Source organism: Streptomyces minutiscleroticus, assembly GCF_014650875.1.
Classification (GTDB): domain Bacteria; phylum Actinomycetota; class Actinomycetes; order Streptomycetales; family Streptomycetaceae; genus Streptomyces; species Streptomyces minutiscleroticus.
Map to the genome: position 1 here is coordinate 1 of NZ_BMVU01000010.1, position 57283 is coordinate 57283.

48 protein-coding genes, 1 tRNA gene and 2 pseudogenes (1 of these 51 cut by a window edge) are annotated in these 57283 nt (G+C 71.9%); 16 read left to right on the forward strand and 35 right to left on the reverse strand.

What is annotated here, in order from left to right; translation table 11 throughout:
• The 4 genes and pseudogenes from IE271_RS13240 to IE271_RS13255 all read left to right on the forward strand — a co-directional run.
• Window positions 1-4255, forward strand: a 4255-nt coding sequence (locus IE271_RS13240) for an RHS repeat-associated core domain-containing protein (protein ID WP_229919306.1), incomplete at its 5' end; no start/stop codon positions are given.
• Between the two features lie 32 nt (window positions 4256-4287).
• Complete coding sequence (locus IE271_RS13245) at window positions 4288-4725, forward strand: PH domain-containing protein (protein ID WP_190190467.1); 438 nt, start codon at window positions 4288-4290, stop codon at window positions 4723-4725.
• 392 nt (window positions 4726-5117) lie between these two features.
• Window positions 5118-5462, forward strand: a complete 345-nt coding sequence (locus IE271_RS13250) for a hypothetical protein (protein ID WP_190190468.1) — start codon at window positions 5118-5120, stop codon at window positions 5460-5462.
• 117 nt (window positions 5463-5579) lie between these two features.
• Window positions 5580-6872 (forward strand): annotated as a pseudogene (locus tag IE271_RS13255) (IS256 family transposase).
• Between the two features lie 401 nt (window positions 6873-7273).
• On the opposite strand, the gene IE271_RS43945 reads toward IE271_RS13255, so the two are convergent.
• On the reverse strand, window positions 7274-7627 hold the full coding sequence (locus IE271_RS43945; protein ID WP_190190469.1) for a hypothetical protein: 354 nt from the start codon (window positions 7625-7627) through the stop codon (window positions 7274-7276).
• Window positions 7628-7988: 361 nt separating this feature from the next.
• Here IE271_RS43945 and IE271_RS13265 point away from each other — a divergent pair, with 361 nt between their 5' ends.
• Window positions 7989-9884, forward strand: a complete 1896-nt coding sequence (locus tag IE271_RS13265) for an SMI1/KNR4 family protein (protein ID WP_190190470.1) — start codon at window positions 7989-7991, stop codon at window positions 9882-9884.
• 299 nt (window positions 9885-10183) lie between these two features.
• On the opposite strand, the gene IE271_RS13270 is transcribed toward IE271_RS13265, so the two are convergent.
• Both IE271_RS13270 and IE271_RS13275 read right to left on the reverse strand, forming a co-directional pair.
• Window positions 10184-10693, reverse strand: coding sequence for a hypothetical protein (locus tag IE271_RS13270; RefSeq protein WP_190190471.1), 510 nt, complete (start codon window positions 10691-10693; stop codon window positions 10184-10186).
• Between the two features lie 24 nt (window positions 10694-10717).
• Entirely contained in the window at window positions 10718-11770 is a 1053-nt protein-coding gene (locus IE271_RS13275) for a DNA polymerase III subunit beta family protein (protein WP_373308759.1), read from the reverse strand.
• An 81-nt stretch (window positions 11771-11851) separates the two neighbouring features.
• Between IE271_RS13275 and IE271_RS43300 the strand changes: the two are divergent.
• A pseudogene (locus tag IE271_RS43300) lies at window positions 11852-12091 on the forward strand (replication-relaxation family protein); the annotation flags it as partial.
• Between the two features lie 360 nt (window positions 12092-12451).
• Entirely contained in the window at window positions 12452-12628 is a 177-nt protein-coding gene (locus IE271_RS43950; protein ID WP_373308757.1) for a hypothetical protein, read from the forward strand.
• 75 nt (window positions 12629-12703) lie between these two features.
• Here the strand turns inward: IE271_RS43950 and IE271_RS13285 are convergent, their stop codons facing one another.
• A complete protein-coding gene (locus IE271_RS13285; protein ID WP_190190473.1) occupies window positions 12704-13396 on the reverse strand; it encodes an SDR family NAD(P)-dependent oxidoreductase in 693 nt (230 codons plus the stop codon).
• A gap of 152 nt (window positions 13397-13548) precedes the next feature.
• Entirely contained in the window at window positions 13549-14382 is an 834-nt protein-coding gene (locus tag IE271_RS13290; protein WP_190190474.1) for a helix-turn-helix transcriptional regulator, read from the reverse strand.
• A 146-nt stretch (window positions 14383-14528) separates the two neighbouring features.
• Here IE271_RS13290 and IE271_RS13295 point away from each other — a divergent pair, with 146 nt between their 5' ends.
• The 3 genes from IE271_RS13295 to IE271_RS13305 all read left to right on the forward strand — a co-directional run bounded on the left by IE271_RS13295 (window position 14529) and on the right by IE271_RS13305 (window position 16490).
• A complete protein-coding gene (locus IE271_RS13295) occupies window positions 14529-14852 on the forward strand; it encodes a putative quinol monooxygenase (RefSeq protein WP_190190475.1) in 324 nt (107 codons plus the stop codon).
• Between the two features lie 550 nt (window positions 14853-15402).
• On the forward strand, window positions 15403-16143 hold the full coding sequence (locus IE271_RS13300; RefSeq protein WP_190190476.1) for a MarR family winged helix-turn-helix transcriptional regulator: 741 nt from the start codon (window positions 15403-15405) through the stop codon (window positions 16141-16143).
• Window positions 16140-16490 carry a hypothetical protein gene (locus IE271_RS13305; protein WP_190190477.1) on the forward strand — a complete coding sequence of 117 codons (351 nt, stop codon included), beginning with the start codon at window positions 16140-16142 and terminating at the stop codon, window positions 16488-16490. The genes IE271_RS13300 and IE271_RS13305 overlap by 4 nt, the downstream gene beginning before the upstream one ends.
• A gap of 41 nt (window positions 16491-16531) precedes the next feature.
• Here IE271_RS13305 and IE271_RS13310 read toward each other — a convergent pair whose 3' ends face one another.
• Window positions 16532-17032, reverse strand: a complete 501-nt coding sequence (locus IE271_RS13310) for a hypothetical protein (protein WP_190190478.1) — start codon at window positions 17030-17032, stop codon at window positions 16532-16534.
• A gap of 518 nt (window positions 17033-17550) precedes the next feature.
• A complete protein-coding gene (locus IE271_RS13315) occupies window positions 17551-17985 on the reverse strand; it encodes an ATP-binding protein (protein WP_190190479.1) in 435 nt (144 codons plus the stop codon).
• A 437-nt stretch (window positions 17986-18422) separates the two neighbouring features.
• On the opposite strand from IE271_RS13315, the gene hypF reads away from it, so the two are divergent.
• Window positions 18423-20777: a carbamoyltransferase HypF gene (gene hypF / locus IE271_RS13320; protein WP_229919307.1), complete on the forward strand. Its 2355-nt coding sequence runs from the start codon at window positions 18423-18425 to the stop codon at window positions 20775-20777.
• 21 nt (window positions 20778-20798) lie between these two features.
• Here hypF and hypE read toward each other — a convergent pair whose 3' ends face one another.
• The 18 genes from hypE to sucC all read right to left on the reverse strand — a co-directional run bounded on the left by hypE (window position 20799) and on the right by sucC (window position 37860).
• Window positions 20799-21902, reverse strand: a complete 1104-nt coding sequence (gene hypE / locus IE271_RS13325) for a hydrogenase expression/formation protein HypE (protein WP_190190481.1) — start codon at window positions 21900-21902, stop codon at window positions 20799-20801.
• Window positions 21899-23026, reverse strand: coding sequence for a hydrogenase formation protein HypD (gene hypD, locus IE271_RS13330; protein WP_190190482.1), 1128 nt, complete (start codon window positions 23024-23026; stop codon window positions 21899-21901). The genes hypE and hypD overlap by 4 nt, the downstream gene beginning before the upstream one ends.
• A complete protein-coding gene (locus IE271_RS13335; protein WP_189219882.1) occupies window positions 23026-23298 on the reverse strand; it encodes a HypC/HybG/HupF family hydrogenase formation chaperone in 273 nt (90 codons plus the stop codon). Before IE271_RS13335 ends, hypD begins: the two co-directional genes overlap by 1 nt.
• Window positions 23276-23572 (reverse strand): hydrogenase maturation nickel metallochaperone HypA/HybF, encoded by a 297-nt coding sequence (locus IE271_RS13340; RefSeq protein WP_190190483.1) that lies wholly within the window; start codon window positions 23570-23572, stop codon window positions 23276-23278. Before IE271_RS13340 ends, IE271_RS13335 begins: the two co-directional genes overlap by 23 nt.
• Entirely contained in the window at window positions 23565-24068 is a 504-nt protein-coding gene (locus IE271_RS13345; protein WP_190190592.1) for a hydrogenase maturation protease, read from the reverse strand. The genes IE271_RS13340 and IE271_RS13345 overlap by 8 nt, the downstream gene beginning before the upstream one ends.
• Window positions 24069-24073: 5 nt before the next feature.
• The gene (locus IE271_RS13350; protein WP_190190484.1) at window positions 24074-25330 is read right to left on the reverse strand and encodes a hypothetical protein; all 1257 of its coding nucleotides are present in this window, start codon (window positions 25328-25330) and stop codon (window positions 24074-24076) included.
• The gene (locus tag IE271_RS13355; protein WP_229919308.1) at window positions 25327-25971 is read right to left on the reverse strand and encodes a DUF5947 family protein; all 645 of its coding nucleotides are present in this window, start codon (window positions 25969-25971) and stop codon (window positions 25327-25329) included. Before IE271_RS13355 ends, IE271_RS13350 begins: the two co-directional genes overlap by 4 nt.
• Complete coding sequence (locus IE271_RS13360; protein WP_190190485.1) at window positions 25968-26513, reverse strand: NifU-related iron-sulfur-binding protein; 546 nt, start codon at window positions 26511-26513, stop codon at window positions 25968-25970. The genes IE271_RS13355 and IE271_RS13360 overlap by 4 nt, the downstream gene beginning before the upstream one ends.
• Before the next feature lie 3 nt (window positions 26514-26516).
• On the reverse strand, window positions 26517-28289 hold the full coding sequence (locus tag IE271_RS13365) for a nickel-dependent hydrogenase large subunit (protein WP_190190486.1): 1773 nt from the start codon (window positions 28287-28289) through the stop codon (window positions 26517-26519).
• Window positions 28282-29376: an NADH-quinone oxidoreductase subunit B family protein gene (locus IE271_RS13370; protein WP_229919309.1), complete on the reverse strand. Its 1095-nt coding sequence runs from the start codon at window positions 29374-29376 to the stop codon at window positions 28282-28284. Before IE271_RS13370 ends, IE271_RS13365 begins: the two co-directional genes overlap by 8 nt.
• On the reverse strand, window positions 29373-30053 hold the full coding sequence (locus tag IE271_RS13375; protein ID WP_229919310.1) for a D-sedoheptulose-7-phosphate isomerase: 681 nt from the start codon (window positions 30051-30053) through the stop codon (window positions 29373-29375). The genes IE271_RS13370 and IE271_RS13375 overlap by 4 nt, the downstream gene beginning before the upstream one ends.
• A complete protein-coding gene (locus IE271_RS13380; RefSeq protein ID WP_190190487.1) occupies window positions 30046-30321 on the reverse strand; it encodes a hydrogenase assembly protein HupF in 276 nt (91 codons plus the stop codon). Before IE271_RS13380 ends, IE271_RS13375 begins: the two co-directional genes overlap by 8 nt.
• A complete protein-coding gene (locus IE271_RS13385) occupies window positions 30318-30920 on the reverse strand; it encodes a D-sedoheptulose-7-phosphate isomerase (RefSeq protein WP_190190488.1) in 603 nt (200 codons plus the stop codon). The genes IE271_RS13380 and IE271_RS13385 overlap by 4 nt, the downstream gene beginning before the upstream one ends.
• Window positions 30921-30958: 38 nt before the next feature.
• Window positions 30959-32578, reverse strand: coding sequence for a SpoIIE family protein phosphatase (locus tag IE271_RS13390; RefSeq protein WP_190190489.1), 1620 nt, complete (start codon window positions 32576-32578; stop codon window positions 30959-30961).
• A gap of 1104 nt (window positions 32579-33682) precedes the next feature.
• Window positions 33683-33767 (reverse strand) — tRNA-Leu (locus IE271_RS13395).
• A gap of 374 nt (window positions 33768-34141) precedes the next feature.
• On the reverse strand, window positions 34142-35689 hold the full coding sequence (locus IE271_RS13400) for an aldehyde dehydrogenase family protein (protein ID WP_190190490.1): 1548 nt from the start codon (window positions 35687-35689) through the stop codon (window positions 34142-34144).
• A 131-nt stretch (window positions 35690-35820) separates the two neighbouring features.
• Window positions 35821-36717 (reverse strand): succinate--CoA ligase subunit alpha, encoded by an 897-nt coding sequence (gene sucD, locus IE271_RS13405; protein WP_190190491.1) that lies wholly within the window; start codon window positions 36715-36717, stop codon window positions 35821-35823.
• A 12-nt stretch (window positions 36718-36729) separates the two neighbouring features.
• Window positions 36730-37860, reverse strand: coding sequence for an ADP-forming succinate--CoA ligase subunit beta (sucC, locus tag IE271_RS13410; protein WP_190190492.1), 1131 nt, complete (start codon window positions 37858-37860; stop codon window positions 36730-36732).
• A 338-nt stretch (window positions 37861-38198) separates the two neighbouring features.
• Here sucC and IE271_RS13415 point away from each other — a divergent pair, with 338 nt between their 5' ends.
• The 5 genes from IE271_RS13415 to IE271_RS13435 all read left to right on the forward strand — a co-directional run bounded on the left by IE271_RS13415 (window position 38199) and on the right by IE271_RS13435 (window position 45942).
• Window positions 38199-39884 (forward strand): thiamine pyrophosphate-binding protein, encoded by a 1686-nt coding sequence (locus IE271_RS13415; protein ID WP_190190493.1) that lies wholly within the window; start codon window positions 38199-38201, stop codon window positions 39882-39884.
• A 10-nt stretch (window positions 39885-39894) separates the two neighbouring features.
• Window positions 39895-41160, forward strand: a complete 1266-nt coding sequence (gene frc / locus IE271_RS13420) for a formyl-CoA transferase (protein ID WP_190190494.1) — start codon at window positions 39895-39897, stop codon at window positions 41158-41160.
• Window positions 41161-41164: 4 nt separating this feature from the next.
• A complete protein-coding gene (locus IE271_RS13425) occupies window positions 41165-43360 on the forward strand; it encodes an acetate--CoA ligase family protein (protein ID WP_229919311.1) in 2196 nt (731 codons plus the stop codon).
• Between the two features lie 121 nt (window positions 43361-43481).
• Complete coding sequence (locus IE271_RS13430; protein WP_190190495.1) at window positions 43482-44546, forward strand: MFS transporter; 1065 nt, start codon at window positions 43482-43484, stop codon at window positions 44544-44546.
• A gap of 1 nt (window position 44547) precedes the next feature.
• Complete coding sequence (locus IE271_RS13435; protein WP_190190496.1) at window positions 44548-45942, forward strand: OFA family MFS transporter; 1395 nt, start codon at window positions 44548-44550, stop codon at window positions 45940-45942.
• Between the two features lie 79 nt (window positions 45943-46021).
• Here IE271_RS13435 and IE271_RS13440 read toward each other — a convergent pair whose 3' ends face one another.
• From IE271_RS13440 to IE271_RS13485, 10 genes are all read right to left on the reverse strand, one after another.
• Window positions 46022-47197, reverse strand: coding sequence for a sugar phosphate isomerase/epimerase family protein (locus tag IE271_RS13440; protein ID WP_190190497.1), 1176 nt, complete (start codon window positions 47195-47197; stop codon window positions 46022-46024).
• 124 nt (window positions 47198-47321) lie between these two features.
• Entirely contained in the window at window positions 47322-48749 is a 1428-nt protein-coding gene (locus IE271_RS13445; protein ID WP_190190498.1) for an alkaline phosphatase family protein, read from the reverse strand.
• Window positions 48746-49915, reverse strand: a complete 1170-nt coding sequence (eboE, locus tag IE271_RS13450; protein WP_190190499.1) for a metabolite traffic protein EboE — start codon at window positions 49913-49915, stop codon at window positions 48746-48748. The genes IE271_RS13445 and eboE overlap by 4 nt, the downstream gene beginning before the upstream one ends.
• Window positions 49916-49918: 3 nt before the next feature.
• Window positions 49919-50836, reverse strand: coding sequence for a TatD family hydrolase (locus IE271_RS13455; RefSeq protein ID WP_190190500.1), 918 nt, complete (start codon window positions 50834-50836; stop codon window positions 49919-49921).
• On the reverse strand, window positions 50836-51444 hold the full coding sequence (locus IE271_RS13460; RefSeq protein ID WP_190190596.1) for an EboA domain-containing protein: 609 nt from the start codon (window positions 51442-51444) through the stop codon (window positions 50836-50838). Before IE271_RS13460 ends, IE271_RS13455 begins: the two co-directional genes overlap by 1 nt.
• Before the next feature lie 128 nt (window positions 51445-51572).
• Complete coding sequence (locus tag IE271_RS13465; protein WP_190190501.1) at window positions 51573-52439, reverse strand: sugar phosphate isomerase/epimerase family protein; 867 nt, start codon at window positions 52437-52439, stop codon at window positions 51573-51575.
• On the reverse strand, window positions 52436-53434 hold the full coding sequence (locus tag IE271_RS13470; protein ID WP_190190597.1) for an SCO3242 family prenyltransferase: 999 nt from the start codon (window positions 53432-53434) through the stop codon (window positions 52436-52438). The genes IE271_RS13465 and IE271_RS13470 overlap by 4 nt, the downstream gene beginning before the upstream one ends.
• Before the next feature lie 380 nt (window positions 53435-53814).
• The gene (locus tag IE271_RS13475) at window positions 53815-55038 is read right to left on the reverse strand and encodes an inositol-3-phosphate synthase (protein WP_190190502.1); all 1224 of its coding nucleotides are present in this window, start codon (window positions 55036-55038) and stop codon (window positions 53815-53817) included.
• Between the two features lie 421 nt (window positions 55039-55459).
• Window positions 55460-56863 (reverse strand): ThuA domain-containing protein, encoded by a 1404-nt coding sequence (locus IE271_RS13480; protein WP_190190503.1) that lies wholly within the window; start codon window positions 56861-56863, stop codon window positions 55460-55462.
• 18 nt (window positions 56864-56881) lie between these two features.
• On the reverse strand, window positions 56882-57283 hold the end of the coding sequence (locus IE271_RS13485; RefSeq protein ID WP_190190504.1) for a PQQ-dependent sugar dehydrogenase. It continues 2124 nt past the right edge of the window; the window shows 402 of its 2526 coding nt (coding positions 2125-2526); its start codon lies off the right edge, out of view; its stop codon occupies window positions 56882-56884.

The window sequence follows — 57283 nt, forward strand, 5'->3', positions numbered from 1 at the left end:
GGGCACCAAGGCCTCGAAGGACGCCGCCGACGCCCACCGCAAGAAGGTCGACGACTACAACAGCGCCGTGGACCGCTACAACGCCCAGCCCGCCGACCGACGCGACCCCGCCACGCTCCCGCCCCGCCCGGCCGCCACCTTCGAGGACCCGGGCAAGAAACTGATGCAGGACGCCCAGGACCTGCTCGCCGAGGCCCGCGCACAGCGCAACACCGCCGCCGAGAGTGCCCGCAGCGCGGTGCGCGCCGCCCGCGACAAGGCCCCGGCCAAACCCTCCTACGCCGATCAGCTGGGCGACGGGCTGCAGGAGATGCAGCTCATGAGCGACCACGTCGGCGGCGGCATCATCAAGGGCACGGCCGGACTGCTGAACTTCGTGCGCTCGGTCAACCCGATGGACCCCTACAACATCACCCACCCGGCCGAGTACGCCACCTCCCTCAACAGTCTGGCCGCCGGCCTGGTGGTGGCCGCCAACGACCCGGTCGGCACCGGGCGGCAGATGGTCAGCGACTTCATGAAGGACCCGGCCGAGGGTTTTGGCCGGCTCATCCCCGACCTGGCACTGACCGCAGCCACCGCCGGCGGCGGCGCGGCCGTGAAGGGCGTGCGCGTGGCCGAGGAGGCCGCCGACGCCGCCCGGGTACGCCGCCTGGTCGACGACGCCCCCGAGGGCACCCACAACCGCCCCGACAGCCATCGCACCACCGACGGCACCGACCCCGTCGACCTGGCCTCGGGCCGGATGTTCCTGCCCCAGACCGACTTCGTACTGCCCGGTAAGCTTCCTCTGGCCTTCACCCGCCGCACCGAGTCCGGCTGCACGGCCGGCCGCTTCCTGGGCCCGGCCTGGACGTCCACCGTCGACGAACGCCTGACCGTCGATGCCGTCGGCGTCGTCCACGTCACCGCCGACGGCCTGCTCATCCCCTACCCCCACCCCGTCCCCGGCGCCCCCACCCGGCCTCAGTCCGGCACCGCCCGCACCCTGCTGGCCCGCGACGCCGACGGCGACTACACGCTCACCGACCCCGACACCGGCCTGGTCCGCCACTTCACCGCCCCGCCGGACAGCGAGCCCGGCGGCGACGGCACCGCCTGGCTGACGCAGATCACCGAACGCAACGGCCACACCGTCACCGTCGACCGGACGGACGACGGTCTGCCGCTGGCCCTGGTCCACTCCGCCGGCCACCAGGTGAGGCTCACCACCGTCGACGGCCGGGTCACGGCCCTGTCCCTGGCCGGCGCGGGCGAGGACGGCGCGGACCTGCCGCTGATGTCCTACGGCTACCAGGACGGCGACCTCATCACCGTCACCAAGCCGTCCGGTGCCACCACCACCTTCGTCTACGACGACCGCCGCCGCGTCACCGCCTGGATCGACTCCAACGGCAGCCGCTACGACTACGCCTACGACGACCGAGACCGCGTCGTCGCCGAGGGCGGCGAGGCCGGACACATCCAGATCACCCTCGCCTACACCGAACCCGACCCCGCGACCGGCCACCGCACCACCACCCTGACCACCGCCGACGGCCGCACCACCCACCACCTCATCGACCACCGCTGCCGGGTCCTCGCCACCACCGACCCGCTCGGCCACACCACCCGATACACCTACGACCCCCGCGGCAACCTCCTGACCCGCACCGACCCGCTCGGCCGCACCACCGTCCACTCCTACGACGAGGATGACCGGCTGGTCTCCGTGGTCCGCCCGGACGGCAGCCGGCTCGACATGAAGCCCGGTCCGTCCGGCAAGTACACGGATCTGCGCGGCCCGGACGGCAGCCGCTGGGTCCAGAGCTTCGACGGACGCGGCAACCGGATCGCGGTCACCGACCCGGCCGGCCACACCACTCGGTACGCCTACGACGACCGGGGACATCTGACATCGGTCACCGACGCGCTCGGGGCCGTCGCCACGGTCCGCTGCGACGCCATGGGTCTGCCCACGCAGGTCACCGACCCGGCCGGCGGGACCACTCGCATTCGGCGCGACGCCCTCGGAAACGCCGTACATGTCACCGACCCCACGGGGGGCGTCACCCGTATCGAGTGGGACGCGGACGGCAACCTGGTCCGCCGGGTGGCCCCGGACGGCACCACCGAGTCATGGACCTACGACGGCGAGGGCAACCGACTCACCCACACCGACCCGGCCGGAGGCGTCTCCCGCTTCGAGTACACCCACTTCGACCTGCCGGCGGTCCGCGTCCATCCGGACGGTGCCCGCTACACGTTCGGGTACGACGCCGACCTGCGGCTCGTCAAGGTCACCAACGCACAGGGCGCATGCTGGACCTACGAGTACGACGCGGCCGGCCGCATGGTCCGCGAGACCGACTTCGACAGCCGCACCCTCACCTACCGTTTCGACTCCGCCGGGCAGCTCACCTCCCGGACCGACTCGCTCGGCCGGACCGTCTCCTTCGAGCGGGACCCGCTCGGCCGCGTGCTCCGGAAGGACGCCGACGGGCAGGTGACCAGCTACGACTACGACCGGGCCGGGCGCCTCCTACGGGCGTCGGGCCCGGACAGCGAACTCCTCTACGTGTATGACCGCCGGGGACGGATCAAGTCCGAACTCCTCGACGGCCGTGCCATGAGTCACGCCTACGACGCCGTGGGCCGCCGCACCCGCCGCATCACGCCCACCGGTCACGTGACCACCTATGCGTACGACGCCGGTGGCCGTCCCGAGCGCCTGACCAGTGGGGGACGCCCGGTCGTCTTCACCCACGACGCGGCGGGCCGTGAAACGGCCCGTGCCTTCGGGGACTTCGCCGACGGCCTCACCATCACCTCGGCCTGGGACGAGGCCGGACGGCTGTCCGCCAGGCACCTGACCGCCGGTGGCCGCACACTCGACAACCGTGCATACTCCTACCGCGCGGACGGCCACCTCAGCTCCGTCAGCGACCTGTTGTCGGGCACCCGCACCTTCGACCTGGACGCGGTCGGCCGGGTCACCGCCGTCCACGCGCAGGGCTGGACCGAGCGGTACTCCTACGACGCGAGCGGCAACCAGACCGAGGCGTCATGGCCCGCCTCCCACCCCGGCAACGAGGCCACCGGACCGCGAACCTACACCGGTACGTCGATCACCCGTGCCGGGGCCGTCCGCTTCGAGCACGACGCCCTCGGCCGTATCACCCTGCGGCAGAAGACCCGTTTGTCCCGCAAGGCCGACACCTGGCGCTACACATGGGACGTCGAGAACCGCCTCACCTCGGTGATCACTCCGGACGGAGTCCACTGGCGCTACCGCTACGACCCTCTGGGCCGCCGCGTGGCCAAGCAGCGCCTGGCGGACGACGGCGAGAGCGTGACGGAGGAGATCCGGTTCGCCTGGGACGGCATGACCCTCTGCGAACAGACCCTCCACCAACCGGACCTCCCGAACGCGGTCGTCCTCACCTGGGACCACCGGTCCGGCGTCCCTCTCTCGCAGACCGAGCGCATCCTCACGGCGGATGCGCGCCAGGACGAGGTGGACCGGCGCTTCTTCGCCATCGCCACCGACCTCGTCGGGACCCCTACCGAACTGATCGGCCAGGACGGCGACATCGCCTGGCGCACCCGCGCCACTCTCTGGGGCACCACCGCCTGGACCAGTTCCAGCACGGCCTACACCCCGCTCCGCTTCCCCGGCCAGTACTACGACCCGGAGACCGGCCTCCACTACAACCTCTTCCGCCACTACGACCCCGAGACCGCCCGCTATCTCACCCCCGACCCCCTCGGGCTCACCCCCGCGCCCAACCCCGTCGCCTACGTCCACAACCCTCACACCTGGACCGATCCCTACGGACTCAGCCCGTACCCGCGCGGCGAGAAAGGCAACCCGTTCGAGAGACGGGAAGACGCGGAGAAAGCCGCGTTCGAACTCGCCGGTGTCCCTTACGGCGAGGAACCCATCGCCGAGTGGCTCGTCACCGGGGACAAGAACATGAAATACGCCCCGGGACACATCTACTCCCCCGATCCGGCGCACTGGGGCAACTTCCGGCAGTTCGAGACGGACAACGGGTCCCGTGTCGTCGTCGAGCACACTCACGATCCGGCGGGCCCGCACTTCCACGCCGGAAAACCGAAGACCGATGACACCAGGAATCTCGTCAACTTCGGCTGGGACAACTCCAGGGTGCAGCGGCCCGACGGCAGCGTCGGCTATCCGGAGTCCATGGAGAGGTATGGCAAGATAAACAAACCGGGTGGCGATCATCACCTCTTCTACGAAGGCAACTGAACGTCGTGGGCCCCGACGAGAGGTCAGGCATCATGAAGGACCGGCAGGCGCCGGAGTGGCGGGAGGTCCTCGGGCGCTGCGGCCTTGAAGTGACCGGAGAGGCGGCGCAGGACGGCCCGCCCGTGAAGGCCGCCATCTACGCGGTCAATGGTTTCGAGGTCGAGCCGGTCGTGGCGATCAGTGACTCCGCGCCCCACGCCGCTGACGAACTGGACGAAGCCTGGCATCACCATGCCTCGCGCGTCTCACTGTACGGGGAGAACGGCGAGTTCTTGATTCTCCCACCCGTTCCAGGCGGAAGCCGGGTCGGTTGGGTCCGCGTGAAGGACCCGGTCGGCAGGAACCTTCCGTCGCGTATCGCCACCGTGGCGGGTTCGCCGGAGTTCATGGCCGTCTCGCCCGACGGCCGCCACCTGTGCGCGGCCTCGGTCGAGGAGGATGAATACTGGGTGGTAGTGCACGAATTCTGAGGCGCGGGACACGGACGGCACCAGGCGTCCGTGCGGAACTGCTCCCTGAAGTCGCGCGGCGCGCCTTGTCCGTTCGAAGAGGCAGGTCAAGAGGTGTCCGGGCATGCGCACCCCCGGCCCGGCGGTGGTGCGTGGCCGGCCCGGCCTCGTCCCGGTGCGCGAAGACGTGAGTGGGGTGTCCGGTCGGCGACATGACGACCGATGGGGTCGAGCTCGCGATGCGGCCGCCCGGCCCGACGCGCACCCCGGCCGCCAGGCCACCGGTCCTCGCGCCCACACCGGCTGCCCGGGCGGCACGGGAAGCGGCTGCCAAGGTCTGGGCGCCCGTGCCGGTCACGAGCACCCCGGCGCTCCCAGGCGCCGGGAGGGATCCGTCAGGAGAGAAGCGAGAGATGCCCGACTTGACCTCCGCGGCCAGGAGCCTCGGCCAGGCGATCGACGACGCCGACAGTCGGCAGGTCAACGAAGCGGCCCGCGAGTTCACCGAGAAGCTCACCTTCGCGACGGCCGACGAGATCCTCGCCATGCTCCGGGACGTCCTCACCGAGGACTGGACGGCCCTGCCGCCCTGGGCCCGCAATCTCGCCTACCGCCCGGCGTGCCTGCAACGCCCCGACGATCCGCAGCTGCTCCGAGAGGCGGCCGCGGACCTGCTGTCCTTCGGACCCGACTGGGACACGTTCGCCCACGACCTCAACAGGCGCGCAGCGGAACTGGGGGTGCGTCCACTGACGTAGTGTACGGGTTCGACCTGATCCGGGGGTTTGCTCCGGCTTCGGGGTGGATGCCCGCATAGATGAACGGCCACCGGCTGATCTTTCAAGACGACCAAGTCTTTGAAGGAGATCAGCACGATGACCGCACCCGACAGTCCGCCCCTGCACGCCCTCACCGAGGAGAATCCCGCCTGGGGGCGCCCCCGCTTGCGGGGGAGAGTCCCGACCTGCTGCGCACGATGGTCAAGACGTTCGCCGACGCCCTCATGTCCGCCGAGGCCGACACCCTCTGCAATGCCGAATACGGGCAGGTCAGCGACGAGCGCGTCAACCTGCGCAACGGCTACCGCCCGCGCGAGTGGGACACCCGAGCCGGCACGATCGAGCTCGCCATTCCCAAGCTGCGCTCCGGCAGCTACTTCCCCACCTGGCTCCTGGAGCGTCGCCGTCGGGCCGAACAAGCCCTGATCAGCGTGGTCGCCACCGCCTATCTGCTGGGCGTCTCCACCCGCAGAGTCGAAAAGCCCGCCGAGTCCCCCGGTGTCACGCAGTTGTCGAAGTCGCAGGTCAGCGCGATGGCCAAGCACCTGGACGAGCAGGTCACCGCCTTTCGCAATCGGCCGCTGGACGCCGGCCCCTACACGTTCGTCCGGGTCGACGCGCTCACGCAGAAGGTCCGCGAGGGCGGCCGCATCGTCCATGTCCACGCGCTGGTCGCGGTCGGGGTCAACGCCGACGGCCACCGCGAGATCCTCGGCCTGGACGTCGCCTCCAGCGAGGACGGTGCCGGCTGGCTGGCCTTCCCGCGCTCGCTGGTCGCCCGCGGCCTGTCCGGCGTCCACCTGGTCGTCTCCGACGCCCACACCGGCCTGGTCAACGCCAGCGGCGCCACCCTGCCCGGTGCCTCCTGGCAGCGCTGCCGCACCCTCCCCCACGCCCTGAACAGGCGCGGGCGGTACCCCCACCGCGAGAAACTTGCTGTCCCAGGCGCCGAAGTCGGCCCAGCCCCGGGTGGCCACCTTGCTGCGGACCGTCTTCGAACAGCCCGACGCCGACGCGGTGCAGGCCCAACTGCGCCACGTCCTGGACGCCCTGGAGGTCAAGTTCCCCAAGGCCGCGGCCCACCTGGACGCCGCCCAGCACGACCTGCCGGCCTTCACCACCTTCCCGCGCGAGGCCTGGCGGCAGATCTGGTCCAACAACCCGCAAGAACGACTGAACAAGGAGATCCGCCGCCGCACCGACGTGGTCGGCGTCTTCCCCGACCGCACCGCCCTGATCCGCCTGGTCGGCGCGGTCCTGGCCGAGCAGAACGACGAGTGGACCGAAGCCCGCCGCTACATGGGCTGCGACCTCCTCGCCCGGGCCCGCCGCCACCCGATCGAGTCAGAAACCACCGACACTGATTCGTCCACCGAACTCACCGCATAGCCTCAACAACGAGATCGCCGAGTGGCCGTCATACACCACCTCGGCGGACGTGACCTGCTTCCCGTTCGATGATCGAAAATGCTCCGGCGTATCCGGATCTTCCGAGGACCGCTGACGCCGCCCTTTCTTCGGATTCCGGAACCCGGACGGTCCGCTGCAACTGAAGACGGAGATCCCGCCACCTCGGACCCTCCAGTCGTAGATCGCAGCGTTTGCTGTAGTTCATGTCATGGTCGCGGGCGGCGGCCGGGCGGAGTCGTGGCGTCGGTGTCGTCCGCGGTGGCGGGCGCGGGCTTGGTGGCGGCGGCGCCATCGTGACCAGTGCAGACCGCGCCGGAGCCACTCCTGGCGTGCGGGTTGTTGGTCGGTCAGCACCAGGAGACGGGTGATCTCGAAGGCGGTCAGCGTGATCGGGATGAGCCCGCCGAGGGCGGTGAGGCTACTTCGGTCCCCCTGTGTGGGGCGGCTCGCTCTGCTCGCCACGACGTTCGGCGGCGGTCCGCACTGCCGCCGAACGCGGCGGCCAACTGGTAGAGGGTGATGTACCGGTACCAGCCGTGGAAGTGGCATACCTCGCAGTCGGCCATCCCGGCGGCCGACTTCGCGAGGCCGTCGCGGCCGTAGACCTCGTCCGCGGCCGCCCACACCCGCCCCTGGGGAAGGTCCGGCACTGCCCGGTCGATCATCTGCTCGGCCAGACGCGGCTCGACGGCGAAGGCGACCTGGTCGGGGACGCGCGCGGCGGCACCGTTCACGGTCCTGCATCCACTCGCTGGGCAGGTACAGCTCCCGGTCGATCAAAACCTGGCCGGCGCCGGTGGCCCAGCCCTGCCACCACGGCCGCGTGGCACGTGTTCCGCAGGGTTGTGCTGACCGGACATTCGGCAGCAGTGGTCCGCGCCGGCCGCGGCCACGGGTTCCCAACAGGGACGCACGTGCGTCGGGAGGTTCGACCAGCCGTCGATCAACGTGGAGAAGTCGCCTGCGGGCAGACGCTTCGGTCAGTGATCCAGCCATGCCGGAAGAACCGGACCCAACGCACCCTACGCAGCCCCCGAAGATCCCTAGGGGCCATCTCCCAAGCTAAATGTCAGTGCCGGGTGACACCATCCGGTCATGAGTGACGAGTTCTTCAACTGGCAGGAATTCCTCGGGCGTTGGCAGGAGGAGTGGATACCGCTCGAGGACGAGGACGAGGACGACGAGCACACCGTCCTCCCCCTGGGCAGGCCCGGGGCGGACGAGGCGGCGATCGTCGCGGCCGAGGAGCGGCTGGGGCGGCGGCTGCCGCCCTCGTACCGGGAGTTCCTGGCCGTGAGCGACGGGTGGCGCGTGGACCAGACGGCCGGGATCTATCAGCTGGGCGGCGTCGCGGACATCGACTGGTTCCGGGATCCGTTCGACATGACCCCGCTGTACGAGCAGAACCTGGGCCAGGACCCGCGCGAGGAGGACGTCCTGCTGGCCGGGATGTGGCGGCGGGCCCTGCGGCTGGAGACGGACTCCGACATGTCGTACGCCCTGCTCGACCCGGGCGACCGCGACCAGGACGGCGAGTGGGCGCTCTACGTCTACAAGGGCTGGGGCGGTGAGTACCCGGACCGCTACCCGTCGTTCCGCGCGTACATGGAGGCCATGTACCGCGGCTTCCACGCCGACCGGGCGGGCAGGACCGACTTCGTGAACGCGACCACGCGCGCCCAGGACGCACGGGTGGACCGGGCCCGCCTGCTGGCCCTGCGCGGACGGTACGAGGAGGCCCTGCCCCTGCTGGAGGAGGCGCGGTCCTTCGGACGGCCGCACAGCGCCGTCCTGCTGAACCAGCTCCATCATCTGCGGGCCCCGCACAGTTCCCAGGACTACGGCGATCTGGTGGCCGACCCGCGCTATCTGCCCGAACTCCTGCCCGTGCAGGCCATGGTGCCGGCACGCGGCAAGTGGCGGCTGGGCGGGGACGGGCACTGGCTCGGGATGATGGCCGCCCGCGGGGTCGCCCGGGAGACGGTCGAGGCCGTGCTGGGCGCGGTGCGGGACGGCACCCACCGCTACGCGCCCACCGGTCCCTGGGGCCGGGCCGTGTCCGAGGCCCGGGAGTCGGCTCTGTGCGGCGCGACCGACGCCGCGTGGCGGGTGCTGCGGGAGGCGCTCCCGCGGTGGGAGGCGCCCGGGCCCTCGCTGATCGCTCCTCTCGGTCTGCTCGCCGATCCCGTCCTGGGCCCGCTGATCACCCCGGAGCGCGGGCGGGAGATCCTCGCGACCCCGCGAGCCGGGCAGACGGGCCCCGCCCCCGAGCCGGTGCCCGACCTCGACCCGCCGGGCCTGGCCTGGCTGTCCGAGCCCGCGGCGAACCCGCGACCGCGCGAGGGATACCGCTGCGTCTGGGCCGAGGGGGTCGACCCCGCCCGCCTGCCCGCCCTGATCGGCGAGGAGGGCGCCGGGTTGAGCGCGCCCGTGGATCCGCGTACGGCGTCCCGGCAGGCGCCCCGGCCCCACGAGCGGGAGGGTGTGGAGCTGTGGGAGGACCGGGCCGTGGTCGCCGCCGGCCGCACCGCCGAAGGCTGGGCCTTCGCCTTCGACGGCCACGCCCGCCGCCTGAACAAGCGGTTCCTGTCCCCCGCCGCGGCCGCCTCCCCGTCCGGCCGCGCGGTGGTGGTGTGGCGCGAGCCGAGGCACTCGTCCCCGGAGGACCACCCGGCCGCGTTCCACCTGTCGGTGGCCGAACGCGGCGAGGAGCTCTACTCGTTCACCGTACGGGGTGCGGAGGTCCAGCGGTCCGGCGCGATACCCGAGGCCCTGGATCCCGCGCGGCTGTTCCGTCCGGAGGACGCCGGGCCGGACCGCGAACGGCGCCTGCTGGAGACCCTGCACGCCGAACTCGGCCTCTCGCTCCCCCGCTTCGCGCTGACCCGGGGCAGGCTCCGCACCTTCACCACCCGGTCCTGGACCCGGGCACCCCACGCGGGGGAGGCTTTCGGCTACGCCTACGTCAGCGTCGGACCGCGCCGGTCCTGACCCCGGACGGGCTCACCCGGTGGAAGGCGGACTCGCCGGCGCCGACCGGCCGCGGCTCATGGGTCGCCCCGCTCCCGAGTCCGTTGTCGGCCGGGTGAGGACCGGGACGTCCTCGTGCCGGACGATGCGGGGGGGACGCCCCGGCGGCGGGCGTCGCGGACGTTCCTCATCTGGAAGAACGACGGGCGGGCGGCGAGTCGGCTGTCGCGGACGCCGGCCAGGAGGGCGACGCAGCGTTCCGTGGGTGTCCGTCCGGCGGCCCGTCCGGCGGCCAGGACGGCGGGGCGCGTACCTGTGCGTCATGCGGCGGGGCCCGGGGCGGAGGTGCGCTTGGCGCTGTCCCGTCGGGAGACGGCCTCCGCCACCTCGTCGAGGGCAGTGCGGAGCAGGTCTCCGTACGCGTCCTGGGGAAGGTGGGGGGCGTGCTCCCCGGCCGCGGTGATGTGCTCGGCGGCTGCGTCGAAGGAGCCGAGGCGGCGGTAGTCGTCGGCGAGGTTGAGATGCAGGGACGGATAGAAGCCGGCGATGTGAAGGCCGGCGTGGTGCTGCTGGACGCGCTGCTCGGTCACGGCGTCGGCGGCGTCCAGGGCGCGGACGTCCCAGGCCAGGGCCTGGGCGGGGTCTTCGTGGAGGTCTGCCAGGTGGTGCGCGAGAGTGCAGCGGTGCAGCGGGTCGCCGGTGACGCCGATCGCGGACCACAGGGCCAGGAGCTCTTGGCGGGCGGAGGCGACGTCACCGGCTCGTCCTTCGGTGACGGCCCGGCCGATGGCTTCCATGGTCGTGTCGGGGCCGGCGGGGGTTGCGGTCATGGTGGTGTCCCTCGTCGTTCCTGCTCAGGCTGGGTGGTCGGGCTTGACGGGCATGGCCAGGGTGGTGAGGTCGCCGCGGTCGGCGGAGCGGATCGTGACGGGCAGGTCCGGTCCTCGCAGGTCGAGCATCACCTCGGGGCCGACGGCGGTGCTGACGGCCGGATAGAGCGTGGTCAGCTCGAAGGAGACCTGGAGGTCCTGCCCCGCCGTGGTGGCCGTGAGCGGGACGCCGCAGGGCTCTGCCTCTGTCGCCAGGACGTGCAGGCCGTGAGGGGTCACCCGCAGCGTGATCCGCTCTCCCGGGTGTTCTTCCAGGGCGCGCAGGAGGGGATCCTTCGAGAGCGTCACCCGGGTCGTGGCCTCGGGCAGCGACGCGAGCATCAGGCGGTGGTCGGGGAACTCCTGCGCCAGCAGCCGGCAGTGCCGGTCCTCCCGGCCCGCCGTGCGCAGCCAGAGTCCGTGCGGTGTCGCCTCGGCCCGCACCAGGGCGCTGCGGCGGATCTCCGCGACCGCGGCCCGCAGCTCGTCACCGTCGACCGTGGCGGCCCAGGTCGCGGCCGTCGCTTCGGCCGGCACCAGGGTCCGGGTCGCAAGGCGGTAGCGGTCGGTCGCGGTCAGCGTGACCGCTTCCCGCGTCGCCTCGACGCGCAGGGCGCCGAGCACCGGCATGCCCGGTTCGCGCGCGGTCGCGGTCATCACCTGTTCGATCGCGTCGGCCAGCACCGGCCCCTTCAGCACGGCGATCAGCACACACGGCGCATCCGTGAGCGTCGCCTTGAGCGAAGCGGCCCGCTGCCGCACCGCGGCCGCGTCTTCGAGGACCTTGGCGACGTGCTCGTCGATCAGCCGGGACGCCTCATCGAACTCCGCGTCCAGGACGGCTCCGACAGCGGTGAGGGGCATGGCCATCTCACGGAGCTGACGCAGTGCGACGGCCCGTTCCACCTGGCCGGCACCGTAGTAGCGGTAGCCGGAGACCGGGTCGACCTCGGCAGGAGGAAGCAGCCCGGAGTCGGCGTAGAAGCGCAGGGCGCTCGCGGTCAGCCCGGTACGTCGGGCGAAGACCCCGATCGGCATCAGCTCGCAGTTCGACACCCCGCCATCGTCGGGCTTCGACCAGCTTGAAGGTCAACAACGGTCAGGCGCGTCGACGACCTCCTGACGCATCTGGCCGCCCGCTGCCGCACCTCCGCGGACACCGCCCTGTCCCTGTGGCTGCCGGAGCGCTCCTGCGACCGCCGCTGGGGCGGCATCGTCCGCCCCGACGCCTACGCCCACTACCGCGAGGGCGCCCACACGCTGCCGTTCTTCCTCGAGTACGACACCGGCAGCCAGTCCCTCGCCCGCGTCGAGGCGAAACTCGTCGGCTACGCCGCCTTCGCCACCACCGGCCCACGGCACCGATCGGCCGCCGTCACCGCGATGAGCGCTCTTCGGTCCGCCACCCGATCTGGTCCACGGCATCCGATCGGGCCCGCCGCCCGACCACTGCTCACCCGCACTGCCCGGGCCGAACGACCAGGCTGCCCGCGCCTGCCGCCGATCGGTGCGAGCTCCTTGCAGCCACGCCGGACGGGGCCTTGGGGTGCAACCGTCCACCGAGAGCCCGCCGAGATCGAGGCCGGGTGTCCGGGAGTGGGCGTCCAGGGCGAGAGCGCGCAGCGCTCCGGAAACCCCTTGCCGAGACCGCTCTTCGAGGCGTCGGCGGACGATGCGGTCCGGGCATCCGGGCGTGGGGATCCGCTCGTAGCCGGACCGTTGGACCAGCGCGAGCACGACGTGCTCGAAGACGGTGTGGTCGGGGATCCGGCGGCGGTGACAGCCCAGCAGGTGGCCGACTGCGGACTCCTCCAGGACGGGGAGGAGAGCGGCGGACTGGTCCCGCAGGGGTTCGAGCAGGCAGGCCGGCAGCGCGGGCACGGCCGTCCTTCGTGATCCCCGAGCATGGAGATCACGGGCATGAGGTACGTGCAGGGCGGCGGGTCGACCGGCCCCGGGTTCAGGACGGGTTCACCACGGGAGGTTCCCGGATCGGTCGATGAACTGTCCCGTCGGCCCGTCCGGGCCGATCGTCGCGAGAGTCACGATGGACTCCGCGCCGTCGGCGACGCTGTGTCCGAGGCCGCCGGTGAAGTCGGTCGCGGTCTGCCCGGGGTCCGCGGCGTTGACCTTCACGTCCTTCAGTTCCTTGGCGTACTGCGTCGTGAGCATCGTGACCGCGGCCTTCGAGGCGCTGTAGAGGGGCAGGGCGTACTGCGACTCGATCCGCGCCGGGTCCTGGGTCATGCCGAAGGAGCCCATCCCGCTGGACACGTTGACGATGACGGGGTTCGGCGACCTGCGCAGCAGCGGGAGGAAGGCGTGCGTGACGCGCACGATCCCGACGACGTTCACGTCGAGCACGGCGCTCATGTCGGCCGCGGTGTACTCCTCGACGGGGCCGACCCTGCCGAGGACGCCGGCATTGTTGACCAGGACGTCGATCATTCCCTCGTGCGCGGCGACGTCCGCGGCCGCGGCCCGGACCGAGGCGTCGTCGGTCACGTCGATCCGAACGAACCGGGCGCCGATCGACTCGGCCGCGGCCCGGCCGCGCTCACGGTGGCGGGCGCCGAGGAGGACGGTGTGTCCCGCCTCGATGAGGCGACGAGCGGTTTCGAAGCCGAGGGATTTGTTGGCCCCGGTGATGAGAGTGGTGGTCATGCCGGCTCCTCCTGGTCCTAACAGCACGGTCGTGCGCTGTTCACGCACTCCATGCTGGGTCCCCGGAAGGGTGGGCGGGAGCTACGGGACTTCCTGGTACCGCGCGTACCACCCAGCGGCCCGGTCCACCGGACGAGGCGGAACGCGGGCCTTCATCCCTGAGGAGACATCCTCTGCACCCCGATGGCCGCGAGGAGTTCGAGTTTGCTGCGGGCGTCGGTGCCCGGCTGCGGCGTGTACACCACGAGGCGGAGGTCCGTGTCCTGGGTGTTGAGGATGTCGGAGTTCATGGCGATGTCTCCGACGTCCGGGTGCCGGACGAGTTTGTGCGCACTCTGGTGGCCGCCCACCGCCCGGCGGCTCCACAGCTCGCGGAACCGTGGGCTGAGGTTCAGCCTCGACACCAGCGCCGCGAGGTCGGGATCGTCGGGATACCGGCTCGTCGTCGCGCGCAGGTCGGCGACGAGGGACTCCTCGAACGCCGCCCGCTCGGCCGCCGTCTGCCGGACCCGGGGCAGTTCACCCAGGAACTGCCAGACCAGGACGTTGCGGTCCCCCACGCCCTGGACCGTGGGATCGCCGAACGTGGCCGCGAACAGCGGATTCCAGTGCAGCAACTGCCAGGTGGCGTCGTAGACCGCCAGCGGGTTGCCGGCGAGCTGGTCCACGATCCGGTGCAGGCTCCCCGGGATCATGCGCGGAACCCGGCTCGGATCCGCCGAGTGGCCGGCCATGCGCAGAAGGTGGGCGTGTTCGTCGTCGGACAGGTGCAGGGCGCGGGCCAGGGCCGAGCAGACCTGCGCCGAGGGTGTCGCCACCCGTCCCTGCTCCAGCCGGACCACGTACTCGACCGAGATGCCGGCCAGCGTCGCCAGCTCCGCGCGTCGCAGACCGGGGACCCGGCGGGGTGAGCCGTGCGCGAAGCCCACCGTCGCGGGGTCCAGCCGGTCGCGCCACGCCCGCAGCGCGGCACCGAGTTCATCCATGCGCACCATCCTCCCGCACACTCCGCCCCGCTGGGTGGTACGCGCGGTACCACGAAGTCCCGTAGCTCCCGCCGATCCTCCCGGGGACCCAGCATGGAGTGCGTGAACAGCGCACGACCGTGCTGTTCGGACCAGGAGGAGCCGGCATGACCGCCACGTCGCACCACTACGTCACCGTGCTGTGGGAAGCCCGCGCCAGAACCGGGAAGGAGGCCGCGATGAAGGCGTTCATGACCGCCGCCGTCACCGCATCGCGTCACGACGCGGGCAACATCGACTACGAGGCTCACCAGGTCGAGGGAGAACCGGGCACGTTCGTCGTCTTCGAGCGCTGGGAGAGCCGCGAGGCCCTCGAAGGCCACCTGCAGGCACCCCGCATGCAGGAGCTGGTGCCCCAACTGCTGGAACTGATGGACGGCAGCATCGAGGACGGGATCCGCTTCCTGCGGCCGTTCCGCCCGGCGCGGTAGGCCGACCCGGAGCACGGCGGTCGTGATCGTCGTCTCCCGAAGCCGAACGGTTTCGAGCAGCAGGACGACAGCGCGGGCCGGCACAGGTCCAGGGTCGACACCGCCACGGCGGTCGGCACCGTTCCCCCGTTCATCATTCCGACGTACTCCTCCACCCGCTCCCGGTCGTTCCACGCCGGAGGAACCATGGGCACGACGAACTCGTACAGATGGGCGTCGTCGTCGCGTTCCGCCGGCAGGCCGAACCGAGCGGCTCCGGGACGGAAGCGATCACAGGGCGGCCGAATGCAAGAGGCCCATCAGTCCCTGATCCGGTCGGATCCGGCAGCGGCCGTCCCGCTCGACTTCCCGGCGAAGCAGAGCGTCCATGGCCGTGGCCGACGCAACGGACGGGCCGGTTCCACCCCATGAACCCGTCCCGGGCCACGGCCGGTTCGCCCGGGAGACACGCGCCGCGCACGCGCTCGGCGAACCCCTGCGGCCTGCCCGCGCGGTTCCGCACCCCGGCCGGGGACCTCGACCGGCCGCCCTCCCGAAAACGAGGTTCCGCATGTCCGGCCGCACCCACGCCCGCACCCTGCGCGCCGCCCTCGCCTCCGAACCCCCGCGCGACCTGACCGGCGCGCTCGCGGCGGCCCACCGCGCGTTGACCAGCCTCGCGGGCAGCGACGAGGCCACGATCACCGAACTCGCCCTCGCCGCGGGCCTGGGCCGTTCCACCACCGGCAAGGCTCTGGTCACCCTGAAGGATCGCGGCCCGGCCGTCCGTGTCCCCGGCGGCCACGACGGAGCGCGGCGTACCCCCGACCACTGGCGCGCCACACCCGCCGGCGAGGACGTCACCGAAGACGCCCGGAGCCGGCCGGACTCCCCGGGCACCGTCTCGGCCGAAGCCGCAGCCGACGGCCCGGAGCCGGTCACCGGCGATCCAGGCGACGAGGCCGCCCCGGCCGAAGAGACCGTTCCGGCACCCGCTGCAGCGCCCGACGACGTGACGCAGGCTGCTGCCGTCCCGGTGGCCGGTAGCGCACCGGATGTGTCAGCACCGGACGCCGCACAGGGCGACGACACCGATCGCCCGCGCACGGCGCACGCAGAAGACGCTCTCGTGTCCGGAAGGACTCCTGTCCCGCAGGCCGGCGCTGAGCACCGCCCGGTCGAGTCGGCGGACATGCGCGTCCTGGCCGGCGGAAAGAAGCGGCGCGCGCCAGGAGCGCTGCGTCAGGGTGTCATCGACCACCTGACTGCCCATCCGGTGAGGCGTTCACGGCCACGCGCATCAGCCGCGTGATCGAGAGGTCCTCGGGCGCCATCGCCAACGCCTGGGACGAGCTGGTCAGCCAGGGCCTCGCCGAGCAGGTGAGCGACCGGCCGCGTACCTACCGACCGGTCACGCCGCAGGCCGACGTGCAGCCCGGTCGGTCGGAGCAGACCGGGTCGGTCCTCGAAACTTGGGGATCGGTCCGGTCTCCGTTGCCGGGGCTCGAGACCTCCACCGGATGCTCCTCACCCCGTCTCGGCCGCAGGCTCACCGAGAACAAGTGCATGTGCCGCAGCCGACCGGATGCGGGAGAGCAACAGACCGTCCTGGGACATTTCGAGGCCGACGCGAAGCGACGGCGTTCAAGGGTCGCTTGACCGGTGGTGACAGTCGCATGAGGCGATCGGGGGCTTCCGCGTCAGCCGTGGTCCTCCCACTCCGGTGCGCAGAACCTGGCCTCGCTGACCACGGTGTCCCCCGCTCTGGCGGCCCGCACGTACATGTTGAGTCCGTCCGGTCCCAGATCCCCGCCGCAGCCGACGCGCAGACCGGTCTCATGGTCCTCGACGTGCCGGGTCAGGGCCTCGTCCACGGCGGAGACCTGCATGCCGATCAGGTGGATGCCCGCGAAGGCGATCCGGGGTCCGGTGCGCCCGTGCACGGTCACCGCCCCCAGAGCGGGAACGCCCTGCGGGTACCGGTAGTGCGCGGTGAGCCCGATCTGGCCGAACCGTTCCTCGGTCAGGTACCACTGCCCGGCCCTGCGGTGCCACGGCCAGGGGTAGTGTCCCTGGCGTGCGGCCGGCACCTCGCCGTCCAACGCCGCCGCCACCTCATGCGGGCCCATCCCGAACGCCAGCGGACCGACGCTCTCCAAGGGGGTCCAGTCCCAGCGCGGCCGCTCCTGGTCCGGCCTCACCGGCCACGCCCCCGCATTCGTCTCCCGCTCGCGCACGTCACGCCACTGGCTGGAAGGCGCCCCTGAACGCCTTCCAGATCGAGTTCGAAGGCCGCCTGGCCCCGAGCAACACCTGGCAACCAACAACCATGATCAGCTGTTTGGTTGACACTCCCCGACCGCGCAAGGGCGGCTCGGGCTGCAAGTCGCTCCGGATTCGCCCGTCCTTGCTTCATGGCACTTGGGTCTCTGTCCACTCGGTCTCTGTCCACTCGGCTGAACGTCGTGCAGGCAGCGCAGCGCCGAGTGCGGGGCGTCGAGCATGGGATCCCGGCGCCGGCTCTGCGCTGCCGGGCCGGGGAGTCCTGCATACACGGCAACTCCGAGCGGACCGTCAGGTGATACCCGTACGGGAGCCACCTGCCGTTAGTCGCCAGGCCGCGGCGAGCAGTCACCGGGCGTTGCGAGCCCTGCCCGACGCTGTCCGGTTTTCCTCGCCGGAGCGGGATGGTTGAGCGAGAAGGGAAGGCGAGGAGTGGTTACTCGTTGGGCGGCAGGGCGGGCCAGGGGAAAATGACCCGCACGGTCTTGCCGCCTTCTTCGGTGGGGACGACGGACACGGAGCCGGCGAACTCCGCGGTCAGCGTGCGGACGATGAGCATGCCGCGGCCGTTGTCCTGCTGTACGGCGGCGGGGAGCCGCTGCGGCCAGCGCGGATGGCTGTCGGTCACGCCGATGTGCAGCTTCCTGTCCTCGTCGAGCCGCAGGTGCACGGTGAAGGTGGGCGACCGGCCACAGGTGTGCTGCACGGCGTTGGTGGCGAGTTCGGAGACGATCAGCTGCACACCGTGGATGGTCTCGGCGTCGTCCGGCAGGCCCCACTTGGACAGCACGTCCGCGACATACGTACGCGCTCCGCGGACCGACGCGGAGTCGCTCGGGAGGCTGAGGGAAGCGTGGCGGTGATCTGCCATCACAACGGCGTTCCATTCCCTGAGGGATGCGAACCGGAGACATCGAGCGGAGCCCCGATGAGCTGAGTGCAGTGTGTCAGCGCTGTCGGTCAACGCGGATGTGATGTACCGAAGTTGCTGGCCTGTGCCCTGCGGGAGGCGAAACCTGGCGTTGCCGACTGGAACTGACCGATCCAGACCAATGTGCTGCGCGCTTCTGTCATGGCAGTGAATCGGTGCCCGTGTGCTTGTGCAACGCCGGCCGGCCTCTGCCCGGGGCTTCGGCTTCACCGCGAAGGTGTCGGCTGTCCCTGCGCCCAGGTTCTGGAGGCCGCTTCGGTCGGCATACGGCACGGACCGTCCGCCAAGGGATCGGTGGTGTTGCAGAACTGGTGATACTTCTTGCGGAATGCGCACATGGCCCGTGCGACAGCTGACCGCGCACCACGATGGGCGGCATGGACAGCGAGCGCTCGCGGGTCAGGTTCCGTGTCGAAGGCATCGTGCAAGGGGTCGGGTTCCGGCCCTTCGTCCATGCGGCCGCCGGTCGGTACGCGCTCTCCGGTCTGGTCGCCAACGACGACGCCGGAGTCCTCATCGAGGTGGAGGGTGCCGCGGACGCCGTGCGGCGGTTCCGGCGGACGCTGGAGGAGGAGGCTCCGCCGCTGGCCGTGATCGAGCGCGTCAGCGCGGAGCCCGTGCCCGTGGAGGGGATTCCCGACGCCGGATTCACCATTGCGGCCAGTCGCGGCACCGTCGACGGCGACCCTGCGTGCGGCACCGGTGGTGAGAGGGTGGCGGGCGGGCGCGGGGCCCTGGTCTGCCCGGACATCGCCACCTGTGCCGACTGCACGCGTGAGCTCTTCGCACCGGCCGACCGGCGCTTTCGGTACCCCTTCATCAACTGCACCAACTGCGGACCGCGCTTCACGGTCGTCCGGGGAACGCCCTACGACCGGATCCGGACGACGATGGCGGAATTCACGATGTGCCCCGCCTGCGCGGACGAATACCACGATCCGTCCGACCGGCGTTTCCACGCGCAGCCGCTGTGCTGTCCGGCCTGTGGCCCGACTCTCCGGCTCGTCGACTCCTCCGGCGCCGCGCTCCACGGGGACCCGCTGGCCGGGGCCGCCGATCTGCTGCGTGCCGGCCGGATCCTCGCCGTCAAGGGAATCGGCGGATACCACCTCGCGGTGGACGCCGGGAACGAGACGGCCGTCCGCGCGCTGCGCTCCCGCAAGCACCGCCCCGGCAAGCCCTTCGCGGTCATGGTGCCCGACCTGCCCGCGGCGGAGCGCCTGTGCGAGGTCGGCCCGGCCGGCCGGGAGCTGCTCACGGGCGTACGCCGTCCCATCGTGCTGCTGACCCGCCGGGAGGAAGCTCCTCTCGCGGCGGCGGTGGCCCCGGGCCGCCGCGATCTCGGGCTGCTGCTCCCCTACACCCCACTCCACCTGTTGCTGTCCGCTGAGCTGACCGGACCGTACGTCCTGACCAGTGGGAACGTGAGCGACGAGCCCCTCGCTTTCCGCGATGACGACGCCTTCACGCGCCTCGCCGGGATCGCCGACGCGTTCCTCAGCCATGACCGGCCGATCCACTCGCGTACCGACGACTCCGTGATCCGCGTGCGCGCGGGCAGGGCGATTCCCGTACGCCGTGCGCGCGGCTATGCGCCCGAGCCGCTGTCCCTCACCGCACCCGCACCGCGCCCGGTCCTGGGCTGCGGAGCGGAGCTGAAGAACACCTTCTGCCTCGCCGAGGACCGCACCGCCGTGCTGTCCCCGCATCTGGGGGATCTGGAGAACCATGAGACGTTGCGGTCGTTCGTCGAGGGGGTCGCCCACTTCCAGCGGCTCTTCGGCATCGAGCCCGCGCTGATCGCCCACGATCCGCATCCGGAGTACCTGTCCTCGAAGTACGCGTACGACCTCGCCGAGGCGACCAGTGCGGAGCTGGTCGGCGTGCAGCACCATCACGCGCACATCGCCTCCTGCCTGGCCGACAACGGGATGCGCGGACCGGTCATCGGCGTGGCCTTCGACGGGCTGGGGTACGGCACCGACGGCACCCTGTGGGGCGGTGAGTTCCTGATCGCCGATCTGTGCGGTTTCCGCCGCGCGGCCCACTTCGTACCCGTTCCGCTGCCCGGGGGGACGGCCGCGATCAGGGAGCCGTGGCGGATGGCCGTCGCGTACCTGGACGCGTGCGGGGAGGAGTACGGCGGACGCGAGGGCGGTCCGTCCGTACGCCGCCGGCACGGTGACCGCTGGGAGAAGGTGCGGGCGGTGGCCCGGTCCGGGGTGAACTCGCCCCTCACCTCCAGTGTGGGCCGGCTGTTCGACGCGGTCGCCGCGATTGTGGGGATCCGCGACACCGTGGACCACGAGGGGCAGGCGGCGGCCGAGCTGGAGCAGTGCGCCGACCCGTCGGTTCAGGGCAGCTACGCCGTCCGGATCGACGGCGGCCGGATCGACGGCGCCGAGCTGGTCCGTTCGGTGGTCGACGACCTGCGCGCGGGAACTGCCGTGGGAACCATCGCCGCACGTTTCCACAACAGCCTCGCCCGGGTGATCGTCGAGGTCGGTCTCCGGCTGCGGGAGACCACCGGTATCACCGTCGTCGCCCTCTCCGGCGGTGTCTTCCAGAACGCGCTGCTCGTCGACCGCACCGTCCCGGCGCTCCGGCGGCACGGCTTCGAGGTCCTCACACACCGCCGGGTGCCGCCGAACGACGGCGGCATCAGCCTGGGCCAGGTCGCGGTCGCCGCCGCGCTCGACGCCGCGGGCGCCCTCGGACCGGCGTCCTCCTGACCACCGTCCCCGGGCCGGTCCTCAGCAGATACGCGGCAGCGGATCGCCGATGAGCACATCGACGATGCGAGTACCGCCGAACCCGGTCCTGCACAGCACCAGCGGGGCCGGTTCCGCGACCACCTGGCCGATGACCGCGGCCTGCTCGCCGAGCGGGTGCGCGCGCAACGCGCCCAGCGCCGCCTCGGCGTCGGCGGCGTCCACGACGGCGACCATCCGGCCCTCGCAGGCGATGTAGAGCGGATCGATGCCGAGCAGCTCCGCGGCCCCCCGTACCCCGGGCCGGACCGGTACGGCGGCCTCGTCGAGGACGACCGCGACGTCGGAGGCGCGCGCGATCTCGTTGAGCACCGTGGCCACGCCGCCGCGGGTGGCGTCGCGCAGGCACCGTACACCGCCGCCGCAGGCATCGAGCAGCGCCGCCACCAGGCCCGCCAACGGCGCCGTGTCCGACGTGAGTCCGCTTGCGATGTCCAGGTCGCCCCGGGCCAGCAGAACGGTGGTGCCGTGTTCGCCGATCGGCCCGGAGACCAGGACGGCGTCACCGGGCCGCGCCAGCCCGGCGCCGAGAGCGAAGCCGTGTTCCACCACGCCCACTCCGGCGGTGGTGATGTAGCAGCCGTCGGCCTTGCCGCGCTCCACGACCTTGGTGTCGCCCGTGACGATGTCGACCTCCGCCGCGGCGGCCGCCTCGGCCATGGAGGCGGCGATGCGGGTCAGGTCCGCGACGGGGAACCCCTCTTCGAGGATGAAGCCGGCCGAGAGGTGGAGCGGGCGTGCCCCGGCCATGGCCAGGTCGTTCACCGTCCCGTTCACGGCGAGGTCACCGATGTCGCCACCGGGGAAGAAGAGCGGGGAGACCACGTAGGAGTCGGTGGTGAAGGCCAGTTGAGTCCCTCCCACCGTGAGCACCGCCTGGTCCTCCAGACGTGCCAGCACCGGGTTGTGGAAGGCCGTGAGGAAGACGGCCTCGATCAGCGTCTGCGTGGCCTTGCCGCCCGCGCCATGCGCGAGCGTGATGCGCTCGTCCCGCATCCGGGGCTTGCGGCGGTGTGCCCGTTCGATGCGCCGCAGCACCTCTTCCTCGTCGGGTGCGGGCCGCGACGCCTTGCGCCCCGTGGTCATGGCCGGATCGCCTCCCGCACCCCGGCCCGGTCGAACCGGCCGAAGTTGTAGTACGCCGCGCACGCTCCCTCGGAGGAGACCATGCAGGTGCCGATCGGTGTCTCGGGAGTGCACGCGGTACCGAAGACCTTGCACTGCCACGGCTTGAGCACGCCCTTGAGCACCTCGCCGCACTGGCACGACTTCGGGTCGGCGACCTGGACCCCCGGGAGGTCGAAGAGCCGCTCCGCGTCGTACGCGGCGTACGCCTCCCTCAGCCGCAGCGCGGAATGGGAGATGAAGCCGAGGCCGCGCCACTCGAAGTGCGGGCGCACCTCCATCACCTGGCTCAGGACCCGCAGCGCCTTGCCGTTGCCGTCCCAGGGCACGACCCGGCCGTACTGGTTCTCCACAGCGACGCGATTCTCCGCGAGTTGGGTCAGGAGCAGATGGATCGACTGAAGGATGTCCAGGGGCTCGAACCCGGCGACGACCAGCGGCCGGCCGTACTCGGCCGCGATGAACTCGTACGGCCGGCAGCCGATGACCGTGGACACGTGGCCGGGGCCGATGAACCCGTCCAGACGCAGATCGGGCGAGTCGAGGATCGCCTTGATCGCCGGGATGATCGTGACGTGGTTGCAGAAGACCGAGAAGTTGTCGAGTCCTTCGTCCGCGGCCCGCAGCACGGTCATCGCGGTCGAGGGCGTGGTCGTCTCGAAGCCGATGGCCATGAAGACCACCCGCCGTCCGGGGTTCCGCCGGGCGATCTTCAGCGCGTCGAGCGGCGAGTAGACCATGCGGATGTCCGCGCCCGCGGCCTTGGCGTCGAGGAACGAGGCGCTGCCCCCGGGGACCCGCATCATGTCCCCGAACGAGGTCATGATGACGTCCGGCTGCCCGGCGATGTGGAGGGCGTCGTCGACCCGGCCCATCGGGATCACGCAGACGGGACAGCCCGGTCCGTGCACGAGGCGGACGTTGTCCGGGAGGTAGTCCTCGATGCCGTGCTTGTAGATGGTGTGCGTGTGCCCGCCGCACACCTCCATGAAGGTGTACGTGCGGCCCGGATCGCACAGCTCGGCGATTCTGGCGGCGAGGGCGCGGGCCTTGCCGGCGTCCCGGTACTCGTCGACATAGCGCATCAGCCGTCTCCCGACTCCTTCAGTGCGTCGATCTCGTCGTCGTAGGCAGCGCCCATCTGTTCGAGGAACTCCATGGCGGCCCGCGCCTCCGCTTCGTCGATCTTTGACAGGGCGAACCCGACGTGGATGAGGATCCAGTCGCCGGGCGCGACGCCCTCCTCTTCGAGCAGCGCGATATTGATGGCCCGGCGCACGCCGCTCACCTCGACCTGGGCCAGGTCCGGCTGGTCGGTGAGGAGTTCGACGACCTCACCCGGGATGCCGAGGCACATCTGCCGCTCCCTGGTCTGCCGCTCCCCGGTCCGCTGCCTGCTGCGTGAGCGTGATGGACTGGAGGGTGAACTCGTCACCGGGCACCGTGACGAGCTCGATGCCGGCACCGTCGGCGACGCTGCCCCGCGCCACCAGCTCGAAGGACTGCGCCAGGGCCCCTTCGATCACCGCGTGCAGGCTTCCGATCCGCACCGTGACCCCGGTGACCCGGCGTCCCCGCGCCCGGCGTTCCACCGCCCGGAGGATCTCTTCGCACAACCCGACCTCATGCACGGCGTCCCGTTCCCTTCTCCGTCGCCTCTGCCACCCGCTCGTCCAGCAGCTGCCGTACGAGCCGCACGGCCTCCTCCACCGCTCCGGAAGCGGCGGCGCTGAGCCCCATGCCCTCGCCCAGCTCCGCGGGTTCGCAGCCCACCACGAGCACCCATGGCAGGCGCACGCCCAGCCGGCCCAGCAGCGCGAGCACTGCCTCGGGACCCATGTCGTGCGCGTCCATGGGCGCCGCGGCCACTGCCGCGGTCTCCCCCGCGCCATCGGGCCGTTCGGGGTCCAGGACGCACACCGTGCCCGGAGGTTCTCCGCACCGCATCGCGTCGACGAGGATCAGGCCGTCATAGCCGGCCATCAGTTCGTACGCGAGGTGCACGCCGCGGATGCCGTAGTCCGCCACCCGCGTGCCCCTCGGCAGCGGCACGCCGGCCAGCCGCCGGGCGACCTCCACGCCGAAGCCGTCGTCCCGGCGGAGGACGTTGCCCACTCCCGCGACCATCACCCTCACAGCAGCTCCACCTCGTCGGGCGCGAAGTACCAGTGACGGCCGACGGATTCATGCAGGACCGCGGCCGGGTCGTCGTCCAGGGTCACGGCCAGGTGCGTTCTGCCGTCGACATCCTCGAGGACGGCTGCCACCCGTGCGGTGCGGTCGCACAGGAACATGTCCTGCGCGTCGGCGCGCCGCTCGCCGGGGCGCAGCCGCACCCGGGAGCCCGGGCCGGCCCAGCCGCCGGACACCCGCACGGCACCGCCCGACGGGCGTACGGGGCGACCGGTGGCGGGAGTTCCGCGCCCTGTGTCGGTCCCTGTGTCGGCTTCCGGGCGGCGGCGGGGACCGCGCAGCACGCCGTGCAACCGCTCCAGCACGGCGGGCGTGACCGCCTCGGCGTGCTCGATGATCGCCGCGGCTCGCTCATCGGTCCTTCTGGCCTCGTCCTTCTCCGCGTCGGTGAGGGTCATCGTGCGCAGCGTCAGCAGTTCGTCGATCTCCGTCCCGTCGTGCAGGTCGACGGGACTCTCCGGGGCGATCCGCGGACGGTCGCCCAGGATGATCGGCGCGGAGAGGAGTGTGCTGTCGTCGATCAGCACGGGCCAGGCGTGCTGGTTGTCGCATCCGGCGCCGGCGGCCGCGGCCCACGCGGGCGGGTCGGTCAGGGAGAGGAAGCGGCCCTGGACAGCCGCGAGGAGCGTGTGCGTGCCGACGAGGGAGCGGCACAGCATCTCCGGCCGCGGCGTCACGGGGCCGACGGTGCGGTTCTCCACGCGGACCCGTACTTTGAGCAGGTCGTACGGGCCTGGCAGGCGGTCGGCACGCATCCGCAGGACGCCGGACAGACCCCACCGGCGGCGCCCCTCCTCCTCCGCTCCGGGAACCTCGAAGGGGACGGTCATGGTGACGCCGGGCACGAGGGACGCGCCCGCGTCGATCTCCCGCACCACGCCCTCGTCCCAGGGCTGTTTCTCCGGTGCGCGTGCGTACCGCCGCTGGATCTGCAGGAACCTGACCCGCACGACGACGTCCGGCGCGGCGCTCCGCGACACGAGCAGGCACTCGGTCTGCGCGTGGGAGGTCTCCGACGGGTCCGCGCCCGGCGGGGCCAGCACCCCGAACTGCCAGCGCAGCCGGTTCTTGGGCGCGGACGCCCGGTAGGGGTACAGGACGTATCCCTCGAAGAGGACGGCGTCCGCCACGGCGCGGGCCCGCTCGAAGCCCGTCGGCGGCCGGACGGGCGAGGCGCCGCCGCCGTCACCGGTCATGGCCTGCCCCGCTCGCGCAGGCTCGCGAAGAACGCGTCCAGCTCGCTGTGGACCCGGGCGCCACCACCGAACCCCGCCCAGTGCAGTCGCAGCTTCCCCACGAGCCGGTAGCACGCGTCGACGGGGACCAGCGCGCAGTCCACACCGGTCCCCCGGCGTCGCAGGAGCAGCGCCTCGACGTCGTCGACCGGTGCGACGACGTCCGGTCCGGCCCCCAGGATCCGTTGCCAGGTGACGTCCGGCAGCGGCATCTCGGTGGCCCCGGCGGGACTGGGGAAGAACGCCACCAGGCGGTCCAGACGGGAGTTGCGCAGGAGGAAGCAGATACCGACCGGGATCTGCAGTTCCTCCCACTGTGAGGTGGTGAGAGCGAGTCCGGGAGCGTAGTGGTACCGGTCCGGGACGGTGCGGTACCGCCCACGAGCCGTGCCTGTGCTCTCGCTTCTGTCGCCTCGCTGGGCGAGCAGCAGCCGGCACGCCCGGCAGACACACAGCAGGCCCCGGTCGTCCAGGTCCACGGCGTGGCCGTGCCCGGCGTCGAGGGCGGCGTCGCACAGCTCGCAGCGCGCCGTCCGCCCGCTACGCCCGCTGCCGTCGGCGGGCGGTGCGAGGTACCGGCGCAGACCGCCTCGCGCGGTCACCGCCGCGCCTCCCGGCGGGGCGCCGCGGGGTCCTCCCGCGGCGGTCCGGGCAGGATCTGCAGCAGGTCCGGCTCCCGGGGCGGGCGCTGCACCCGGACCGCGGCGATTTCGGGCGCCGCCGTCAGGACAGCGCGCTCGATCACCTCCTCGGCGACGGAGGAGGAGGGGCAGCCGCTGCGCTCTTCCCGCAGCAGGACTCGTACGACATCCCCTTCGTCGCCTTCCTCGACAGCGAGCAGCTCGAGGTCCGCCGCGTGCGTCGCCAGTCGGTGCCGGGCCTGGTCGAGGGCCTTCCCGATCCGCTCCGCGGTGGAGCACGGGTGCAGGTCGTGGAGGATCAGCAGACTGCCCACGAGGTCGTCGGCGGCCAGCCGTGCCACCGTGTCGGGGGGCAGCATTCCGGTGATCCGGTCGAGACCGGCCCCGTACAGCCGCATCAGCAGCCGTACGAGTTCCTCGGCGCGTTCACCCACCCGCGGCGTCGCGGAGAGCTGTGCGACGAGCTGCGCCACTCGGGCTTCGGTCTCCCGCAGTGCGTCCATGGTTCAGCCCCCGCCGCCGTAGACGGTGGGCGAGTGCGACTTCTTCAGCACCCGACCCGCGCCGAGGTGCATATGGACGCCGCAGGGCATGCACGGGTCGAAGCTGCGTACGGTGCGCATGATGTCGATGCCTTTGAAGGTCTCCGGCGGGTTCTCCTCGAAGATCGGCGTGTTCTGCACCGCGTCCTCGTACGGCCCCGGAGTGCCGTGGACGTCGCGCGCGCTGGCGTTCCACGGCGTGGGCGGATAGGGGTGGTAGTTGGCGATCAGGCCGTCCCTGATCACCATGTGGTGGGAGAGACCGCCTCGGACCGCCTCGCTGAATCCGCAGCTGACGGCTTCGTCGGGCACCTCGAAGGGCGTCCAGGTCGCGGTCCGCCCGGCTCGTACCTCGTACAGCGCCTGTTCGGCGAAGTGCAGTGCCGCCGCGGCCGCGTACGCCTGGAAGTAGGTGCGGGCCCGGTTGCGCTCGATGGTGTTGCTCAATGGTTCCCCGTTGTGCTGCGGGATCTTCCACTCGAAGGTGACCTCGGGCTTGGTGACGGTGCGTGGCAGGTGGATGAGGACGCTGTGTCCCGTGGCCTTGAGATGGCCGGTGTCGACCAGACCGGACAGTGCCGTCGACCACAGCCGGGCCAGCGGGCCGCCGCCGGTGTCCAGCGCCAGGTGCTCGCTCCCGTCGAACCACCGGGGGGACATCACCCAGCTGTACTTGTCCGCGAAGTCGCGCTTCTGCGGCCGCGGGACCGTGCGCTGGTTCCACGGGTGCCGCTGGTCGACCGGGTTGCCCAGCGGGTCCTCGGTGACGAACGGCTCCCCGTCGTCCCAGTCCTGGTAGAAGGAGCTGCCGAGCAGGATGCGGATGCCGAGGTTGATGTCCACCAGGTTGCTGGTCACCAGGCGGCCGTCGACCACCACACCCGGGGTCACGAACATCCTGCGCCCCCAGTCCGCCATGGTGGGGTAGCGGAAGTCGCAGTACGCGGGGTCGTTGAGGGCGCCCCAGCAGCCGAGCAGCACTCTGCGCCGGCCGACCTCCTCGTACCCGGGCATGGCCTGGTAGATGAAGTCGAAGAGGTCGTCGTGCAGGGGCACGACCTTCTTCATGAACTCGACGTAGCGCATCAGGCGGGTGAGGTAGTCGGTGAACAGCTGCACCGTGGCGACGGTGCTGACACCGCCCGGATAGACGGTCGACGGGTGCACGTGCCGCCCCTCCATCAGGCAGAACATCTCCCTCGTGGAGCGGCTGACCTGGAGCGCCTCCCGGTAGAACTCGCCCTGGAGCGGATTCAGCGAGCGCATGACGGACGCGATGGTCCGGTGGCCGTGCTCGGCCGCGTGGGGAGCTTCGGTGCGTTCGGCGAGTTCGTACACACCCGGGTTCGTCTCGCGGACCATGCGTTCGCAGTAGTCCACGCCGACCAGGTTCTCCTGGAAGAGGTTGTGGTCGAACATGTACTCGGCGGCCTCGCCGAGGTTGAGGATCCACTCCCCCAGGGCCGGCGGCCGGACGCCGTAGGCCATGTTCTGCGCGTACACCGAGCACGTGGAGTGGTTGTCCCCGCAGATGCCGCAGATGCGGCTGGTGATGAAGTGCGCGTCCCGGGGGTCCTTCCCCTGCATGAAGACGCTGTAGCCGCGGAAGACCGACGAGGTGCTGTAGCACTCGGCCACCCGGCCGCGCCCGAAGTCGATCTTCGTGTGGATGCCCAGGCTCCCCACGATGCGGGTGATGGGGTCCCACGCCATCTCGACCAGACCGTCGTCACCCATGTCCGTCCCTTCCTTCCCAGGGGGGCTCGTAGCCCGTGGTCAGCTCGTGGCCCCTGCGGCGCCACTCCGGTTCCTTCTCGACGTCGTGCAGGGTCAGGCCGCGGAGGGTGCGGATGAGGATCCCGTACAGCCCCTCGTCCGTTTCCGGGGTGTGCAGGCCGGACGGCTGGTCCATGAAGGGCATGAACCGGTCGGGGAAGCCGGGCATGGTGCACGCGATGCAGATGCCTCCGACATTGGGGCAGCCGCCGACTCCGTTGATCCACCCGCGTTTGGGCACGTTGCACTTCACCGCGGGGCCCCAGCAGCCGATCTTGACCAGGCATCTGTCCTGACCGAACACGGCGGAGAAGTCGCCCTGCTCGTAGTAGCCGGCCAGACTGCAGCCCTCGTGCACGGTCCGGTCGAACAGCCAGGCGGGACGGAGGTTCTCGTCCAGCGGGATCGCGGGGGCCCGGCCGGCGATCTGGTAGAGCAGGTGGACGATGGTCTCGGAGAGGTTGTCGGGCTGGACCGGGCAGCCCGGCACGCACACGATCGGGACGTCCGCCTTGGACCGCCACTCCCAGCCCAGATAGTCGGGCACGCCCATGGCGCCGGTCGGGTTGCCGGCCATCGCGTGCACGCCTCCGTACGCGGCGCAGGTACCCGCCGCGAGCACCACGGTGGCCTTGGGCGCCAGCCGGTCCAGCCACTCGCACACGGTGATGGGCTGACCTGTCGCCGGGTCGATGCCGAACCCGCTCCAGTACCCCTCCCGCTTGATCGCCTCGTTCGGTACGGAGCCCTCGACGACCAGGACGAACGGCTCCAGCTCGCCGCGGTCCGCCCGGTGGAACCAGTCGATGAAGGAGTCGGCCCCGCCGTCCGGTCCGCACTCGTAGTCGAGCAGCGGCCAGTGCAGGGCGACCTTCGGCAGTCCCGGCAGGGCACCCAGCGCGATCTCCTCGATGCTCGGCTGGGTGGCCGCCGTGAGCGCGACCGAGTCGCCGTCGCAGCTGAGCCCGGCGTTGATCCACAGCAGGTGGACCACGAGGTCGTCGGTGTCCGTGGCTTCCCCGGCAGTCGCGGCGGGGCGGCTCATCATGGATCACCACACGCCGGCCGTGCCGCGCGCAGCCTCAGCTGAGTGAGCTCCCACAGGGTGTGGTACACGGTCGTCTGCGCCTCCTGGATGCGGTGGACCGAAGCGGACGGGATGACGAAGAGATGGTCCAGGGCGTCGAGTTCGGCCAGCAGTCCGCCGTGGTGGCCCGCCATGCCGACGGTGAGCAGGCCGCACTCGGCCGCCACCTGGAGGGCCGCCCGCACGTTCGCGGAGCCCCCGCTGGTCGACAGCCCCACGGCGATGTCTCCGGGCTGCCCCAGGGCCGCCAGCTGGCGCGCGAAGACGGCCTCGAAACCGACGTCGTTGGACAGCGCGGTCACGACAGCCGCGTCGCTGGTCAGTGAGAGCGCGGGCAGGACCCGGAAGCCGGCCGGCGGATGCAGGAACACGGTGGCGAGGCCCTGGGCGTCGGTACTGCTTCCACCGTTGCCGAAGACGAACAGACGCCCCCCGGCTGCGAACCGCTCCGCCATGGCTTCGGCGCACGCGGCGATCCGCGGCGCACAGCCGTGCGCGACATCCCGCCGGAGTGCCGTGATCTCGGCGGCCTTCTCCCGGACGGCGTCCGCCACCTCGGCGACCACGGTGTCGGCATCGGCCTGCCGCTCGTAGAGGAAGGGATACAGCTCCCGCATCCCGCCGGGCATGTCACCCATCCACCTCTCCCGTCCTCGTGTCTCCCGGCACGGCGTCCGGCACGGCCGCGATGGCCTCCCCGGCGTGGACGAGTACGGTCGTCCCGGCCGGCGCCACGACGAGTGCCACGCTGATCTCCTCCGGCTCCTCGGCCGACCCGTCGGCGGCGGCCAACGCCATGTCGCCGGGCAACGACCTCACGACCCGCAGCAAGCGCGCTTCGTCCGAGCAGGTGACGCAGACGTCCTCGGGGCATTCCGGCCGGTCCCGGCCGTCCCATGACCTCATGCGAGCGGCTCCGTCCCGTACTGTTCGAGGAAAACCTGCACCAGTTCCCACAGCATGTGGTATGTGGTCATGTGCATCTCCTTGACCGCCAGGGGATCGGTGGCCGGCACCACCAGCAGATGGTCGGCGGCGGGCGCCTCCTCGGTCAGGCCACCGCTGAGGACGACGGTGAGCAGGCCGAGTTGCCGGGCCGCCGCCAGGCCGCGGTGTACGTTCCGGCAGCGGCCGTCCGGCGAGATCCCGAGCGCGATGTCCTCGCTGTCGGCGAACGCCCGCAGCTGGTGCTCGAAGACCCCGGCGAACCCCTCCCGCGCGCCGATCCCGCTCAGGGTCGCCGAGTCGTTGCCGAGCGCCACGGCCGGCAGGGCCGGTTTCCCCACCATGACGGGGTGCATGAACTCGACCGCGAGGTGGCTCGCGTCGGCCGCCGACCCGCCGTTGCCGAACACGATCAGCTTGCCGCCGCGCCGGAATCGGGCGGCCATGTCGCGGCAGACCGCGGCCACCTGCCCGGCGGTGTCCGCCAGGTGCTGCGCGGCCGCCTCGCGACGGGCGAAGGCGCGGTGCACGGCCGCCTCGCCGGCCGGGGAGGAACTCATGGGCGTGCTCCCTTGCACGGGGTCCCGGGCGTCATCGCTCACTTCCTCACATGGAGGACGATGACGCACGTGTCGTCCTCCGGATTGGTGTCCAGCGTGGACAGCAGGGTCTGGAGATGCTCCTCGGGTCCGCCGAGGGCGCCTTGCCGGGCGGCGTCCAGGAGCAGGGCCGAGCGCTCGTCGCGCCGGTCGTCGCGGCGTTCCACCAGGCCGTCGGTGTAGAGGATGACGCGGTCGCCGGGCTGAAGCCGGACGGTTGCGAGCCCGTATCCCGGATCCAGGCTGACACCCAGTGAGATTCCGTCGGCGTTGTGCAGCTCACGGGCCTGTCCCGCCCGGACGAGGACGGGAGGGGGGTGGCCGCCCCGGGCCCAGGCGAGGGTTCGGTCGCGCGGGTGGAAGTGCCCGACGATCACGGTGGCCATCACGGTCTCCTCGTGGCTGTGATAAGCGACGAGATTGAGGCAGTCGAGGATGCGGGCCGCGTCGGCGCCCGTATGCGCGATGCCCAGCAGGGCATGGCGCAGCTGCGCCATGCCCGCCGCCGCGGGCAGGCCGTGCCCGCTGACGTCCCCGATGGCGATCAGTACCCGGCCGTCGGGAAGCGGAGCCGCTTCGAACCAGTCGCCGCCGATGCGCGCACTGTCCTCCGCCGGCTGGTAGCGCAGCGCCATCGACAGGCCGGGGAGTCTGTTGTGCTGCCGCGGCAGCAGCGCCAGTTGCAGCTCTTCGGCCATGCGCAGCCGTTGACGTTCCGACTCGCGGCGTGAGGCTTCGAGCGCCGCCTCCATCCGTCGGGCGGCGGAGACGTCCTGGACGACTCCGTGTGCCGCGATCAGGTTTCCGAGACTGTCCCGGACCAGTTCCGCAGTGACGCGCACATGGCGTGGGGGGGCGGCATGGCGCGTGCGGACCTCGAACGTCACCGGTTCACGCTGTTCGCAGAGTGTCTCCACGGCCTGGGTGAGGACCGGGATGTCGTTCTCTCGGATGTGCCGGGAAAGTCCGTCCAGGGAGAGCGGGCCCAGCGCCGGATCCAGGTCGAAGATGTCGTACATGCGCGGTGACCACGTGATCTCGCCGGTGACCAGGTTCCACTCGGCCCACGCGAGTCCCACCAGCCTTTCGGCGTCGTCGATCCGGGCCGCCATCCGGGCCTGTTCGTCGTGGAACTGCCAGCTGACCAGCAACCCGCCACCGATCCGCTGAGCCCGCACGCTCAGCACGGCGGGGTAGCGCACTCCGCGGAACGGCTCCTCGTAGGAGAAGGGTTCGCGGTGCAGGGGCGTACCGGTCTCCAGCACCTTCACGTAGGCGTCGAAGATGCCGGCGTTGCTCAGGCCGGGGAGGACCTCCAGGAGCCGGCCGCCGTTGATCTGCTCGGGCGGTCGTCCCAGGAGGCCCGTGGCGTGCCCGTTGCAGCGGTCGATGTGGAATTCGACGACCCGGCCTTGGGCGTCCCGGACCGGGAAGAACAGTGCGGCGGGGATGGGGATCACATCGAGGACCGCGGCGAGCCACGGCGCATGCAGGTCCTCCCCCGGAAGTCCCCGGCCGGCCAGGCCGCACAGCCTCCGTCCGGCGGACCCCGTCAGTGCCTCCGCACGTTCCCGGACCGCCTGTTCCAGCGGCGGACCGGCCGGCCAGACAGCGATCACTACGCACAGGAGACGCTCCGCCGGAGAGCTGCTGTCCCGGCCGCCGGCCCGGTCACCGGGTGAGCTCGACGGTCCGCTCCGGGACGAGACCCACGCCAGGATCCGGTCGCCGCTGTCGTCGTCGATCCACAGCAACTGATCCTCGGGGGCCGTCCGGGCGAGGGGAAGCACACACCGCAGTGGGATTCGCGACCGGGTGTCGGCCTCCCGCGCTGATGCGCCGGCGACACCGCTCATGCGAAGTTCCCCCTGCCGGTCGATGACCGCCAGCAGCACCGCCGAGGCGCCGTGCGGCCGGACTTGATCGTGCAGGAGTCGCGCCAGTCCGACGGGACTCGGCGCACGGCTCACCTCCGCGAGCATCTCGTGGCCGTCCGGGACGTCGCTGTCGCCCGCGGCCGTCCGCCGGCCTCCGCCGGCACCGTCCTGCGTCACCGGACCGCCCGCAGCAGCCGACCGCGAGCCGCCGCCGGAGGAGCCCGGGTGCGACTGCGCGACGGGCTCTTCGAGGAGTCGCCGCGTGTACGTGCGCGCCGCCTCCTCATCACACCCGAGGCATTCCGCGAACAGCTCCGCGACCCGGTTCAGGCGGTCCATGCGTGACGACGCGGCCCATGGCTGTGGACCGACTGCCTCTCGCGGTGCCGAGCCATGCCATTTCCCCATTTCGTTCACAGGTTCCATCGCCCGGGTCTAGGGTGTGCCTTCCACGCTCACGGAGATCGCGTGCCATCGGTGTTCCCGGGAGCGCTCAACCTGTGTTGTCTACTGGCATCGACGCGGCCACGGCCTGTGATGACGGCTAATGTCCGGAGCAGCTGGGAGAGTGGCGTCACAGGGACATCCGCGCTGCCATTTATGGCGGTTCCTGAACGGTCCTGGAAAGCCGACCGCCGTCACCCGCAAGAAGGACCCTCCCCTCACCGCCGACCAGATCCAGGAGATGGTTGAGGAACTCGGGGACATCGCTCAGCGCGCGCTAGCCGTCGACGCCGAGAACAAGGGCCCGCTCCACGAAACCCTCGCATCGAGAGCAGGTATGAACATGCACGTAGGGCCGCGACCGTCAGGTCGAGGCCCTCATCCGCGTATCGCTACAGCGAGTGTCCGAGGGGGGACTTGAACCCCCACGCCCGATAAAGGGCACTAGCACCTCAAGCTAGCGCGTCTGCCATTCCGCCACCCGGACCAGGTGTCTGCCGCCTTGCCGGGGTCTCTCCCGGCGGCGACATGGACAACAATACCAAGGTTTGAGAGTGCCTTTCACCTGCGTATTCGCGATCAGGTCTTCACTGTGCGTAGTGGGGTCGGTGCGCTGTGGCTGTTCGGGTGGGCAGTGGTGCGCGGAGGACTGCGGGCCCCGTGCGTGAGCGTGGTCGCTGGTCACGCGTACACGCACGGGTCCCGGTCCCTCTCAGGCTTCTCTCGGTGCGGTGGCACGGTTCACTCGGTTCGCGTGCCTGGGCGTGGCCGTCGCTCACGCACCGTTTTCCTCGGCGTCACACTGTCGCGGCGCCTCGTCAGCGTGCCGTCACGTGTGCGCCTGTCGCTTCGCCCGTCCGCTCACGGCATCAGTTGGTACTCCGGGAAGTTCCCCGGCAGGCGTTCGCCCTCCGGGCCCTGGGTGACCGCTCGGACCAGGAGGTCGCCGCCGACGAAGGCGCCGCGCCAGGACGCGCCGAAGCCGCCGAAGAGCTCGTCGCGGTCGCCGCGGGAGCGGGGCTTGCCGTGGCCGACCTTGAAGGCGCGGATCTGGGGGGCCAGGCGGTCGAAGGTATCGCGGTCGTCGGTGGAGAGGGTGGCGACCAGGGCGCCGTTGGAGGCGTTCATGGCGGCCAGCAGTTCGGCCTCGGTGTCGACCAGGACGACGGTGTCGACCGGGCCGAAGGGTTCCGCGTGGTGCAGCGGGGAGGACGGTGGCGGGTTGAGGAGGGTGACCGGCTGGACGTAGGCCGAGGTGTCCTGGCCGGGCAGGAAGAAGGCGTCCGCCGGCTTGCCGCGGTGCAGCGGGATCGCGCCGCGGTCGATCGCGAGGGCGACCTGGTCGTTCAGCTCCTTGGCCTTGGCGGCGTTGATGACCGGGCCGAAGTCGAGCTGCGGGTAGGGATCGTCGGGGTTCTCCACCGCGAGGGGGTGGCCGACGCGGAGGATGCGGACGGCCGGCAGGTATGCGGCGAGGAAGGCGTCGAACAGTTCGCGCTGGACGACGAAGCGCGGGTACGCCGTGCAGCGCTGCTTGCCGTAGTCGAAGAGCTTGGGGATCATCCCGGTCAGCGAGCTCCAGTCGCTGTAGTTCCAGATGCCCCAGGTGTTCAGTCCCTCCTGTTCGAGGATGTGGCGCTTGCCGAGGTCGGCGACGGCGGTGGCCACCGCGGCGCCGGTGTCGCGGCCGCCGACGAAGGAGACGCAGCCGATCTCGGGGGCGCGGACGAGCGCCTCCGACAGCTCGCCTCCGCTGCCGCTGACGAGGGTGGCGGGGACCCCCTCGCGGGCGGCGAGGGCGCAGGCGAGGGTGAGGCACGCGACGCCGCCGTCGGTCGGGGTCTTGGCGATCACCGCGTTCCCTGCCAGTGCCTGGACCAGCATGGCGTGAACGAGCACGCTCATCGGATAGTTCCAGCTGGCGATGTTGGAGACGGGACCGTCCAGCGGGGCGCGCCCTGCGAGCATCGGGTCGATGGTGTCGACGTACCAGCGCACGCCGTCGATGGCGCGGTCGACGTCGGCCTGCGCGAGCCGCCAGGGCTTGCCGATCTCCCAGACCAGGAGGAGGGCGAGCAGTTCGCGGTGTTCGGTGAGCGCGTCGAGGGTGGCGGCGACGCGGGCGCGGCGTTCCTCCAGCGGGACGTGGCGCCAGGCGCGGTGCTGGTCGAGGGAGGCGTGTACGGCCTGGTGGGCGACGGTGCCGTCGAGCCGTGGCGGGCCCGCGACGGGGCTGCCGTCGACGGGGCTGGTGGCGGGAAGGGCGCGGCCGTCCTCCTGCCAGGCGCCGTTCCAGAGGTTGAGGACGCGGTCGTCGCGGAAGGCCTCCGGGGCGACGGCCAGGCACTGCTGCCAGGCGTCGGACCAGGACGTGCCGGACTTGAGGGTGAGGGTGGGTCGGGCTGCCATTCGGGTCTCTCCGCTCTCGGTGCACGGTCGGGGGCGGGATCGCACGGCCGAACCGCCGTACGCGTGGAAAGCCGTGCGTACGGCGGATGGTGGTGAGGCGGTGAGCGCGCTGGGCAGTCACCACCTCACCACTATGAGTGACGCCGTGTCCCGCTTTCCAGCCGGGCGAGGACGAGCCGAGCCGTTTCGGTCGGAGTGCCGCCGACGTGGACACCGGCCGCCTCGAGGGCCTCTTTCTTCGCCTGTGCGGTGCCCGAGGAGCCGGAGACGATCGCTCCGGCGTGCCCCATGGTCCTGCCCTCCGGGGCGGTGAAACCGGCGATGTAGCCGACGACGGGCTTGGTGACGTACTCGCGGACGTAGGCGGCGGCGCGCTCCTCGGCGTCGCCGCCGATCTCGCCGATGAGCACGATCAGCTCGGTGTCGGGGTCTTTCTGGAAGGCGGCCAGACAGTCGATGTGGGTGGTGCCGACGACCGGGTCGCCGCCGATGCCGACGCAGGTGGAGAAGCCGATGTCGCGCAGTTCGTGCATGAGTTGATAGGTGAGGGTGCCGGACTTGGAGACGAGGCCGATGCGGCCGGGCTTGGTGATGTCGGCCGGAATGATGCCCGCGTTCGCCTGTCCGGGGGTGATCAGTCCGGGGCAGTTGGGGCCGATGATGCGGGTGCCACGCTCTGCGGCGTACGCGCAAAAGGCGACCGTGTCGTGCACGGGGATGCCCTCGGTGATCACGACGGCGAGTCCGATGCCGGCGTCGGCGGCCTCGGTGACGGCGGCCCTTGCGAAGGCGGGCGGAACGAAGACGACGGTGACGTCGGCGCCGGTGGCCTCGACGGCGTCGCGGACCGTGCCGAAGACCGGGACCCGGCGGTCGCCGAAGTCGCCGGTGCGGCCGGCCTTGCGCGGGTTGACGCCGCCGACGACGTCCGTGCCCGCGGCGAGCATCCGCCGAGTGTGCTTCATGCCCTCCGCGCCGGTCATGCCCTGGACGAGGACCTTGCTCTTCTGCGTGAGGTAGACGGCCATGTCCTGCTCCCTTCAGCCGGCGTGGGCGAGGTCGGCGGCGCGGCGCGCGGCGCCGTCCATGGTGGTGGCCTGCTGGACGAGCGGGTGCGCGCGGGCGTCGAGGACGGCGCGGCCGCGGACGGCGTTGTTGCCGTCCAGGCGTACGACCAGCGGTTTGGTGAGGTGGACGGTCTCCAGGGCGCGGACGATGCCGTCGGCGACGGCGTCGCAGGCGGTGATGCCGCCGAAGACGTTGACGAAGACGGACTTCACGGCCGGGTCGGACAGGACGACGGAGAGGCCGTCGGCCATGACCTGTGCCGAGGCGCCGCCGCCGATGTCGAGGAAGTTCGCGGGCCGGGCGCCGCAGCCGGCGACCACGTCGAGAGTGGACATGACCAGGCCCGCGCCGTTGCCGATGACGCCGACCTCGCCGTCCAGCTTGACGTAGTTGAGACCCCTGGCGGCGGCCGCGGCCTCCAGCGGGTCGCCGCGCGGGGGCTCCTGGTCGCCCCACCGCGCCTGCCGGAAGCGGGCGTTGTCGTCGAGGGTGACCTTGCCGTCCAGGGCGAGGATGCGGCCCTGTCGCGTACGGACGAGGGGGTTGACCTCGACCAGGAGCGCGTCCTCGCGGGTCAGGACCTGCCAGAGCCTGACCAGTGTGTCGACCGTCTGTGGGGGCAGACCCGCCGCGTCCGCGATCCGGGCGGCGACCACCGTGGTGACGCCCTCGGCCGGGTCGACCGGGATGCGCGCGACGGCCTCGGGCCGGGCGGCCGCCACCTCCTCGATCTCCGTGCCGCCTTCCGCGGAGGCGATGGCGAGGAAGCGGCCGTCCGCGCGGTCGAGGACGTAGGAGACGTAGAACTCGCTCTCGATGTCGACCGGCTCGGCCAGCATCACCGTGTCCACCCGGTGGCCCTTGATGTCCATGCCGAGGATCCGGCGCGCCGTCAGTTCGGCGGCGGCCGGGTCCGCGGCGAGTTCGACGCCGCCCGCCTTGCCGCGGCCGCCGGTCTTGACCTGGGCCTTGACGACGACGCGGCCGCCGAGCCGGCGGGCGATGCCGCGCGCCTCCTTGGGTGAATCCGTGATCTCGGCCCGGGGCACCTCTATGCCGTGGTCCGCGAAGAGTTCCCTTGCCTGGTGCTCGAGCAGGTCCATTCCGGCTCCCGTCTGCCGTCTTGACCGGGGCGGTCCCCCGGTCCCGCACCAGGGCAGTCCCCCGATCCCGCGCCGGGGCGGTCCCCCCGGTTCTGTGCCCGGGCAGTCCCCGGCCCTGCGCCGAGGCGGCCCCTGGGCTCGTACCGGGGCGTTTCCGAATCCGCGAAAAGTGCCGCACGCCCCCTGGACACCACTCATCAGATGCGGGATAACAAGCTTCATACAGTATTCGTCGACTGTATGCAATGTACTGCGACGGCCTCCACGAACAGCGCGCGCACCACTTCCGACCTGCGCTTCCGTACACCCCATCCCCTACGAAGGGACAGGACTCCGCCATGCCCGACGACACCAGCCAGAACCTCATCTCCGGTGGGCACCTGGTCGCCAAGGCACTCAAAGCGGAGGGTGTGGAGGTCATCTACACCCTGTGCGGCGGCCACATCATCGACATCTACGACGGCTGCGTCGACGAGGGCATCGAGGTCGTCGACGTCCGCCACGAGCAGGTCGCCGCCCACGCCGCCGACGGGTACGCGCGCGTCACCGGCAAGCCGGGCTGCGCCGTCGTCACCGCGGGACCCGGCACCACCGACGCCGTGACCGGTGTCGCCAACGCCTTCCGCGCGGAGTCCCCCATGCTGCTGATCGGCGGCCAGGGCGCGCACACCCAGCACAAGATGGGGTCGCTGCAGGACCTCCCCCACGTCGACATGATGACGCCGATCACCAAGTTCGCGGCGACCGTGCCCGACACCGCGCGCGCCGCCGACATGGTGTCCATGGCCTTCCGCGAGTGCTACCACGGCGCACCCGGCCCCTCCTTCCTGGAGATCCCGCGCGACGTACTGGACGCGAAGGTGCCCGCCGACAAGGCGCGCGTGCCCAGGGCAGGGCACTACCGCGCCTCGACACGCTCCGCCGGCGACCCCGAGGCGATCGAGAAACTCGCCGACCTCCTCGTGCACGCCGAGAAGCCCGCCGTCCTGCTGGGCAGCCAGGTATGGACCACCCGCGGCACCCAGTCCGCCATCGGACTCGTACGCGCCCTGAACATCCCCGCCTACATGAACGGCGCGGGGCGCGGCACCCTGCCACCCGGCGACCCGCACCACTTCCAGCTCTCCCGCCGGTACGCCTTCTCCAACGCCGACGTCATCGTCGTCGTCGGCACGCCCTTCGACTTCCGCATGGGCTACGGCAAGCGGCTGTCGCCGGACGCGACCGTCGTGCAGATCGACCTCGACTACCGCACGGTCGGCAAGAACCGCGACGTCGACCTCGGCATCGTCGGCGACGCAGGACTCGTGCTGAAGTCGGTGACCGAGGCCGCCTCCGGGCGCCTCAACGGAGGCGCGTCCAAGCGCAAGGAGTGGCTCGACGAACTGCGCGCCGCCGAGCAGGCCGCGATTCAGAAGCGGCTTCCGAGCCTGCGCTCCGACGCCTCCCCGATCCACCCCTACCGCCTGGTCAGCGAGATCAACGACTTCCTCACCGAGGACTCGGTCTACATCGGGGACGGCGGCGACATCGTCACCTTCTCCGGGCAGGTCGTGCAGCCCAAGTCGCCCGGGCACTGGATGGACCCGGGCCCGCTCGGCACGCTCGGCGTCGGCGTCCCCTTCGTCCTCGCGGCCAAGAAGGCACGGCCGGACAAGGAGGTGGTGGCGCTCTTCGGCGACGGCGCGTTCAGCCTCACCGGCTGGGACTTCGAGACCCTCGTCCGCTACGACCTCCCCTTCGTCGGCATCGTCGGCAACAACTCCTCCATGAACCAGATCCGCTACGGCCAGGCCGCCAAGTACGGCAAGGAACGCGAGCGGGTCGGCAACACCCTCGGCGACGTCCGCTACGACGAGTTCGCCCGGATGCTGGGCGGCCACGGCGAGGAGGTCCGCGACCCCGCCGACATCGGCCCCGCCCTGCGCCGCGCCCGCGAGTCGGGCAAGCCGTCACTGATCAACGTCTGGGTCGACCCGGACGCGTACGCCCCCGGAACCATGAACCAGACCATGTACAAGTGAGGTGGCTGCCATGAGTGGTACGACGGGCAAGGCACCGACCGCAACGACGGGCAAGGCCCTCGAAGGCATCCGCGTCCTCGACATGACCCACGTCCAGTCCGGGCCCTCGGCGACCCAGCTGCTCGCCTGGCTCGGGGCGGACGTCGTCAAGCTGGAGGCGCCGACCGGCGACATCACGCGCAAACAGTTGCGCGACCTCCCCGACGTCGACTCCCTCTACTTCACGATGCTCAACTGCAACAAGCGCAGCATCACGCTGAACACCAAGACCCAGCGCGGCAAGGAGCTGCTCACCGAGCTGATCCGGCGCTCCGACGTCATGGTCGAGAACTTCGGACCGGGCGCGGTCGACCGCATGGGCTTCACCTGGGACCGCATCCAGGAGATCAATCCTCGGATCGTCTATGCCTCCATCAAGGGGTTCGGGGACGGTCCGTACACCGACTTCAAGGCGTACGAGGTCGTCGCGCAGGCCATGGGCGGGTCGATGTCCACCACCGGCTTCGAGGACGGGCCGCCGCTGGCGACGGGGGCCCAGATCGGGGACTCGGGAACGGGTGTGCACGCCGTCGCGGGGATCCTCGCGGCGCTGTTCCAGCGCGAGAACACCGGGCGTGGGCAGCGGGTCAACGTGGCCATGCAGCACGCTGTACTCAACCTGTGCCGGGTGAAGCTGAGGGACCAGCAGCGCCTGGCACACGGGCCGCTCGCCGAATATCCCAACGAGGACTTCGGCGACGAGGTTCCCCGATCGGGAAACGCGTCCGGCGGCGGTCAGCCCGGCTGGGCGGTCAAGTGCGCGCCGGGCGGCCCGAACGACTACGTGTACGTCATCGTCCAGCCCGTCGGCTGGAGGCCGCTCAGCGCCCTGATCGGCCGGCCCGAGCTGGCGGAGGACCCCGAGTGGGCGACGCCGGAGGCCCGGCTGCCCAAGCTCAGCAAGATGTTCCAGCTCGTCGAGGAGTGGTCCTCGACCCTGCCCAAGTGGGAGGTGCTGGAGAGGCTCAACGCGCACAACATCCCGTGCGGCCCGATCCTGTCCACCAAGGAGATCGTCGAGGACGCCTCGCTGATCGCCAACGAGATGGTCGTGACGGTCCCGCACCCCGAGCGCGGCGAGTTCGTCACCGTCGGCAGCCCGCTGAAGCTGTCCGACTCCCCCGTCGAGGTCAGCAGCTCACCGCTGCTCGGCGAGCACAACGAAGAGGTCTACGTCGGCGAGCTGGGCCTCGACGACGAGGAGCTGCGCCTGCTCAAGTCGAACGGGGTGATCTGAGGTGATGGCCGAGGACCGCAGGACGCGGGTGCGCGCCCTCCTGGACGCCGTGCGCGCCGAGGGGCGCACGGCGCTGACCGCGCCGGAGGGCAAGGTGATCGCCGACGCGTACGGCATCGCGGTGCCCGGCGAGGAGCTGGCGACCGACGTCGAGGAGGCGGTCGCCTGCGCGGCGCGTTTCGACGGCCCCGTCGTCATGAAGATCGTCTCCCCCGACATCCTGCACAAGACCGACGCGGGCGGCGTGGTCGTCGGTGTGCGGGGAGCGGCGGACGTACGGGCGGCGTTCCACCGGATCGTCGCGAACGCGCGCGCCTACGCGCCGGACGCCCGGATCGAGGGCGTCCAGGTGCAGGAGCTGCTGCCGCCGGGCCAGGAGGTCATCGTCGGCGCGGTGACCGACCCGACCTTCGGCAAGGTGGTGGCCTTCGGGCTCGGCGGCGTACTGGTGGAGGTCCTCAAGGACGTCACCTTCCGGCTCGCCCCCGTGGACGGCGACGAGGCCCTGTCGATGCTGGACTCCCTCCGCGCCGCGGAGGTGCTGCGCGGGGTGCGCGGCGCGCCGCCGGTGGACCGCTGGGCCCTCGCCGAGCAGATCCGCCGGGTCTCCGAGCTGGTCACGGACTTCCCCGAGATCGCCGAGGTGGACCTCAACCCCGTGATCGCCACCCCCGAGGCCGCGGTCGCCGCCGACATCCGGGTCATCCTCGCGGACTTGGCCCCCGCGAAGCGGCGCACCTACACGCGCGAGGAGATCCTGCGCTCCATGCGCCGGCTGATGCGGCCCGCCTCCGTCGCCGTGATCGGCGCCTCCAACGAGACGGGCAAGATCGGCAACTCGGTGATGCGCAACCTCGTCGACGGCGGCTTCTCCGGGGAGATCCACCCGGTCAACCCCAAGGCCGACGACATCCTGGGCCGCAAGGCGTACGAGAGCGTCACCGACGTCCCCGGCGAGGTGGACGTGGCGGTCTTCGCCATCCCGGCCAGGTTCGTGGCCGCCGCCCTGGAGGAAGTGGGGCGCAAGAAGATCCCCAACGCCGTCCTCATCCCCTCCGGGTTCGCCGAGACCGGCGAGCACGAACTCCAGGCGCAGGTCGTGGCCGTCGCCGAACGCCACGGCATCCGCCTCCTGGGACCCAACATCTATGGCTACTACTCGACGTGGCAGGACCTGTGCGCCACGTTCTGCACGCCCTACGACGTCAAGGGCGGCGTCGCGCTCACCTCGCAGTCCGGCGGCATCGGAATGGCCGTCCTGGGGTTCGCGCGCGCCACGAAGACGGGCGTCTCCGCCATCGTCGGCCTCGGCAACAAGGCGGACCTGGACGAGGACGACCTGCTCACCTGGTTCGGCGAGGACCCGCACACCGAGTGCATCGCCATGCACCTGGAGGACCTCAAGGACGGGCGCGCCTTCGTCGCTGCGGCCAGGAGGACCGTCCCCAAGAAGCCCGTCGTGGTCCTCAAGGCGGGCCGCACGGCGGCCGGGGCGAGGGCAGCGGGCTCGCACACCGGGGCCCTAGCGGGCGACGACGCCGTGTACGACGACATCCTGAGGCAGGCCGGCGTCATCAGGGCCCCCGGACTCAACGACATGCTGGAGTACGCGCGCGCCCTGCCCGTGCTGCCCACCCCTAAGGGGGACAACGTCGTCATCATCACCGGGGCGGGCGGCAGCGGCGTACTGCTGTCGGACGCGGTCACCGACAACGGCCTGTCCCTGATGGAGATCCCGCCGGACCTGGACGCCTCCTTCAGGCGGTTCATCCCGCCCTTCGGGGCCGCGGGCAACCCGGTGGACATCACCGGGGGCGAGCCGCCCTCGACGTACGAGGCGACGATCCGGCTGGGCCTTCAGGACCCGCGCGTCCACGCGCTCGTCCTCGGCTACTGGCACACCATCGTGACGCCTCCCATGGTGTTCGCCGAACTCACCGCGCGCGCGGTGGCCGAGTTCCGCGAGCGCGGCATCGAGAAGCCCGTCGTGGCCTCCCTGGCGGGCGACGTGGAGGTCGAGGAGGCCTGCCAGTACCTCTACGAGCGCGGCGTCGTGGCCTACCCGTACACGACCGAGAAGCCGGTGGCCGTCCTCGGGGCGAAGTACCGCTGGGCCAGGGCGGCATCGAAGCTGCGGGCCGAAGGCCCTCCGTCAGGGCGGCGGCGGGAGACGGGCGGGCCTCCTGGCGGTGGTTCATGACCTGACCCCACACGGGGGCGGGCCGACGGTGCGCGTCGGCCCGCCCCGGGACCCGTGCGCACGCGAAAGGCATTGGACAGAGGGCGCTGGCCAGATCCTTCGACGCAAGGGGCTGTCCGACATGACCACCACCGACCTCACCACGTCCGTCCCCTACGGGGAGGTGACGGACCGCAACGGCCGCCTGTACCGGACCGGCGAGACCGACCGGGACATCAGGGGACGGCCGCGCTGGACCATGGCGCTCTTCCCCTGGACGGGGATGCCGGGCATCAGCTCCTCGGAGTACGCCTTCACGTCCGCCGGGGACACCCTGCACGAGGCCCACCTGTGGAGCAGTGGGCACATCTTCCGGCTGATGGGCGTCTGGGTGTTCTTCCAGGCGGCCGTGGCCTTCCCCGCCGGGCGGCTGCGGGAGTCGGGCAGGCTGCCCGCCCGCTACGCCATGTTCCTGGGCGCGCTCGGCACCGTCATCGGCTGTCTGTCGCTCACCTACGCGCCGCACGTGGCCGTCGCCTACTTCGGCTTCGGCATGTTCAGCGGCATCGGCGCCGGCCTGGTCCACGCGACCTGCGTCAACATGGTCGGCAAGTGGTACCCGGAGCGCAAGGGCGGCAAGACCGGCCTGGTCAACGGCGGTTTCGCCTACGGCTCGGTGCCCTTCGGCAAGGACATGGGCTTCGCCGGCGGCATCGTGGCGACCGCGATGTCCCTGAAGGCCATCGTCAACGGCACCGGGCGCGGAGTCATCCGCTGGGTCTCCGACCGCTTCGGCCGCCGCGACACCCTGATCGTCGTGTGTCTGGTCCTCGGCACCGCGCAGTTCGGCGTGCTGGTCTCCGGCCAGACGGGCAGCATGCCGTTCTTCCTGTTCTGCTCCATGGTCTCCGGCTTCGGCGGCGGCGCTGTCCTCCCGCTGTTCGCGGCCATGACGGCGGACTGCTTCGGCGAGAACAACAACGCGTCCGACTACGGCATGGTCTACAGCCCGAAGCTGGTCTCCGGGCTCGTCGGCTCCGGCATGGGCGCGGTCGTCGTGGGCGCCCGGGACTACGGCGGGGCGTTCCTGGCCGGCTCCATCGGCATCGCCTCCGCCTTCCTGGCGCTGTTCCTGAAGGCCCCGGGCCGGCCCAAGGCCCGTGGCATCGCCCCCAACCCGCAACCCCTCGGTGAGGAGATGGCGTGATATGACGGCGGACCCCATCGCCGCGAAGAACGCGCCGGCGCAGGCCGGCGGAACCGACCGCCCGTACCGGGAGGTCGTCGACTCCCGGGGCCGGGTCTACCGGGTCGGCGAGACCGACCGGGACATCCTCGGCCACTCCCGCAGACTCATGGTGTACCTCCCCTGGATCGCCATGATGGCGATCAGCGTCTTCGAGTACGCGTACGGCTCGGCGGAGGACACCCTGTCCCACGCACACGGCTGGACGCAGACCGACACCTTCTGGATCCTCAGCGTCTGGGTCTTCTTCCAGGCCGGCATCGCCTTCCCCGCGGGCTGGCTGCGCGAGAGAGGCCTGCTGACGGCCCGGAAGGCCATGTACCTCGGCGCGGGCCTGTGCCTCCTCGGTTTCCTGGCCCTGTCGCACCTGAGTGACGTCCTTCTGGCGATCCTGGGGTTCGGCGTGGTCGGCGGCATCGGCTCCGGCCTGGTGTACGCCACCTGCATCAACATGGTCGGCAAGTGGTTCCCCGAGCGGCGGGGGGCCAGGACGGGATTCGTCAACGGCGGATTCGCCTACGGCTCCCTGCCGTTCATCTTCATCTTCAACTACGCCTTCGACACCGGCAACTACCACCGGGTCCTGGACCTCATCGGCTGTTACGTGATGATCGTGGTCCTGTCGACCGCGTTCTTCTTCAAGGACCCGCCCAGGAACTGGTGGCCGGCGGACATCGACCCGCTCACCCACGGGGGCCAGGGACGCGGCGCCCGCAGCCTCGCCAAGAACCCTCCCGCGGTGAAGCAGTACACCCCCAAGGAGGCCATCAGGACCGGCATGCTCCCCCTGATGTGGGTCACCGTGGTGATGACCGCCGGAGTGTCGATCTTCGGCATCTCCTTCCAGGTCGACTTCGCCAAGGAGGTCGGCTTCGGCCCCCTGGTGGCGGCCTCCTCCATGGGCATCATGGCCGTCATCAACGGCATCGGGCGCGCCGTGGTGGGCTGGCTGTCGGACCTGTGGGGCCGCAAGCTCACCCTGGTCTTCGTCATCGTGGTCCTGGGGCTCGCCCAGTTCGGCGTCATCTGGGCCGGCGATGTGAAGAACGAGTGGCTGTTCCTGTTCTTCGCCTTCCTGTCGGGCTTCGGCGGCGGCGCGTTCTACCCGATGTTCGCCGCGCTCACCCCGGACTACTTCGGCGAGAACTACAACGCCACCAACTACGGCCTGGTCTACAGCGGCAAGCTGATCAGCGGCCTGTTCGGCGGCGGCCTCGGCTCGATGGTGGTGGCCGCCTGGGGCTACAACGGCGCCTACGCGCTCGCCGGCGGCGTCTCCATGGCCGCCGCGGCGATCGCGCTGCTGCTGCGGCAGCCGGGACGCGGCGGTGAACCGGCGCCGCACCCCGCGGCCTGACGGGAGCCGGACGGCACCCGCCACAGGCGGAAAGGCCCTTCCCGCGCGCGCGGGAAGGGCCTTTCCGTGCGCCCGACGGTCAGCGGCGCTTCTTGCGGAGGGCCGCGAGGTTGTCGTAACCGGTCTTGGCGTACTTCAGGGACTGGCCGGGGTCGGTGGTGCTGGGGGCGTTGTCCTGCTCGACCATGGGGTTGTGGTAGTTCCTCTCGCCGACGCGCGAGAAGAACGTCCGGTAGTCGATGACGCCGGTACCGAACGGCACCATGTCGTAGCCCTGGCCGCTGGTGGTGTTGACGACGCCGTCCTTGGCGTGGAACAGCGGGTAGCGCTTGTTGTTGCGGGCCACCAGCGCCGCCGGGTCGAAGACCTTCTCCCGGGTGGAGCCGTCGTGGGCGGTGTAGGTGTGGAACTTGTACTGGGCCACGTGCGCCCAGAAGATGTCCATCTCCAGCCAGACGGACTTCGGGTCGGTGACCTTCAGGAAGTACTCCAGCTTGCGGATGCCGGAGCTGCGGGTGGGCCGCCCCTGGTCGTCCAGCGGGCCGCCGTCGAGCAGGAAGCCGTACGCCGCGTCGTGGTTGTGGGTGTAGAGCTTGACGCCCTCGCGGCGGGCGATCGCGCCCAGCGCGTTCCACTTGTCGGCGGCCACGTCCCAGTCGGCCTTGTAGGAGCTGGAGGTGGGGTCGCCGCCGGTGCCCATGTGGTCCATGCCCAGGATGTTGGCGATCTCCAGGTGCTTCTTGAAGGTGTCCAGGTCGGCCGCTGTCAGCGGCCAGGAGGACGGGATGAAGCCGTGGTTGCCCTGCGCCCGCAGCCCGTAGTCGTCGAGCCAGGAGCGCAGCAGCCGCGCGCCCTTGACGGACTCCAGGTCCGCGCCGCCCGGTGCGTTGGCGTGCTGGCCGTAGCCGGCGAACTCCACCTGCCGGTAGCCGAAGCGCGAGAGCTGCTTGAAGACCTCGCGGAAGCCGGAGGGCAGGTCCGAGGCGAGCGGGTCGCGGCCCGTGGCGTCACGGACGGTGTAGAGGATGATGCCGCGCTTGTCCGCGGGGACGAGGGCGTCGCCGCGGCCGTGGTCGTGGTCCTGGCCGTGGTCTCTGCCCCGGTCCCCGGCCAGGGCGGGCGAGGCGCCGAGGACGGGGGCGGCGATCGCCGCGCCCGCGACGGCGGTGCAGGTGCTGAGGAAGCGGCGGCGGTCGACGCCGAGGGCACGACGCAGGGCGTCGCCGGATCCGGATTCGTCGTTGAACGCGGTCACGGTCTCTCTCTTTCGGGTCGGTGTGCAGCGGTGGCGGGTGCCGGGAACGTGCTGGTCGGACGTGTGCCGGACGCGTTGTCAGTGGCGCGTGCTTCACTGTCCGTAGTCGATCCGGCCGTCTCGTTCACGCGAGGCCGGCCAGGTCGAGCAGGAGGGATTTCACATCGGTGGCCGCGACGCGGCCGGTGACTGCGTGGGGGGTGGAGCACAGGATGAGCGGACCGTCGTCGTCGCTCGCGGGAAGGCGGCCGTGGCTGCCGCGAATGGGTGAGGCGTCCAGGGGCACGACCGCCATGCGGTACCGCATACCGAGCTTCTTGCGGGCCAGCGCCCCCGCCGCCTTGACCTTCACATAGGGGTCCTGGGGGTCCATGAAGAGCTCGACCGGGTCGTAACCGGGTTTGCGATGGATCTCGACGAGCTGCGCGAAGTCGGGCGCGCGGGCGTCGTCGAGCCAGTAGTAGTACGTGAACCAGGCGTCCGGCTCGGCGACGGCGACCAGTTCGCCGGAGCGCGGGTGGTCCAGGTGGTGGGCCTTCTTGCCCTCGTCGTCGAGGAGCTGCTCGATGCCGGGGAGCCCGTCGAGCGCGGCGCGGACGGCGTCCAGGTCCTCGGGCCGGCGCACGTAGACGTGGGCGATCTGGTGGTCGGCCACGGCGAAGGCGCGGGAGGCCATCGGGTCCAGGTACTCCATGCCGTCCTGCGTGTGCACCTCCAGGAGTCCGGCACGGCGCAGGGCACGGTTGATGTCGACGGGGCGGCTCACCTCGGTGATGCCGTACTCGGACAGCGCGACGACCGTGCGGCCCTCCGCCCTCGCGTCGTCGAGGAGGGGGGCGAGGGCGGCGTCCAGGTCGGCGGCCGCCTTGAGGGAGCGCGGGTCGTCGGGGCCGAAGCGCTGCAGGTCGTAGTCGAGGTGAGGGAGGTAGCACAGGGTGAGGTCCGGGCGCCGGGTGCGCTGGACGTGGCGGGTGGCGTCGATGATCCACCGGCTGGAGACGAGGTCGGCGCCGGGACCCCAGAAGTGGAACAGCGGGAACGTGCCGAGCTTGTCGGTGAGTTCGTCGTGCAGGGCCGGGGGCCGGGTGTAGCAGTCGGGTTCCTTGCGGCCGTCGGCGTAGTAGACGGGACGGGGGGTGACGGTGATGTCGGTGTCGGCGCCCATGGCGTACCACCAGCAGATGTTGGCGACCGTGTAGCCGGGGTGCGCGCGCCGGGCCGCGTCCCAGACCTTGTCGCCGGAGACCAGGCCGTTGTGCTGGCGCCACAGCAGGACGTCGCCCAGTTCGCGGAAGTACCAGCCGTTGCCGACGATGCCGTGCTCGGCGGGCATGGTGCCGGTGAGGAAGGTGGACTGGGCGGCGCAGGTGACGGCGGGCAGGACGGTGCCGAGGGCGGCGCGGGAGCCGGACTGTCCCAGGGCCTTCAGGTGCGGCATGTGGTCGAGGAGACGGGGGGTGAGGCCGACGACGTCCAGGACGAGCAGCGGTACGGGGTCCGTGGTCGCGGGGGCGCCGGCGGCCGCCGGGTCACCGTGCGGAGCCGGGGTCATGGGAGCTCCTTCAGGCCGAGGTCGGTCAGCAGGTCACGGGCGAGGGTGAGTTCGGCGGCGATGCCGTCGGCGAGCTGGGCGCGGCCGCGGGGGCGCAGCTCGGGCGGCAGGGCCTGCCAGGTGTAGGTCTCGACCTCCAGGTGGCGGGTGAGCGGCCGGGGACCGCCGACGAGCCGGGTGAGGGTGTCGGAGAGGACGGACAGGGTGGAGGTGAGGGGCGCGGCGGGGGCCGCGTGCAGTGGGACGTGGAAGTGGGCGCGCCACGGGGAGGCGTCGGGCAGCACGTCGCCGGCCAGGGCCTCGCCGAGGTCGTCGGTGGCGCGCAGCCCGGAGGAGGTGAGGGTGCGGGTCTGGTGCAGGAAGCGGGGCTCGTCGAAGGCGGCGAGGGCCTCGCGGACGTCGGGGAGGTGGGGCTCTTCGGCGTGCAGGGCGGCCGAGAGCTGCGCCTTGACGACGGGGACGCCCGCGGCGGCCAGCCCGTCCAGGGCGGTGTGCGGGTCTTCGAAGGAGGTGGCGAGGTGGCAGGTGTCCAGGCACAGGCCGACGCGGGCGTGGCCGACGTCGGTGAGCGGGACGACGGCGTCGGCGGTGGTCTCCACGACGCAGCCCGGTTCGGGCTCCAGGCCGATGCGGATCGAGCGGCCGGTCAGCTCCTCCAGCGCGTCCAGACGCCCGCCGAGGGCGCGCAGGGCCGAGCGGGACCGTTCGGCGCGGGCGTCGTCGTAGGCCGTGCGCCAGGCCAGCGGCAGGGTGGAGACGGTGCCCTCGGTGACGTCGTCGGGCAGCAGCCCGGCGAGGACGCGGGCGAGGGCGGTGGTGTGCTCCAGGCGCTCGGGGTCGGCCCAGTCCGGCTTGTAGACGCGGTACTTGACCTCCCTGGCGCCGAAGCCCTCGTACGGGAAGCCGTTGAGGGTGACGACCTCAAGGCCCCGGGTGTCGAGTTCGGTGCGCAGGCGGCGCAGCGCGGAGGGGTCGGTGACGAGGGCGCGCGCGGCGTCCCTGGCCAGCCACAGGCCGATGCCGAGCCGGTCGCGGCCGAGGCGGCGGCGTACGGGTTCGCAGTGGTCGCGCAGCTGGGCGAGCACGCCCTCGAGGGTCTCGGCGGGATGGACGTTGGTGCAGTAGGCGAGGTGGACGGTCGAGCCGTCGGGGTGGCGGAAGCGCACGGGTCACGCCCCCGCGGCCGGGGCGACCTCGCTGCCGCGGGCGCCGGACCCCGGTTCCGCGGGCGTCGCCGGAGCGCCCCGGAGGATGGAGTTGCCCTCGTGGGTGGCTCCCGCGCCGGTGTCCTCCACGTCCAGGACGAGGCGGCCGCTGAGGCCGTAGAAGGCGACGGGGTTGCGCCACAGCACCTGGTCGACGTCGTCCTCGGTGAAGCCCGCGGCCAGCATCGCGTCGCCGACCCTGCGGGTCTTCAGCGGATCGCTCCTCCCCCAGTCGGCGGCCGAGTTGACCAGTACCTTCTCCATTCCGTAGGACTTCAGGACCGCGACCATGCGCTCCTCGTCCATCTTGGTGTCGGGATAGACGGAGAAGCCGAGCCAGCAGCCGCCGTCCTTGGCCTCCTTGACGGTGGTCTCGTTGAGGTGGTCGACCAGGACCCGGTCCATGGGCAGGGCGGACTCGCGCACGACGTCGAGGGTGCGGCGCAGCCCCGCGAGCTTGTCGCGGTGCGGGGTGTGCACCAGGGCGGGCAGCTCGTGGGCGGCGGCGAGCTGGAGCTGCGCGGCGAGCGCGGTGTCCTCGGCGGGCGTCATGGAGTCGTAGCCGATCTCGCCGACGGCGACCACGCGGTCCTTCACGAGATACCGGGGCAGCTCGTCCAGGACCGGCAGGCAGCGCGGGTCGTTCGCCTCCTTGGGGTTGAGGGCGAGCGTGCAGTGGTGGGCGATGCCGTACTGGGCGGCGCGGAAGGGCTCCCAGCCGAGCAGCGCGTCGAAGTAGTCCAGGAAGGAGGCCGGGGAGGTGCGGGGCTGGCCGAGCCAGAAGGACGGTTCGACCACGGCGCGCACGCCGACGGCGCGCATGGCCTCGTAGTCGTCGGTGGTCCGTGACGTCATGTGGATGTGGGGGTCGAAGATGCGCATCAGGACTCCTTGCCGTGGGGGGTTGCCGTGGGCTCGGTCAGGGCCAGGACGCGGTGCAGGTCGCCGGGGACGGGACGGCCCGCGGCGGTGCGTTCGGCGGCGTAGTCGGCGAGCATGCGGGCGAGTTCGGCGTCGGCGCGGGCGCGGCGGGCGAGGTCCGCCACCGCGTCGACGCCGACGCCGGTGAACAGGCACTTGAGGACGGCGTGCCGCCAGTTGTGGGCGTCCAGGTGGCGGGCGGCGTACGGGCCGACGGCCGCGGCGACGAGGCGGGTGTCGTTGGTGCGCAGGGCGTCCTCGACGAGCGGCAGCGCCTCGGGGCCGGGCACGAGGTGGGGCAGGGCCTTCAGGACGGCGCGGCGTTCGTCGGCGGTGCCCTGGCGGTAGACGCGGGCCAGGGTGCCGGCGTCGGCGCGGGCCGCGTGCAGGAGCAGGACGCGGGCGGCGTCGGCGTGCTCGGGCCCGCAGCGGCGGCCGGCCTCGGCGACGCGCAGCTCCCACGGGGAGACGGGCCCGTGGCCGCCGGGTCGGGCGGCGGCCCCGTCCAGGGCCCGGGCCAGCCAGGCGCGGGCGGCCTCGCCGAGCCGGGCGTCGAGCTCGGCGCGCAGCCCGGCCGGGGCGGGGAGGCCGGTGTCGTCACCCGCCCGGTCGCGGGACGGGCCGCTCGTGCCGCTCGTGCCGCTCGTGCCGCTCGTGCCGCTCGTGCCGCTCGTGCCGCTCGTGCCGCTCGTGCTGCTCACAGGGTGCTCCTTTCGGGGGCCTGCCCGGCCGCGTGCCGGAGGAAGGGCAGGGACCGTGCCGCCTGGTGGGGCCCCGCGTGGGAGTGGCGGGGCAGTTCGACGACGGTCAGGCCCTGGTACGAGGCGGCCGCGAGGGCTCGGAGGACCGGCGGGAAGTCGATCTCGCCGTCGCCGAACGGGAGGTGCTCGTGGACGCCGCGGCGCATGTCCTCGATCTGGACGTGCCGCAGCCAGGGGGCGGCGGCCCGTACGCAGTCCTCGGGGGACAGCGGTTCGAGGCACTGGCAGTGGCCGATGTCCAGGGTCAGGCCGAGGACCTCGGGCCCGCCGAGCAGCTGCCGCAGGTGGTGGAAGTCGTCGAGGGTGGCGAGGAGGTGACCGGGTTCGGGTTCGACCGCGAGCGGGACGCCCGCCGCGGTGGCGGCGTCCAGGACGGGGGCGAGGGCCTCGGCCAGGCGCTTCCACGCGGTGTCCTCGTCCGTGTGCGGCGGGGTGGTGCCGCTGAAGCAGTGCAGGGCGTGGGCGCCGAGGTCGGCGGCGACCCGCACGGCGCGGACGAGCAGGTCGACCCGGCGGGCGCGGTCGTCGGGGTCGGGGTCGAGCAGGGAGGGGCCGTGTTTGCGGCGGGGGTCGAGGACGTAGCGGGCGCCGGTCTCGACGGTGACGCCCAGACCGAGTTCCTCCAGCCGGCGGGCGACCCGGCGGGTCCGGGCGGCCAGGTCCGGGGCCAGCGGGTCCAGGTGCATGTGGTCGAGGGTCAGGCCGACGCCGTCGTAGCCGAGGTCGGCCAGGAGACAGAGGGCGTCGTCGAGGCGGAGGTCGGTGAGGCCGTTGGTGCCGTAACCGAAGCGGAGGGAGGTCATGTCACGCTCACCTTTCGGCCGAAGTGGCGGGCGGCGGGGGCGAGGGCCGCGACCAGCACGGCGGTGGCGGGGGCGCCCGCGCGGGCGGACAGGGCGGCCTGGAGCGGGATCATGGCGCGGATGCCGCCGCCGACGGCGCGCTGGGTGAGCTGGGGCGAGGGGTTGAGGGCGGCGTGGAAGTACGGACGGAGGGCGGTGAGGGCGTAGCCGGCGGACAGCGCGACGCGCAGGGCGTCGGCGGGCGAGGGACGCGCGGTGCGCGGGGTCGGGGCGCCGGCGGCCGCCACCGGGCGGTGCGCCGCGGGACGGCGGGCCGTGTGGCGGGCCAGGGCCGCCGTCGCGAGCAGCGCCGCCAGCGGGAACGCCGAGGAGCCGCCCTGCGTCTCCCGGCGGGAGACCGCGGTGACCGCCAGGGTGTGGGCGCCCAGGGCCGCCGCGGCCGGGAGCGCCGGGCGGGCGCTGCCGCCCGCCGTCGCCGCCGCGCCCAGGAGGAGGTCCAGGGAGCGGGCCGCCGCCATGGCCGCGGGACCCGCTGCGGTGCGCTTCAGACCGAGGTCGTACGCCCAGACCGTGGCCGCGAGCGGTGCGGCGACGGCCAGGGCCGGGCGGCCGGCGGCCGCGGCCAGCGCGAGGCCCGCGCCGGTGAGGCCGACGGCCGCCGCGAGCGCCGCCGCCGGGCGGATGCGGCCCGAGGGCAGCGGGCGGTGCGGGCGGTCCACGGCGTCCTCGGCGCGGTCGGCCCAGTCGTTCAGGGCCATGCCCGCCTCGTACAGGCAGAGGGAGGAGCCGATGGCGAGCAGGGTGCGCGGGTTCGGGCGCGCGCCGGCCGCGGCGGCGCCCGTGAGAGCGTCACCGGGGACGGTGAACAGCGCGGGCAGGCGCAGCAGTTCTGCCCACGGGGCCCACGTACGGGACGCGTCGGCCGGCCCGGCCGACGGCCGCTTCCGGGCGTCCCCGTCCGGCCGCTCCTCGACCGGTCCGTCTCCCGCCGGCAGTTCTTCGGCGGACCGTTCCCCGGACGCCCCGTCTCCGGACGGCCCGTCTCCGGACGGCCGCTCCCTGGCGGACGACTCCCCGGGGCGCTGCCCCTCCGACGACTCGTACCCCTGACCGATCCCGGCCGCAGTGTCGAAGCCGCGCTCGGCGGTCCTCTCCTCGGTACCGGGCCCGTGGTCGGCCCCGGTCCCGTCCACGGCCCCGGTCCCGTCCACGGCGCCGGTCCGGCCTCCGGTCGTCCCCCGGCGCCGGGTCGCTCCCGCTCTTCCGGAGCCGAGGCCGAGGCCGAGCAGCAGTCCGAGTCCGGCGGCCGTCCCGAGGCCGAGCCCGAGTCCCAGGACCGCGCCCGGGCCCGCCTTCGGCCGCAGCGCTCCGTGCCTCACAGGGCCGCCCCTCCCTCGGCCTCCCCCGGTCCTCCGGCCCCGTCCGCCGCCGTACCCCCGTCCCCGCGCAACCGCTCCGCCAGCGCCGTGAGCTGCGCGTACTGCTCGCCGAGCGCCGCCGGTCCGTCGCCGTGCGGGTCCTTGAAGTAGAAGCCGAGGCCGGTCAGGGGGCCCGACAGGCCGGCCTCGTGGGCGCGGGCCAGCAGGCGGGCGAGGTCGAGGACGAGCGGGGCCGCCAGCGCGGAGTCGCAGCCCTGCCAGGTGGTCTGCAGGACCATCCGCGCGCCGAGGAAGCCGTCGAAGGCGATGTGGTCCCAGGCCGTCTTCCAGTCGCCGAGCGCGGGGACGTCGTCGATGTGGACCTCGCCCTCGGGGACGGCGCCGAGGGTGTCGGCGAGGACGCGCTCCTTGCCGGCGTTCTTGGCGGCCGCGGCGGCGGGGTCGGCGAGGGCGGCGCCGTCGCCGCCGCCCAGCAGGTTCGTGCCGGACCAGGCCCGTACCGCCAGGGCGCGCTGGGCGAACATCGGCCCGAGCACCGAGCGCAGCAGGGTCTGCCCGGTCTTGCCGTCGCGGCCCGCGTACGGCAGCCCGGACGCGGCGGCCTCGGCGGCGAGCGCGGGGTGGTGCATCCCGGACGAGGGCGTGAAGTTGACGTACGGGCAGCCGGCGCGCAGGGCGGCCGCCGCGTACAGCGAGCTGGCGGGCAGGTCGGGGCCGGTGGGCACCGGCTCGGTGGAGGCGACGTTGACCACGACGGTGCGGGACAGGCCGTGGCGGCGGGTGAAGTCGCGCAGGTCGGCGGCGAAGGCGTCGACGAGTTCGTCCTGGGTGCGGGTGTCGCCGGGGAGCGGGCCGCCCGGCCGTATCTCCGCGTCGGCGGCGGCCAGGTCGGCGGCGACGGCGTGCGGCAGCCCGTGCGGGAGTACACCGGCGGCGGCCAGCGCCTCGGCGCGTTTGGGCAGCGGGCAGTCGACGGTGTCGTGGCCGCCGAAGACCAGGGAGGACAGCGGCGGCAGGCCGCAGCCGGCGAACGCGGGGGTCTCGGTGACCATGCCGACCGGCGGGTGCAGTCCCGCGGTCAGCGCGGCGCAGCCGGCGACCGCGGTGGTGGCGACGGAACCGCGGGCTCCGATCAGCCACACCCCCACCCGGGGGGCGGAGTCGGCGGCCTCCTGGGAAGCGGGGTCGGCGGGCACCCGTGAAGCGGAGTTGGCGGACATGAGCAGCCTCCTTGTCGTGCCTGTCGTGCCTGTCGTGCCTGTCGTGCCTGTGGTTCCTGTCCTGCTTGTCGTGCTTGTGGTCCCTGTCGTGCCTGTCCTGCTTGTCGTGCCTGTGGTCCCTGTCGTGCGTGTCGTGTGCGCGGTGGTGGGCGTGGACCCGTCCCGGGCCGGGCCGTGCCATGGCGGTCCGGCCCGGGACGGGTGTGGTGTGACGGTGGGCGGGGGTCCGGCGTCCCCCGCCCACCGCCGTCCGGGTGCCGCCGCCCGGTCCGCTCCCCCGCCCGTCGGGCGGAAGGCGGTCGGGCGGCGGGTGCCGGGTCCCGCCGCCGTCCTCCGCCTCCCGTGATCGAGAGGCGGAGGACGGCGATCCGGTGATTCTGCGGGCCGGCAGTTCGGCGGTCCGGCGGTCCGGCGGCGGGGCCTAGTGGCCCCCGTGGTCGCCGCCGTGGTGGCCGCCGTGATGGCCGTGGTGCCCGGTCAGCTCCTTGACGCGGACGTTGCGGAAGGACACCTCGTCCTCGACCCCGTGGTTCTGCAGGCCGATGTGTCCGTCGCGCAGGCTGCGGGCCGGGTCGCGGTTGGTGAAATCGTTGATCTTCACGCCGTTGAGCCAGATCCGCAGGCGCTCGCCCTCCACGCGGATCTCGTACGTGTTCCACTCCCCCGGCGGGTTCAGCGCGCGGTCGCGCTTCTTCACGTCGGCCGACTGGAAGCTGTACACGGACCCGGTGGTGCGGTCCGGCGCGTCGGTCGCGTCGATCTGGATCTCGTAGCCGTTGTCCACGGCCGACCACGGGTCGTCCGAGGGCGGGAAGCCCACGAAGACACCCGAGTTGTCGTCGCCGGAGGCGCTCGCCATCTTCCAGTCGAGCTTCAGGGAGTAGGACTTCAGGGGCGAGGCGTACCAGAGCATGCCCATGCCGCCCGACGACGTGAGCGTGCCGTCGTCGGAGAGGGCGAACGAGCCCGGTCCGGCCTGCTTCCAGCCCTTGAGGGACTCGGCCGTGCCGTCGAAGAGCGGCGTGTAGCCGTTCTCCGGGCGGCAGTCGGCCTGGGCGTCGCCCACGGCCCACCGGATGCCGCCCAGCAGGTGCTGCCGGAAGGCGGGGTCGGCGTAGGACTCCTTGGTGTGGCCGCCCCCGGTGTAGAAGGCGCGGCCCCCCTCGTACTCCTGGCACCAGGCGATCGGGTGGTCGCCGTCCATCGTGCCGCCGCTGTACGACGACTCGTCGAGCGTGGCCAGGACGTGGGCCTGCTCGCGCGGGTTGGAGCGGTAGTTGTACCACTCGTCCGTGCGCTCCCAGGTGGGGCCGAGGTGTGCGGTGGCCGGGTGGCCCCGGTCCTCCACCTGCACCGTCGCCGGCTGGATCGCGGGGTGGGACGCGAAGTAGGCGCCCGCGAGCCCGCCGTAGAAGGCCCAGTCGTACTCGGTGTCGGCGGCCGCGTGGACCCCGACGTAGGAGCCGCCGCGTTCCACGTACCGCTCGAAGGCCTTCTGCTGGGTCCGGTCCAGCACGTCGCCGGTGGTCGACATGAAGACCACGGCGTCGTACCGGGCCAGGTTGCGGGCCGTGAACGCGCCCGCGTCCTCGGTGGCGTCGACGGCGAAGCCGTGCGCCGCCCCCAGGTCCCGGACGGCGGCGACGCCCTCCGGGATGGAGTCGTGGCGGAAGCCGGCGGTCTTGGAGAAGACCAGGACCCGCTTGCCGGCGCTGTCCTCGCCTCCGGCGCCGCCCGCGTTCTGCGAGACCGCGGGCGCCGCGAGGCAGCCGAGGAGCAGGGCGGCCGCGGTGGCCGACGTCAGTGTGCGTACTGATGCGCGCATGACACTCTCACCTCCCGGTCAGCCGGTCGTGAACGTGAAGTCGTCCAGCTCGTACAGCGCTCCGCTGCCCTTGCCCTTGAAGACCAGGTAGAGGGTGGTGGTGCCGCGCGGCGCCTTCGAGATCTTCGCCGTCACGTCCTGGTAGGCGTCCGCGCCGCCGGTCGACGGGACGGTGGCACGGCCGAGCAGCTTGCCCTTGGCCGAGCCCGAGCGGATCTCCAGGCTCCCGCCCTCGCCGGCGGAGGAGACGCGCGCCGTGACCGACTCGGCGTTGCTCAGGACGTAGGGCTCGAAGGAGATCCAGTCGCCGTTGTGGATCTCGCCGACCGTCTTGCCGCCGTGGGCGGAGTCGCGGTTGACGACGCTCACGCCGAAGGCGTCGTCGTGGTGCTCGGCCTGGCGGTGGCGCGGCTGGAGGAC

Excerpts from the sequence above, each read along its gene's own strand:
- IE271_RS13315 (WP_190190479.1), bottom strand. The coding sequence starts at position 17,985 with ATGGCAGATCACCGCCACGCTTCCCTCAGCCTCCCGAGCGACTCCGCG.
- IE271_RS13415 (WP_190190493.1), top strand. The coding sequence starts at position 38,199 with ATGCCCGACGACACCAGCCAGAACCTCATCTCCGGTGGGCACCTGGTC.
- IE271_RS13455 (WP_190190500.1), bottom strand. The coding sequence starts at position 50,836 with ATGCGCATCTTCGACCCCCACATCCACATGACGTCACGGACCACCGAC.
- IE271_RS13270 (WP_190190471.1), bottom strand. The coding sequence starts at position 10,693 with ATGACCGCAACCCCCGCCGGCCCCGACACGACCATGGAAGCCATCGGC.
- IE271_RS13350 (WP_190190484.1), bottom strand. The coding sequence starts at position 25,330 with ATGACCGGTGACGGCGGCGGCGCCTCGCCCGTCCGGCCGCCGACGGGC.
- IE271_RS13370 (WP_229919309.1), bottom strand. The coding sequence starts at position 29,376 with ATGATGAGCCGCCCCGCCGCGACTGCCGGGGAAGCCACGGACACCGAC.
- IE271_RS13435 (WP_190190496.1), top strand. The coding sequence starts at position 44,548 with ATGACGGCGGACCCCATCGCCGCGAAGAACGCGCCGGCGCAGGCCGGC.
- sucD (WP_190190491.1), bottom strand. The coding sequence starts at position 36,717 with ATGGCCGTCTACCTCACGCAGAAGAGCAAGGTCCTCGTCCAGGGCATG.
- IE271_RS13245 (WP_190190467.1), top strand. The coding sequence starts at position 4,288 with ATGAAGGACCGGCAGGCGCCGGAGTGGCGGGAGGTCCTCGGGCGCTGC.
- IE271_RS13295 (WP_190190475.1), top strand. The coding sequence starts at position 14,529 with ATGACCGCCACGTCGCACCACTACGTCACCGTGCTGTGGGAAGCCCGC.
- IE271_RS13475 (WP_190190502.1), bottom strand. The coding sequence starts at position 55,038 with ATGTCCGCCAACTCCGCTTCACGGGTGCCCGCCGACCCCGCTTCCCAG.
- IE271_RS13465 (WP_190190501.1), bottom strand. The coding sequence starts at position 52,439 with ATGACCTCCCTCCGCTTCGGTTACGGCACCAACGGCCTCACCGACCTC.
- sucC (WP_190190492.1), bottom strand. The coding sequence starts at position 37,860 with ATGGACCTGCTCGAGCACCAGGCAAGGGAACTCTTCGCGGACCACGGC.
- IE271_RS13285 (WP_190190473.1), bottom strand. The coding sequence starts at position 13,396 with ATGACCACCACTCTCATCACCGGGGCCAACAAATCCCTCGGCTTCGAA.
- IE271_RS13345 (WP_190190592.1), bottom strand. The coding sequence starts at position 24,068 with ATGGTCGCGGGAGTGGGCAACGTCCTCCGCCGGGACGACGGCTTCGGC.
- IE271_RS13375 (WP_229919310.1), bottom strand. The coding sequence starts at position 30,053 with ATGGGTGACATGCCCGGCGGGATGCGGGAGCTGTATCCCTTCCTCTAC.
- IE271_RS13430 (WP_190190495.1), top strand. The coding sequence starts at position 43,482 with ATGACCACCACCGACCTCACCACGTCCGTCCCCTACGGGGAGGTGACG.
- IE271_RS13445 (WP_190190498.1), bottom strand. The coding sequence starts at position 48,749 with ATGACCCCGGCTCCGCACGGTGACCCGGCGGCCGCCGGCGCCCCCGCG.
- IE271_RS13275 (WP_373308759.1), bottom strand. The coding sequence starts at position 11,770 with ATGCCGATCGGGGTCTTCGCCCGACGTACCGGGCTGACCGCGAGCGCC.
- IE271_RS13400 (WP_190190490.1), bottom strand. The coding sequence starts at position 35,689 with ATGGCAGCCCGACCCACCCTCACCCTCAAGTCCGGCACGTCCTGGTCC.
- IE271_RS13480 (WP_190190503.1), bottom strand. The coding sequence starts at position 56,863 with ATGCGCGCATCAGTACGCACACTGACGTCGGCCACCGCGGCCGCCCTG.
- IE271_RS13250 (WP_190190468.1), top strand. The coding sequence starts at position 5,118 with ATGCCCGACTTGACCTCCGCGGCCAGGAGCCTCGGCCAGGCGATCGAC.
- hypF (WP_229919307.1), top strand. The coding sequence starts at position 18,423 with ATGGACAGCGAGCGCTCGCGGGTCAGGTTCCGTGTCGAAGGCATCGTG.
- IE271_RS13335 (WP_189219882.1), bottom strand. The coding sequence starts at position 23,298 with ATGTGCCTCGGCATCCCGGGTGAGGTCGTCGAACTCCTCACCGACCAG.
- hypE (WP_190190481.1), bottom strand. The coding sequence starts at position 21,902 with ATGACCACGGGGCGCAAGGCGTCGCGGCCCGCACCCGACGAGGAAGAG.
- IE271_RS13300 (WP_190190476.1), top strand. The coding sequence starts at position 15,403 with ATGTCCGGCCGCACCCACGCCCGCACCCTGCGCGCCGCCCTCGCCTCC.
- IE271_RS13290 (WP_190190474.1), bottom strand. The coding sequence starts at position 14,382 with ATGGATGAACTCGGTGCCGCGCTGCGGGCGTGGCGCGACCGGCTGGAC.
- IE271_RS13425 (WP_229919311.1), top strand. The coding sequence starts at position 41,165 with ATGGCCGAGGACCGCAGGACGCGGGTGCGCGCCCTCCTGGACGCCGTG.
- frc (WP_190190494.1), top strand. The coding sequence starts at position 39,895 with ATGAGTGGTACGACGGGCAAGGCACCGACCGCAACGACGGGCAAGGCC.
- hypD (WP_190190482.1), bottom strand. The coding sequence starts at position 23,026 with ATGCGCTATGTCGACGAGTACCGGGACGCCGGCAAGGCCCGCGCCCTC.
- IE271_RS13365 (WP_190190486.1), bottom strand. The coding sequence starts at position 28,289 with ATGGGTGACGACGGTCTGGTCGAGATGGCGTGGGACCCCATCACCCGC.
- IE271_RS13385 (WP_190190488.1), bottom strand. The coding sequence starts at position 30,920 with ATGAGTTCCTCCCCGGCCGGCGAGGCGGCCGTGCACCGCGCCTTCGCC.
- IE271_RS13265 (WP_190190470.1), top strand. The coding sequence starts at position 7,989 with ATGAGTGACGAGTTCTTCAACTGGCAGGAATTCCTCGGGCGTTGGCAG.
- IE271_RS13380 (WP_190190487.1), bottom strand. The coding sequence starts at position 30,321 with ATGAGGTCATGGGACGGCCGGGACCGGCCGGAATGCCCCGAGGACGTC.
- IE271_RS13360 (WP_190190485.1), bottom strand. The coding sequence starts at position 26,513 with ATGGACGCACTGCGGGAGACCGAAGCCCGAGTGGCGCAGCTCGTCGCA.